General features: G+C 60.6%; 61 protein-coding genes and 1 pseudogene (1 of these 62 cut by a window edge). 46 read left to right on the top strand and 16 right to left on the bottom strand.

From position 1 onward, the window contains the following. The 4 genes from rplJ to rpoC form a co-directional block, all read left to right on the top strand. Nucleotides 1-44, top strand: the 3' end of a protein-coding gene (gene rplJ, locus OIU37_RS10395; RefSeq protein WP_003547522.1) for a 50S ribosomal protein L10. It extends 475 nt beyond the left edge of the window; only the last 44 of its 519 coding nucleotides appear in the window; its start codon lies beyond the left edge, outside the window; the stop codon is at nt 42-44. 58 nt (nt 45-102) lie between these two features. Continuing rightward, entirely contained in the window at nt 103-480 is a 378-nt protein-coding gene (gene rplL / locus OIU37_RS10390) for a 50S ribosomal protein L7/L12 (RefSeq protein ID WP_003547523.1), read from the top strand. Between the two features lie 263 nt (nt 481-743). After that, entirely contained in the window at nt 744-4,883 is a 4,140-nt protein-coding gene (gene rpoB, locus OIU37_RS10385) for a DNA-directed RNA polymerase subunit beta (RefSeq protein WP_168313482.1), read from the top strand. A 190-nt stretch (nt 4,884-5,073) separates the two neighbouring features. After that, complete coding sequence (rpoC, locus tag OIU37_RS10380; RefSeq protein ID WP_168313483.1) at nt 5,074-9,282, top strand: DNA-directed RNA polymerase subunit beta'; 4,209 nt, start codon at nt 5,074-5,076, stop codon at nt 9,280-9,282. Nucleotides 9,283-9,424: 142 nt separating this feature from the next. On the opposite strand, the gene OIU37_RS10375 is transcribed toward rpoC, so the two are convergent. Next, entirely contained in the window at nt 9,425-9,718 is a 294-nt protein-coding gene (locus tag OIU37_RS10375) for a hypothetical protein (RefSeq protein WP_011651421.1), read from the bottom strand. 497 nt (nt 9,719-10,215) lie between these two features. On the opposite strand from OIU37_RS10375, the gene rpsL reads away from it, so the two are divergent. The 31 genes from rpsL to rplQ all read left to right on the top strand — a co-directional run bounded on the left by rpsL (nt 10,216) and on the right by rplQ (nt 29,415). Then, on the top strand, nt 10,216-10,587 hold the full coding sequence (gene rpsL, locus OIU37_RS10370; protein WP_003547537.1) for a 30S ribosomal protein S12: 372 nt from the start codon (nt 10,216-10,218) through the stop codon (nt 10,585-10,587). 76 nt (nt 10,588-10,663) lie between these two features. Further along, complete coding sequence (gene rpsG, locus OIU37_RS10365) at nt 10,664-11,134, top strand: 30S ribosomal protein S7 (RefSeq protein WP_003547538.1); 471 nt, start codon at nt 10,664-10,666, stop codon at nt 11,132-11,134. 29 nt (nt 11,135-11,163) lie between these two features. Next, a complete protein-coding gene (gene fusA, locus OIU37_RS10360) occupies nt 11,164-13,263 on the top strand; it encodes an elongation factor G (protein ID WP_168313484.1) in 2,100 nt (699 codons plus the stop codon). A 68-nt stretch (nt 13,264-13,331) separates the two neighbouring features. Further along, the gene (gene tuf / locus OIU37_RS10355; protein WP_018241634.1) at nt 13,332-14,507 is read left to right on the top strand and encodes an elongation factor Tu; all 1,176 of its coding nucleotides are present in this window, start codon (nt 13,332-13,334) and stop codon (nt 14,505-14,507) included. A 154-nt stretch (nt 14,508-14,661) separates the two neighbouring features. Then, complete coding sequence (rpsJ, locus tag OIU37_RS10350) at nt 14,662-14,970, top strand: 30S ribosomal protein S10 (RefSeq protein WP_003547547.1); 309 nt, start codon at nt 14,662-14,664, stop codon at nt 14,968-14,970. Between the two features lie 39 nt (nt 14,971-15,009). Beyond that, nucleotides 15,010-15,651, top strand: coding sequence for a 50S ribosomal protein L3 (gene rplC, locus OIU37_RS10345; protein WP_018067989.1), 642 nt, complete (start codon nt 15,010-15,012; stop codon nt 15,649-15,651). Between the two features lie 13 nt (nt 15,652-15,664). After that, nucleotides 15,665-16,285 (top strand): 50S ribosomal protein L4, encoded by a 621-nt coding sequence (rplD, locus tag OIU37_RS10340; RefSeq protein WP_003573800.1) that lies wholly within the window; start codon nt 15,665-15,667, stop codon nt 16,283-16,285. After that, nucleotides 16,282-16,575, top strand: coding sequence for a 50S ribosomal protein L23 (locus tag OIU37_RS10335; protein WP_003547550.1), 294 nt, complete (start codon nt 16,282-16,284; stop codon nt 16,573-16,575). Before rplD ends, OIU37_RS10335 begins: the two co-directional genes overlap by 4 nt. Nucleotides 16,576-16,586: 11 nt before the next feature. Further along, nucleotides 16,587-17,423 (top strand): 50S ribosomal protein L2, encoded by an 837-nt coding sequence (gene rplB / locus OIU37_RS10330; protein WP_003547551.1) that lies wholly within the window; start codon nt 16,587-16,589, stop codon nt 17,421-17,423. A 15-nt stretch (nt 17,424-17,438) separates the two neighbouring features. Beyond that, nucleotides 17,439-17,717, top strand: coding sequence for a 30S ribosomal protein S19 (gene rpsS / locus OIU37_RS10325; RefSeq protein ID WP_003547552.1), 279 nt, complete (start codon nt 17,439-17,441; stop codon nt 17,715-17,717). Nucleotides 17,718-17,719: 2 nt separating this feature from the next. Further along, complete coding sequence (rplV, locus tag OIU37_RS10320) at nt 17,720-18,109, top strand: 50S ribosomal protein L22 (protein WP_003547553.1); 390 nt, start codon at nt 17,720-17,722, stop codon at nt 18,107-18,109. After that, on the top strand, nt 18,109-18,840 hold the full coding sequence (rpsC, locus tag OIU37_RS10315) for a 30S ribosomal protein S3 (protein ID WP_003547554.1): 732 nt from the start codon (nt 18,109-18,111) through the stop codon (nt 18,838-18,840). The genes rplV and rpsC overlap by 1 nt, the downstream gene beginning before the upstream one ends. A gap of 36 nt (nt 18,841-18,876) precedes the next feature. Further along, nucleotides 18,877-19,290 carry a 50S ribosomal protein L16 gene (gene rplP / locus OIU37_RS10310; protein WP_003573792.1) on the top strand — a complete coding sequence of 138 codons (414 nt, stop codon included), beginning with the start codon at nt 18,877-18,879 and terminating at the stop codon, nt 19,288-19,290. A gap of 12 nt (nt 19,291-19,302) precedes the next feature. Further along, nucleotides 19,303-19,503: a 50S ribosomal protein L29 gene (gene rpmC / locus OIU37_RS10305; RefSeq protein WP_003547556.1), complete on the top strand. Its 201-nt coding sequence runs from the start codon at nt 19,303-19,305 to the stop codon at nt 19,501-19,503. A gap of 12 nt (nt 19,504-19,515) precedes the next feature. Further along, on the top strand, nt 19,516-19,755 hold the full coding sequence (rpsQ, locus tag OIU37_RS10300; RefSeq protein ID WP_003573791.1) for a 30S ribosomal protein S17: 240 nt from the start codon (nt 19,516-19,518) through the stop codon (nt 19,753-19,755). A 259-nt stretch (nt 19,756-20,014) separates the two neighbouring features. Continuing rightward, a complete protein-coding gene (rplN, locus tag OIU37_RS10295) occupies nt 20,015-20,383 on the top strand; it encodes a 50S ribosomal protein L14 (protein ID WP_003573790.1) in 369 nt (122 codons plus the stop codon). Between the two features lie 11 nt (nt 20,384-20,394). After that, the gene (gene rplX, locus OIU37_RS10290; protein ID WP_003547559.1) at nt 20,395-20,703 is read left to right on the top strand and encodes a 50S ribosomal protein L24; all 309 of its coding nucleotides are present in this window, start codon (nt 20,395-20,397) and stop codon (nt 20,701-20,703) included. After that, nucleotides 20,696-21,253 (top strand): 50S ribosomal protein L5, encoded by a 558-nt coding sequence (rplE, locus tag OIU37_RS10285; protein WP_003573788.1) that lies wholly within the window; start codon nt 20,696-20,698, stop codon nt 21,251-21,253. The genes rplX and rplE overlap by 8 nt, the downstream gene beginning before the upstream one ends. Before the next feature lie 32 nt (nt 21,254-21,285). Continuing rightward, nucleotides 21,286-21,591, top strand: a complete 306-nt coding sequence (rpsN, locus tag OIU37_RS10280; protein ID WP_003547561.1) for a 30S ribosomal protein S14 — start codon at nt 21,286-21,288, stop codon at nt 21,589-21,591. A 12-nt stretch (nt 21,592-21,603) separates the two neighbouring features. Next, on the top strand, nt 21,604-22,002 hold the full coding sequence (gene rpsH / locus OIU37_RS10275; protein WP_003547562.1) for a 30S ribosomal protein S8: 399 nt from the start codon (nt 21,604-21,606) through the stop codon (nt 22,000-22,002). Nucleotides 22,003-22,044: 42 nt separating this feature from the next. Next, on the top strand, nt 22,045-22,578 hold the full coding sequence (rplF, locus tag OIU37_RS10270) for a 50S ribosomal protein L6 (RefSeq protein ID WP_168313200.1): 534 nt from the start codon (nt 22,045-22,047) through the stop codon (nt 22,576-22,578). Between the two features lie 12 nt (nt 22,579-22,590). Beyond that, on the top strand, nt 22,591-22,953 hold the full coding sequence (gene rplR, locus OIU37_RS10265; RefSeq protein ID WP_018241643.1) for a 50S ribosomal protein L18: 363 nt from the start codon (nt 22,591-22,593) through the stop codon (nt 22,951-22,953). A 131-nt stretch (nt 22,954-23,084) separates the two neighbouring features. Beyond that, entirely contained in the window at nt 23,085-23,654 is a 570-nt protein-coding gene (gene rpsE, locus OIU37_RS10260) for a 30S ribosomal protein S5 (RefSeq protein WP_017963908.1), read from the top strand. 14 nt (nt 23,655-23,668) lie between these two features. Beyond that, on the top strand, nt 23,669-23,878 hold the full coding sequence (gene rpmD, locus OIU37_RS10255; protein ID WP_003547566.1) for a 50S ribosomal protein L30: 210 nt from the start codon (nt 23,669-23,671) through the stop codon (nt 23,876-23,878). 16 nt (nt 23,879-23,894) lie between these two features. Further along, complete coding sequence (rplO, locus tag OIU37_RS10250) at nt 23,895-24,371, top strand: 50S ribosomal protein L15 (RefSeq protein ID WP_003547567.1); 477 nt, start codon at nt 23,895-23,897, stop codon at nt 24,369-24,371. A 234-nt stretch (nt 24,372-24,605) separates the two neighbouring features. Beyond that, nucleotides 24,606-25,946, top strand: a complete 1,341-nt coding sequence (secY, locus tag OIU37_RS10245; RefSeq protein WP_264257482.1) for a preprotein translocase subunit SecY — start codon at nt 24,606-24,608, stop codon at nt 25,944-25,946. Then, on the top strand, nt 25,943-26,593 hold the full coding sequence (locus OIU37_RS10240) for an adenylate kinase (RefSeq protein WP_027668956.1): 651 nt from the start codon (nt 25,943-25,945) through the stop codon (nt 26,591-26,593). The genes secY and OIU37_RS10240 overlap by 4 nt, the downstream gene beginning before the upstream one ends. 222 nt (nt 26,594-26,815) lie before the next feature. Continuing rightward, on the top strand, nt 26,816-27,184 hold the full coding sequence (gene rpsM / locus OIU37_RS10235) for a 30S ribosomal protein S13 (RefSeq protein ID WP_003573772.1): 369 nt from the start codon (nt 26,816-26,818) through the stop codon (nt 27,182-27,184). Between the two features lie 133 nt (nt 27,185-27,317). Beyond that, a complete protein-coding gene (gene rpsK, locus OIU37_RS10230; protein ID WP_003547577.1) occupies nt 27,318-27,707 on the top strand; it encodes a 30S ribosomal protein S11 in 390 nt (129 codons plus the stop codon). A gap of 97 nt (nt 27,708-27,804) precedes the next feature. Beyond that, nucleotides 27,805-28,815, top strand: a complete 1,011-nt coding sequence (locus OIU37_RS10225; protein ID WP_003547579.1) for a DNA-directed RNA polymerase subunit alpha — start codon at nt 27,805-27,807, stop codon at nt 28,813-28,815. Between the two features lie 177 nt (nt 28,816-28,992). Beyond that, nucleotides 28,993-29,415, top strand: coding sequence for a 50S ribosomal protein L17 (rplQ, locus tag OIU37_RS10220; RefSeq protein WP_003558556.1), 423 nt, complete (start codon nt 28,993-28,995; stop codon nt 29,413-29,415). Between the two features lie 179 nt (nt 29,416-29,594). Here rplQ and msrQ read toward each other — a convergent pair whose 3' ends face one another. Both msrQ and msrP read right to left on the bottom strand, forming a co-directional pair. Beyond that, entirely contained in the window at nt 29,595-30,251 is a 657-nt protein-coding gene (gene msrQ / locus OIU37_RS10215) for a protein-methionine-sulfoxide reductase heme-binding subunit MsrQ (protein WP_264257481.1), read from the bottom strand. Then, the gene (gene msrP, locus OIU37_RS10210) at nt 30,251-31,198 is read right to left on the bottom strand and encodes a protein-methionine-sulfoxide reductase catalytic subunit MsrP (RefSeq protein ID WP_171600839.1); all 948 of its coding nucleotides are present in this window, start codon (nt 31,196-31,198) and stop codon (nt 30,251-30,253) included. The genes msrQ and msrP overlap by 1 nt, the downstream gene beginning before the upstream one ends. 335 nt (nt 31,199-31,533) lie before the next feature. Here msrP and ilvD point away from each other — a divergent pair, with 335 nt between their 5' ends. Further along, nucleotides 31,534-33,372, top strand: coding sequence for a dihydroxy-acid dehydratase (gene ilvD, locus OIU37_RS10205; RefSeq protein ID WP_065279617.1), 1,839 nt, complete (start codon nt 31,534-31,536; stop codon nt 33,370-33,372). A gap of 58 nt (nt 33,373-33,430) precedes the next feature. Here the strand turns inward: ilvD and OIU37_RS10200 are convergent, their stop codons facing one another. Further along, nucleotides 33,431-33,784 (bottom strand): lysozyme inhibitor LprI family protein, encoded by a 354-nt coding sequence (locus OIU37_RS10200; RefSeq protein WP_264257480.1) that lies wholly within the window; start codon nt 33,782-33,784, stop codon nt 33,431-33,433. Nucleotides 33,785-33,807: 23 nt separating this feature from the next. Then, the gene (locus OIU37_RS10195; RefSeq protein ID WP_168317720.1) at nt 33,808-34,188 is read right to left on the bottom strand and encodes a YkvA family protein; all 381 of its coding nucleotides are present in this window, start codon (nt 34,186-34,188) and stop codon (nt 33,808-33,810) included. A 256-nt stretch (nt 34,189-34,444) separates the two neighbouring features. Here OIU37_RS10195 and OIU37_RS10190 point away from each other — a divergent pair, with 256 nt between their 5' ends. Together OIU37_RS10190 and OIU37_RS10185 are read left to right on the top strand one after the other, a co-directional pair. After that, entirely contained in the window at nt 34,445-35,848 is a 1,404-nt protein-coding gene (locus OIU37_RS10190) for a DegQ family serine endoprotease (protein ID WP_264257479.1), read from the top strand. After that, entirely contained in the window at nt 35,845-37,161 is a 1,317-nt protein-coding gene (locus OIU37_RS10185; protein ID WP_264257478.1) for a replication-associated recombination protein A, read from the top strand. Before OIU37_RS10190 ends, OIU37_RS10185 begins: the two co-directional genes overlap by 4 nt. 13 nt (nt 37,162-37,174) lie before the next feature. On the opposite strand, the gene OIU37_RS10180 is transcribed toward OIU37_RS10185, so the two are convergent. From OIU37_RS10180 to dapA, 4 genes are all read right to left on the bottom strand, one after another. Beyond that, nucleotides 37,175-37,486 (bottom strand): DUF1883 domain-containing protein, encoded by a 312-nt coding sequence (locus tag OIU37_RS10180; protein ID WP_003547605.1) that lies wholly within the window; start codon nt 37,484-37,486, stop codon nt 37,175-37,177. A 132-nt stretch (nt 37,487-37,618) separates the two neighbouring features. Beyond that, complete coding sequence (locus tag OIU37_RS10175; protein ID WP_264257477.1) at nt 37,619-37,879, bottom strand: hypothetical protein; 261 nt, start codon at nt 37,877-37,879, stop codon at nt 37,619-37,621. Nucleotides 37,880-37,905: 26 nt separating this feature from the next. Further along, on the bottom strand, nt 37,906-38,088 hold the full coding sequence (locus tag OIU37_RS10170) for a hypothetical protein (RefSeq protein WP_180697433.1): 183 nt from the start codon (nt 38,086-38,088) through the stop codon (nt 37,906-37,908). 121 nt (nt 38,089-38,209) lie between these two features. Next, complete coding sequence (gene dapA, locus OIU37_RS10165) at nt 38,210-39,130, bottom strand: 4-hydroxy-tetrahydrodipicolinate synthase (protein WP_180697431.1); 921 nt, start codon at nt 39,128-39,130, stop codon at nt 38,210-38,212. 351 nt (nt 39,131-39,481) lie between these two features. Here dapA and OIU37_RS10160 point away from each other — a divergent pair, with 351 nt between their 5' ends. After that, entirely contained in the window at nt 39,482-40,429 is a 948-nt protein-coding gene (locus tag OIU37_RS10160; RefSeq protein ID WP_180697430.1) for an alpha/beta fold hydrolase, read from the top strand. Between the two features lie 44 nt (nt 40,430-40,473). Here the strand turns inward: OIU37_RS10160 and OIU37_RS10155 are convergent, their stop codons facing one another. Further along, on the bottom strand, nt 40,474-41,478 hold the full coding sequence (locus OIU37_RS10155) for a ketopantoate reductase family protein (RefSeq protein WP_180697428.1): 1,005 nt from the start codon (nt 41,476-41,478) through the stop codon (nt 40,474-40,476). 148 nt (nt 41,479-41,626) lie between these two features. Further along, nucleotides 41,627-42,478 carry an oxidoreductase gene (locus OIU37_RS10150; RefSeq protein WP_264257476.1) on the bottom strand — a complete coding sequence of 284 codons (852 nt, stop codon included), beginning with the start codon at nt 42,476-42,478 and terminating at the stop codon, nt 41,627-41,629. A gap of 121 nt (nt 42,479-42,599) precedes the next feature. Between OIU37_RS10150 and OIU37_RS10145 the strand changes: the two genes are divergently transcribed. Continuing rightward, a complete protein-coding gene (locus tag OIU37_RS10145) occupies nt 42,600-43,487 on the top strand; it encodes a LysR family transcriptional regulator (RefSeq protein ID WP_240603554.1) in 888 nt (295 codons plus the stop codon). Here OIU37_RS10145 and OIU37_RS10140 read toward each other — a convergent pair. After that, nucleotides 43,462-44,052 carry a nucleoside 2-deoxyribosyltransferase gene (locus tag OIU37_RS10140; RefSeq protein ID WP_171600829.1) on the bottom strand — a complete coding sequence of 197 codons (591 nt, stop codon included), beginning with the start codon at nt 44,050-44,052 and terminating at the stop codon, nt 43,462-43,464. The genes OIU37_RS10145 and OIU37_RS10140 overlap by 26 nt on opposite strands. A 431-nt stretch (nt 44,053-44,483) precedes the next feature. Between OIU37_RS10140 and OIU37_RS10135 the strand changes: the two genes are divergently transcribed. Continuing rightward, nucleotides 44,484-45,458 (top strand): alpha/beta hydrolase, encoded by a 975-nt coding sequence (locus OIU37_RS10135; protein ID WP_180697449.1) that lies wholly within the window; start codon nt 44,484-44,486, stop codon nt 45,456-45,458. A 39-nt stretch (nt 45,459-45,497) separates the two neighbouring features. Here OIU37_RS10135 and OIU37_RS10130 read toward each other — a convergent pair whose 3' ends face one another. From OIU37_RS10130 to lepB, 4 genes are all read right to left on the bottom strand, one after another. Next, nucleotides 45,498-46,115, bottom strand: a complete 618-nt coding sequence (locus tag OIU37_RS10130) for a carboxymuconolactone decarboxylase family protein (protein WP_264257475.1) — start codon at nt 46,113-46,115, stop codon at nt 45,498-45,500. 63 nt (nt 46,116-46,178) lie between these two features. Next, a complete protein-coding gene (locus tag OIU37_RS10125) occupies nt 46,179-47,714 on the bottom strand; it encodes a PAS-domain containing protein (protein WP_264258457.1) in 1,536 nt (511 codons plus the stop codon). Nucleotides 47,715-47,848: 134 nt separating this feature from the next. Then, the gene (locus tag OIU37_RS10120) at nt 47,849-48,253 is read right to left on the bottom strand and encodes an Imm6 family immunity protein (RefSeq protein WP_171600827.1); all 405 of its coding nucleotides are present in this window, start codon (nt 48,251-48,253) and stop codon (nt 47,849-47,851) included. Between the two features lie 50 nt (nt 48,254-48,303). Beyond that, nucleotides 48,304-49,356: a signal peptidase I gene (gene lepB, locus OIU37_RS10115; RefSeq protein ID WP_264257474.1), complete on the bottom strand. Its 1,053-nt coding sequence runs from the start codon at nt 49,354-49,356 to the stop codon at nt 48,304-48,306. A 221-nt stretch (nt 49,357-49,577) separates the two neighbouring features. Between lepB and OIU37_RS10110 the strand changes: the two genes are divergently transcribed. The 5 genes and pseudogenes from OIU37_RS10110 to OIU37_RS10090 all read left to right on the top strand — a co-directional run. Continuing rightward, a complete protein-coding gene (locus OIU37_RS10110) occupies nt 49,578-50,651 on the top strand; it encodes a LacI family DNA-binding transcriptional regulator (protein WP_264257473.1) in 1,074 nt (357 codons plus the stop codon). A gap of 5 nt (nt 50,652-50,656) precedes the next feature. Beyond that, nucleotides 50,657-52,270, top strand: coding sequence for an acyl CoA:acetate/3-ketoacid CoA transferase (locus tag OIU37_RS10105; RefSeq protein WP_264258456.1), 1,614 nt, complete (start codon nt 50,657-50,659; stop codon nt 52,268-52,270). Then, nucleotides 52,263-53,042 carry an enoyl-CoA hydratase/isomerase family protein gene (locus tag OIU37_RS10100; protein WP_264257472.1) on the top strand — a complete coding sequence of 260 codons (780 nt, stop codon included), beginning with the start codon at nt 52,263-52,265 and terminating at the stop codon, nt 53,040-53,042. The genes OIU37_RS10105 and OIU37_RS10100 overlap by 8 nt, the downstream gene beginning before the upstream one ends. Continuing rightward, nucleotides 53,042-54,562: an aldehyde dehydrogenase family protein gene (locus OIU37_RS10095; protein ID WP_264257471.1), complete on the top strand. Its 1,521-nt coding sequence runs from the start codon at nt 53,042-53,044 to the stop codon at nt 54,560-54,562. The genes OIU37_RS10100 and OIU37_RS10095 overlap by 1 nt, the downstream gene beginning before the upstream one ends. Nucleotides 54,563-54,650: 88 nt before the next feature. Then, nucleotides 54,651-54,844: pseudogene (locus OIU37_RS10090) on the top strand (sugar ABC transporter substrate-binding protein); the annotation flags it as partial.

Raw genomic sequence — 54,844 nt, 5'->3', positions numbered from 1 at the left:
CCCGCGTGTTTGCGGCCTACGCCAAGAAGGACGAAGCCGCGTAAGGCGGTTTTTCGCTGTTTATAATCAACCGGTTCGAACCGAACAAAAGGAACTAGTAAAATGGCTGATCTCGCAAAGATCGTTGACGACCTCTCCTCGCTGACCGTTCTGGAAGCTGCAGAACTGTCGAAGCTTCTCGAAGAAAAGTGGGGCGTTTCCGCTGCTGCTCCGGTAGCTGTTGCTGCCGCTGCCGGCGGTGCTGCTGCTGCTGTCGTTGAAGAAGAAAAGACTGAATTCGACGTCATCCTCGTCGAAGCTGGTGCCAACAAGATCAACGTCATCAAGGAAGTCCGCGCCATCACTGGTCTCGGCCTCAAGGAAGCCAAGGATCTCGTTGAAGCCGCTCCGAAGGCTGTCAAGGAAGGCGTCAACAAGGCTGAAGCCGCTGACATCAAGAAGAAGCTTGAAGACGCTGGCGCCAAGGCCGACGTCAAGTAATCTTGAACTGCTTTTGGGAGGCAGTATCTCTACTGCCTCCCATTTGCCGTTTTTCTGAACGAATTACCCAAAAGCCGCGTCGAAACGGCTTTTGGGTAATGGGTTCTTCAAAAGGATGGTCTCGCACCGAGGGCAGCACAGCAATCCGAGCTGAGCGTTTTCTGGGGTCGGACGAGATTGAACTACTCATTGATTGACGGGATCGACTGGCCATCGGTTCCCGTCCGTTGCAGGCCCGGGTGCAAGATTTTGAAGGAGCGACGATGGCTCAGACCCTTTCGTTCAACGGTCGCAGGCGCGTACGCAAGTTTTTTGGTAAGATCCCCGAAGTCGCAGAAATGCCGAACCTCATCGAGGTTCAGAAGGCGTCCTACGACCAGTTTCTAATGGTTGAAGAGCCGAAGGGCGGCCGACCCGACGAAGGTCTTCAGGCCGTCTTCAAGTCGGTTTTCCCGATCACCGATTTCTCCGGCGCATCCATGCTGGAATTCGTGTCCTACGAGTTCGAACCGCCGAAGTTCGACGTTGACGAATGCCGTCAGCGCGACCTGACCTATGCTGCACCCCTGAAGGTGACGCTGCGCCTCATCGTGTTCGATATCGACGAGGATACCGGCGCGAAGTCGATCAAGGACATCAAGGAGCAGTCCGTATACATGGGCGACATGCCGCTCATGACCAATAACGGCACGTTCATCGTCAACGGCACCGAGCGCGTCATCGTTTCCCAGATGCACCGTTCGCCGGGCGTCTTCTTCGACCACGACAAGGGCAAGAGCCACTCTTCCGGCAAGCTGCTCTTTGCTGCGCGCGTCATCCCCTACCGCGGTTCCTGGCTCGATATCGAATTCGACGCCAAGGACATCGTCTACGCTCGTATCGACCGCCGCCGCAAGATCCCTGTCACGTCGCTGCTGATGGCGCTCGGCATGGACGGCGAAGAAATCCTCGACACCTTCTACACAAAGTCGCTCTACAAGCGCGACGGCGAAGGCTGGCGCATTCCCTTCAAGCCGGAAACGCTGAAGGGTGCCAAGGCGATCACCGAGATGGTCGACGCCGATACCGGCGAAGTCGTCGTGGAAGCCGGCAAGAAGCTGACGCCGCGCCTGCTGCGCCAGCTTTCCGACAAGGGTCTGAAGGCCCTCAAGGCCGCCGACGACGATCTTTACGGCAACTACCTCGCCGGCGACATCGTTAACTACTCGACGGGTGAAATCTACCTCGAGGCCGGCGACGAAATCGACGAGAAGACGCTTGGCATCATCCTGGCGAACGGCTTCGACGAGATCCCGGTTCTCGGCATCGATCACATCAATGTCGGCGCCTATATCCGCAACACGCTGACAGCCGACAAGAACGAGAACCGTCAGGACGCTCTGTTCGACATCTACCGCGTCATGCGTCCGGGTGAGCCGCCGACCATGGAATCGGCCGAAGCCATGTTCAACTCGCTGTTCTTCGATGCGGAGCGTTACGACCTTTCCGCCGTCGGCCGCGTCAAGATGAACATGCGCCTCGACCTGACCGTCGAAGACACCGTCCGCATCCTGCGCAAGGACGACATTCTGGCCGTGGTCAGGATGCTGGTCGAACTGCGCGACGGCAAGGGCGAGATCGACGACATCGACAACCTCGGCAACCGTCGCGTCCGTTCGGTCGGCGAGCTGATGGAAAACCAGTACCGTCTCGGCCTGCTGCGCATGGAGCGCGCGATCAAGGAACGCATGTCCTCGATCGAGATCGACACGGTCATGCCGCAGGATCTGATCAACGCCAAGCCGGCAGCTGCTGCCGTGCGCGAATTCTTCGGTTCCTCGCAGCTCTCGCAGTTCATGGACCAGGTCAACCCGCTCTCGGAAATCACCCACAAGCGCCGTCTTTCGGCTCTTGGCCCGGGCGGTCTGACCCGTGAGCGTGCCGGCTTCGAAGTCCGCGACGTGCATCCGACCCACTATGGCCGCATCTGCCCGATCGAAACGCCGGAAGGCCCGAACATCGGTCTCATCAACTCGCTTGCGACCTTTGCCCGCGTCAACAAGTACGGCTTCATCGAAAGCCCGTACCGCCGCATCGTCGACGGCAAGGTGACGAGCGACGTGCTCTACCTATCCGCCATGGAAGAGGCGAAGTACTACGTCGCCCAGGCCAATGCCGAGATGAACGCTGACGGTTCCTTCGTCGACGAATTCGTCGTTTGCCGTCATGCCGGCGAAGTCATGCTCGCCCCGCGCGACAGTATGAACCTGATGGACGTCTCGCCGAAGCAGGTCGTTTCGGTCGCAGCCGCGCTCATCCCGTTCCTGGAAAACGACGACGCCAACCGCGCGCTCATGGGCTCGAACATGCAGCGTCAGGCAGTGCCGCTGCTGCGTGCCGAAGCGCCGTTCGTCGGGACCGGCATGGAGCCGGTCGTTGCCCGTGACTCCGGCGCCGCCATCGGCGCGCGCCGCGGCGGCGTGGTCGACCAGGTCGACGCGACGCGTATCGTTATCCGCGCCACGGAAGACCTCGAAGCCGGCAAGTCCGGCGTCGATATCTACCGCCTGCAGAAGTTCCAGCGTTCGAACCAGAACACCTGCGTCAACCAGCGTCCGCTGGTCACCGTCGGTGACGAGGTCAATCGCGGCGACATCCTCGCCGACGGACCGTCGACCGATCTCGGCGACCTGGCCCTCGGCCGCAACGCGCTCGTCGCGTTCATGCCCTGGAACGGCTACAACTACGAAGACTCGATCCTGCTCTCCGAGCGTATCGTTGCCGACGACGTGTTCACCTCCATCCACATCGAAGAATTCGAAGTGATGGCGCGCGACACCAAGCTTGGTCCTGAGGAAATCACACGCGATATTCCGAACGTTTCGGAAGAAGCGCTGAAGAACCTCGACGAAGCCGGCATCGTCTATATCGGCGCCGAAGTTCAGCCGGGCGATATCCTCGTCGGCAAGATCACGCCGAAGGGCGAAAGCCCGATGACGCCGGAAGAAAAGCTTCTGCGCGCCATCTTCGGCGAAAAGGCCTCCGACGTGCGCGACACCTCCATGCGCATGCCGCCCGGCACCTACGGCACCATCGTCGAAGTCCGCGTCTTCAACCGCCACGGCGTTGAAAAGGACGAGCGCGCGATGGCGATCGAGCGCGAAGAGATCGAGCGTCTGGCAAAGGACCGCGACGACGAACAGGCGATCCTCGACCGCAACGTCTACGGCCGTCTGATCGAGATGCTGCGCGGCCAGGCCTCCATTGCCGGCCCGAAGGGCTTCAAGAAGGGAGCTGAGCTTTCGAACGCTGTCGTCTCCGAATATCCCCGCTCGCAGTGGTGGATGTTCGCGGTCGAAGACGAAAAGGTCCAGAGCGAGCTCGAAGCGCTCCGCGGTCAGTACGACGAATCCAAGTCGCGCCTGGAACAGCGCTTCATGGACAAGGTCGAAAAGGTCCAGCGCGGCGATGAAATGCCTCCTGGCGTCATGAAGATGGTCAAGGTCTTCGTCGCCGTAAAGCGCAAGATCCAGCCGGGCGACAAGATGGCCGGCCGTCACGGGAACAAGGGCGTCGTTTCGCGCATTGTGCCGGTGGAGGACATGCCGTTCCTCGAAGACGGCACGCATGTCGACGTCGTTCTGAACCCGCTCGGCGTGCCTTCGCGCATGAACGTCGGCCAGATTCTGGAAACCCATCTGGGTTGGGCTTGCGCCGGCATGGGACGCCAGATCGGCGAACTGATCGACGCATACAAGGCCAATGGCAACATTGAGCCGCTGCGCAAGACCATCGGCGATGTCGTCGGTGCCGGCCCCAAGGCCGAGCAGGTGCATGAGTTCGACGACGACTCGGTTCTGCGTCTCGCCGACCAGTGGAAGCGTGGCGTTTCGATTGCGACGCCTGTTTTCGACGGTGCGAACGAAGCCGACGTCAACGACATGCTGCGTCTGGCAGGTCTCAAGGATACCGGTCAGTCGACGCTCTATGACGGCCGTACCGGCGAGCAGTTCGACCGCCAGGTGACCGTGGGCTACATCTACATGCTGAAGCTCAACCACCTGGTCGACGACAAGATCCATGCCCGTTCGATCGGTCCTTACTCGCTCGTGACCCAGCAGCCGCTGGGGGGCAAGGCGCAGTTCGGCGGCCAGCGCTTCGGCGAAATGGAAGTCTGGGCGCTCGAAGCATACGGCGCGGCCTACACGCTGCAGGAAATGCTGACGGTGAAGTCGGACGACGTCGCCGGCCGCACCAAGGTCTACGAAGCCATCGTCCGCGGAGACGACACGTTCGAAGCCGGTATTCCGGAAAGCTTCAACGTTCTCGTCAAGGAAATGCGCTCGCTGGGCCTCAGCGTCGAGCTCGAGAACACCAAGCTTGACGAGGCGCAGGCAGCGCAGCTGCCCGACGCGGCCGAGTAAGCACTTGATAGGGCGTGCGCTGCCAATGCGGCGCACGCCGGTCCCGCCGGGCGCCGTATCCGTGTCGGCCCGGAAGGGAAGTTTTGCCGCATCCAGCGGTTATTCTCGTTTAAGCGAGGGAGGCGGCTCCCGGGAATTTGCCGCCGACCATCGCATTTTGAGGGCGCTTTAGCCCATGAAGGAGACAGGCATGAACCAAGAGGTCATGAATCTTTTCAATCCGCAGGTGCCTGCACAGAATTTCGATTCCATTCGGATTTCGATCGCGTCTCCGGAGAAGATCCTCTCCTGGTCTTACGGTGAGATCAAGAAGCCGGAAACCATCAACTACCGTACGTTCAAGCCGGAACGTGACGGTCTGTTCTGCGCGCGCATCTTCGGGCCGATCAAGGACTACGAATGCCTGTGCGGCAAGTACAAGCGCATGAAGTACAAGGGCATCATCTGCGAAAAGTGCGGCGTCGAAGTCACGCTGTCGCGCGTTCGCCGTGAGCGCATGGGCCATATCGAGCTCGCCGCTCCCGTTGCCCACATCTGGTTCCTGAAGTCGCTGCCATCACGCATTTCGACGCTGCTCGACATGACGCTGAAGGATGTCGAGCGCGTCCTCTACTTCGAAAACTACATCGTCACCGAGCCGGGCCTGACCGCCCTGAAGGAGCACCAGCTCCTCTCGGAAGAAGAGTACATGCTCGCCGTCGACGAATACGGCGAAGACCAGTTCACCGCGATGATCGGCGCCGAGGCGATCTACGAGATGCTGGCCTCGATGAACCTCGAAAAGATCGCTGGCGACCTGCGCGCCGAGCTTGCCGACACCACGTCGGATCTCAAGCAGAAGAAGCTGATGAAGCGCCTGAAGATCGTCGAGAACTTCATGGAGTCGGGCAACCGTCCGGAATGGATGATCATGAAGGTCGTTCCGGTCATTCCGCCGGACCTGCGTCCGCTGGTTCCGCTCGACGGCGGCCGTTTCGCGACGTCGGATCTGAACGATCTGTACCGCCGCGTCATCAACCGTAACAACCGTCTGAAGCGCCTGATCGAGCTTCGTGCGCCCGGCATCATCATCCGCAACGAAAAGCGCATGCTGCAGGAATCCGTTGACGCGCTGTTCGACAACGGCCGTCGCGGCCGCGTCATCACCGGCGCCAACAAGCGTCCGCTGAAGTCGCTCTCCGACATGCTGAAGGGCAAGCAGGGCCGCTTCCGCCAGAACCTGCTCGGCAAGCGCGTCGACTATTCCGGCCGTTCGGTCATCGTCACCGGTCCGGAACTGAAGCTGCACCAGTGCGGCCTGCCGAAGAAGATGGCGCTCGAGCTCTTCAAGCCGTTCATCTATGCCCGCCTCGACGCCAAGGGTTACTCCTCGACCGTCAAGCAGGCCAAGAAGCTGGTCGAAAAAGAAAAGCCGGAAGTCTGGGATATCCTCGACGAGGTTATCCGCGAGCATCCGGTTCTCTTGAACCGCGCACCGACGCTGCACCGCCTGGGCATCCAGGCCTTCGAACCTACCCTGGTCGAAGGCAAGGCGATCCAGCTGCATCCGCTCGTCTGCACGGCGTTCAACGCCGACTTCGATGGTGACCAGATGGCCGTTCACGTGCCGCTGTCGCTCGAAGCCCAGCTCGAAGCCCGCGTGCTGATGATGTCGACCAACAACATCCTGCATCCGGCCAACGGCGCGCCCATCATCGTTCCCTCGCAGGACATGGTTCTCGGCCTCTACTATCTGTCGATCCTCAATCAGAACGAGCCGGGCGAAGGCATGGCCTTCTCCGATCTCGGCGAGCTGCATCACGCCCTCGAAAGCAAGGTCGTGACGCTGCACACCAAGATCCGCGGCCGCTTCAAGTCGGTCGACGAGGATGGCAAGCCTTACTCGAAGATCTATGAGACGACGCCTGGCCGTCTGCTCATCGGCGAACTGTTGCCGAAGAACGGCAAGGTGCCTTTCGATATCTGCAACCAGGAAATGACCAAGAAGAACATCTCGAAGATGATCGACACGGTCTATCGCCATTGCGGCCAGAAGGACACGGTCATTTTCTGCGACCGCATCATGCAGCTCGGCTTCTCGCATGCCTGCCGCGCCGGCATTTCGTTTGGCAAGGACGACATGGTCATTCCGGATGCCAAGGCCAAGATCGTTGCCGACACCGAAAACCTGGTGAAGGAATACGAGCAGCAGTACAATGACGGCCTCATTACCCAGGGCGAGAAGTACAACAAGGTTGTCGACGCCTGGGGCAAGGCGACCGAAAAGGTCGCCGAAGAGATGATGGCCCGCATCAAGGCGGTCGAATTCGACGAGAAGACCGGTCGCCAGAAGCCGATGAACTCGATCTACATGATGAGCCACTCCGGTGCCCGCGGTTCTCCGAACCAGATGCGCCAGCTGGGCGGCATGCGTGGCCTCATGGCCAAGCCGTCGGGCGAAATCATCGAGACCCCGATCATCTCGAACTTCAAGGAAGGCCTGACCGTCAACGAGTACTTCAACTCGACGCACGGCGCCCGTAAGGGTCTCGCAGACACCGCCCTGAAGACCGCCAACTCCGGCTACCTGACCCGCCGTCTCGTCGACGTCGCGCAGGATTGCATCGTCACGCACGTCGATTGCGGAACGCAGACGGGCCTCACCATGACCGCCATCGTCGATGCCGGCCAGGTGGTTGCCTCGATCGGCGCCCGTATCCTCGGCCGCACGGCGCTCGACGACATCGATCATCCGGTCACCGGTGAGCGTATCGTCGATGCCGGCAAGATGATCCTCGAGCCCGACGTCGTCGAAATCGAGAAGGCCGGCATCCAGTCGATCCGCATCCGCTCGGCGCTGACCTGTGAAATCCAGACGGGCGTCTGCTCGGTCTGCTACGGCCGCGACCTCGCGCGCGGTACGCCGGTCAACATGGGCGAAGCCGTCGGCGTCATCGCTGCTCAGTCGATCGGCGAGCCGGGCACCCAGCTCACCATGCGTACCTTCCACCTTGGCGGTACGGCGACCGTGGTCGACCAGTCGTTCCTCGAAGCCTCGTACGAAGGTACGGTGCAGATCAAGAACCGCAACATCTTGCGCAACTCCGATGGCAACCTCGTTGCCATGGGCCGCAACATGACCGTCCAGATCCTGGACGAACGTGGTGTAGAGCGGTCGTCGCAGCGCGTGGCATACGGTTCGAAGCTGCATGTCGACGAAGGCGACAAGGTCAAGCGCGGCCAGCGTCTGGCAGAATGGGACCCTTACACCCGTCCGATGATGACGGAAGTGGCCGGTACCGTTCAGTTTGAAGATCTGGTCGACGGTCTCTCCGTTCTCGAAGCGACCGACGAATCGACCGGCATCACCAAGCGTCAGGTCATCGACTGGCGTTCGACCCCGCGCGGCTCGGACCTCAAGCCGGCGATCGTCGTCAAGGATGCCAGCGGCAATATCGCAAAGCTGTCCCGTGGCGGTGACGCCCGCTTCCTGCTCTCGGTCGATGCGATTCTGTCGGTCGAGCCGGGCACGAAGGTCTCCCAGGGTGACGTTCTCGCGCGTTCGCCGCTCGAAAGCGCCAAGACCAAGGACATCACCGGCGGTCTGCCGCGTGTTGCCGAATTGTTCGAAGCCCGCCGTCCGAAGGACCACGCCATCATCGCAGAGATCGATGGTACGATCCGCCTCGGCCGCGACTACAAGAACAAGCGTCGCGTCATCATCGAGCCGGCGGAAGACGGTGTCGAGCCTGTCGAGTACCTGATCCCGAAGGGCAAGCCCTTCCACCTTCAGGAAGGCGACTATATCGAAAAGGGTGACTATATCCTCGACGGTAACCCGGCTCCGCACGACATCCTGGCGATCAAGGGCGTGGAGGCTCTGGCCTCCTACCTCGTCAACGAGATCCAGGAAGTCTACCGCCTGCAGGGCGTCGTCATCAACGACAAGCACATCGAGGTGATTGTCCGTCAGATGCTGCAGAAGGTGGAAATCACCGATGCGGGCGACTCGACCTATATCGTCGGCGACAATGTCGACCGGATCGAGCTCGAAGATGTCAACGATCACCTGATCGAGCAGGGCAAGAAGCCAGCCTACGGCGATCCGGTTCTTCTCGGCATCACCAAGGCGTCGCTGCAGACCCCGTCCTTCATCTCGGCCGCGTCCTTCCAGGAAACGACCAAGGTGCTGACGGAAGCTGCGATCGCCGGCAAGACCGACGGCCTGCAGGGTCTGAAGGAAAACGTCATCGTCGGCCGCCTCATCCCGGCCGGTACCGGCGGCACCATGACCCAGATCCGCCGCATCGCTACGTCGCGCGACGAGATGATCCTCGAAGAGCGCCGCAAGGGCACCGGTGCTGCCGTTGCCACGCCGATGCTGCAGGACATGGCCGAAAAGGCTCCGGCTGCGGAATAATCCGCGGCTGAAGTCGACGAATTGAAAAACCGCCCGGAGCGATCCGGGCGGTTTTCGTTTTTAGTCTGCTCTGATTGGGCGGGCGGCGAGGGGAGACTGCTTCCGCTTATGCTGACTTTGACAGCGCGAGCGGCGGCTCCCTTCAGTTGAACCGGATAATCGCGACCTCGCCTTCGACTGCGCCCTGGTAGGCAGATGCGTGCGGCTCTTCGGCAGGGATCTCGGTCAGCATGCCGATCTGGTCGAGATCGGCCTCGATGAAGCCTTCCTCGGCAAGGGCGTTCAGGGCCTCGCGTACGGCAGTGTCGTCGTCAGGCGCCTTCAGCATGATGTGCAGGTCGATGCCTTCGCTGGCGTCGGACTCGTAGCCCTTGCCGATGATGATGAAGATCATCGGGCCGTCGAAATTATTGTCGTTATCAGGTGTCGTGATCATCGCCTGTCCTTCGGCTCTTTGACGATTCGGTCGCTCGAATCCTGCTGTGAGGGCCGAACGCCGCAATTGCTGATTCCTTAACTGCTTTTGCTGCAATGCCCAAGTTTTTATCTTGGTGCACGGCCGTGAATGCGTCTAGAAGAATGAAACAGGGCGTTCGTCCGGCATATCAAGGCGATACGGCGAGTTTATTTCTTAACCGGCCTTGACGAGACGGGTGGAAACCAGTAGTACCCCGGCCATCAGATCCCATGTGAGGCTTGGCTGTTCGGGGCGACTCGCCCTGAAGTTCACCTCAAACAAGGTTCTAAACGCACGTTGAAGTCATGATGCTGCACGCACGACGCATATTCTATGCGTCCTCTGCTCCTTGTGGTCCATCTGCGGAAGCGGATCGGGCCATATTTTGCGCATTGGCGGAAAGCGTACGTCACTGCCGGAGACGGCGCGAGTTCAAGCCCGCAAGGGTACTGAGATAAAACGTAAGGGATGGTTGAATGCCTACCGTAAACCAGCTGATCCGCAAGCCTCGCCAGGCGAACGTAAAGCGTAACAAGGTTCCCGCACTCCAGGAGAACCCGCAGAAGCGCGGCGTTTGCACGCGCGTCTACACGACGACGCCGAAGAAGCCGAACTCGGCTCTGCGTAAGGTCGCAAAGATCCGCCTGACCAACGGCTTCGAAGTCATTGGTTACATCCCCGGCGAAGGTCACAACCTTCAGGAACACTCCGTCGTCATGATCCGTGGCGGCCGCGTCAAGGACCTTCCGGGTGTCCGTTATCACATCATCCGCGGCGTTCTCGATACCCAGGGTGTCAAGAACCGCAAGCAGCGCCGCTCCAAGTACGGCGCGAAGCGTCCGAAGTAATTCGGTTTTGAATAATCCGGCGCTGCGCGAGGTCCTCCGCGTCATGAAGCGCCTTAACGGTTGAAGAGACAAAAGTATGTCCAGACGTCATAAAGCAGAAAAGCGCGAGATCAATCCGGACCCGAAGTTCGGCGATCTCGTCGTCACCAAGTTCATGAATGCTATCATGCTCGACGGCAAGAAGTCCGTTGCTGAAAACATCGTCTACGGTGCGTTCGACGTAGTCCACGGCAAGTCCAAGCAGGAGCCGCTCACGGTTTTCCATTCTGCGCTCGAGAACATTGCCCCGCACGTTGAAGTCCGCTCGCGTCGTGTCGGTGGTGCGACCTATCAGGTCCCCGTCGACGTTCGTCCGGAGCGCCGCCAGGCTCTTGCTATTCGCTGGCTGATCGCTGCTGCCCGCAAGCGCAATGAAACGACAATGGTTGACCGCCTTTCCGGCGAACTGCTCGATGCGTCCAACAACCGCGGCTCCGCCGTCAAGAAGCGCGAAGACACGCACAAGATGGCTGATGCCAACCGCGCGTTCTCGCACTATCGCTGGTAATTCCGAACGGTATCGAAAGGCAGTCCACAATGGCTCGCGAATATAAGATCGAAGACTACCGCAATTTCGGTATCATGGCGCATATCGACGCCGGCAAGACCACGACCACCGAGCGTATTCTTTATTACACCGGCAAGTCGCACAAGATCGGCGAAGTTCACGACGGCGCAGCCACGATGGACTGGATGGAGCAGGAGCAGGAGCGTGGCATCACGATCACCTCTGCTGCCACCACGACCTTCTGGAAGGGTCGTGACGGCAAAATGCGCCGCTTCAACATCATCGACACTCCCGGCCACGTCGACTTCACCATTGAAGTCGAGCGTTCGCTGCGCGTTCTCGACGGCGCCATCGCGCTGCTCGACGCCAACGCCGGTGTTGAGCCGCAGACGGAAACCGTCTGGCGCCAGGCTGAGAAGTACAATGTCCCGCGGATGATCTTCTGCAACAAGATGGACAAGACCGGCGCGGACTTCTACCGCTCCGTCGAGATGATCAAGACCCGTCTCGGTGCAACGGCTGTCGTCATGCAGCTGCCGATCGGTGCGGAAACCGAATTCAAGGGCGTCATCGACCTGGTCGAGATGAACGCACTCATCTGGCGCGACGAGTCGCTCGGCGCCCAGTGGGACGTCGTCGAGATCCCTGAGGACATGAAGGCCAAGGCTGAAGAATATCGCGAAAAGCTGATCGAGACGGTCGTCGACATCGACGAAGCCGCCACGGAAGCTTACCTCGAAGGCATTCTGCCGGACAACGATCAGATCCGTGCGCTGGTTCGCCGCGGCACGATCGACGTCAAGTTCCACCCGATGTTCTGTGGCACCGCCTTCAAGAACAAGGGCGTGCAGCCGCTGCTCGACGCCGTTGTCGACTACCTGCCGTCGCCAATGGACATCCCGGCGATCAAGGGCATCGACTTCAAGACGGAAGCCGAAATCGAGCGTCATGCCGATGACAGCGAGCCGCTTTCCATGCTCGCTTTCAAGATCATGAACGACCCCTTCGTCGGTTCGCTGACCTTCGCCCGCATCTACTCCGGCAAGCTCGAAAAGGGCGCCTCGGTCATCAACACGGTCAAGGACAAGCGCGAGCGCGTCGGCCGTATGCTGCAGATGCACTCCAACTCGCGTGAAGACATCGAAGAAGCCTTCGCAGGTGACATCGTCGCTCTCGCCGGCCTCAAGGAAACCACGACGGGCGACACGCTCTGCGATCCGCTGAAGCCGGTTATCCTCGAGCGCATGGAATTCCCGGAGCCGGTCATTCAGATCGCCATCGAGCCGAAGACCAAGGGCGACCAGGAAAAGATGGGCCTCGCGCTCAACCGCCTGGCTGCTGAAGATCCGTCCTTCCGCGTCAAGACCGACCAGGAATCCGGCCAGACCATCATCGCCGGCATGGGCGAACTGCATCTCGACATCATCGTCGACCGCATGCGTCGTGAATTCAAGGTTGAAGCAACTGTCGGCGCGCCGCAGGTTGCCTATCGCGAAACCATCACCCGGACGCATGAAGAAGACTATACGCACAAGAAGCAGTCCGGTGGTACCGGCCAGTTCGCGCGCGTCAAGATCGTCTTCGAACCGAACCCGGACGGCGACGAATTCAAGTTCGAATCGAAGATCGTCGGCGGTGCCGTTCCGAAGGAATACATCCCCGGCGTCCAGAAGGGCATCGAAAGCGTTCTGTCTTCGGGTCCGCTCGCCGGCTTCCCGATGCTGGGCGTCAAGGCGACCCTCATCGACGGCGCATTCCACGACGTCGACTCCTCGGTTCTCGCCTTCGAAATCGCATCGCGTGCCTGCTTCCGTGAAGCAGCCAAGAAGGCCGGCGCTCAGCTGCTCGAGCCGATGATGAAGGTCGAAGTCGTCACCCCGGAAGATTATGTCGGCGACGTTATCGGCGACCTGAACTCCCGTCGCGGTCAGATCCAGGGCCAGGAAAGCCGCGGTATCGCCGTCGTCATCAACGCGAACGTCCCGCTCGCGAACATGTTCAAATACGTCGACAACCTGCGCTCCATGTCCCAGGGCCGCGCCCAGTACACGATGACCTTCGATCACTATTCGCCGGTCCCGTCGAACGTCGCAACTGAAATCCAGGCAAAGTATTCCGGTCAGAAGTGACCGGAATACCAATTGACCGATAACAAGAATTAGATCCCCTCGGGGACTAGCAAAACGGAGACCCGAAAATGGGAAAGAGTAAGTTTGAGCGCAACAAGCCGCACGTCAACATTGGCACGATTGGCCACGTTGACCACGGCAAGACGTCTCTGACGGCAGCGATCACGAAGTACTTCGGTGAGTACAAGGCGTACGACCAGATCGACGCGGCTCCGGAAGAAAAGGCGCGTGGCATCACGATTTCGACGGCTCACGTTGAATATGAGACGCCGGCCCGCCACTACGCCCACGTCGACTGCCCCGGCCACGCCGACTACGTCAAGAACATGATCACCGGTGCTGCCCAGATGGACGGCGCGATCCTGGTGTGCTCGGCTGCTGACGGCCCGATGCCGCAGACGCGCGAACACATTCTGCTGGCTCGCCAGGTCGGCGTTCCGGCAATCGTTGTGTTCCTGAACAAGGTCGACCAGGTTGACGACGCCGAGCTTCTCGAACTGGTCGAGCTCGAAGTGCGCGAACTGCTGTCGTCCTACGACTTCCCGGGCGACGATATCCCGGTCGTCAAGGGTTCGGCACTTGCTGCTCTTGAAGATTCGGACAAGAAGATCGGCGAAGACGCGATCCGCGAGCTGATGGCCGCTGTCGATGCCTACATCCCGACGCCTGAGCGCCCGATCGACCAGCCGTTCCTGATGCCGATCGAAGACGTGTTCTCGATCTCTGGCCGCGGCACGGTTGTGACCGGCCGCGTCGAGCGTGGCATTGTCAAGGTTGGCGAAGAAGTCGAGATCGTCGGCATCCGTCCGACCTCGAAGACGACGGTGACCGGCGTTGAAATGTTCCGCAAGCTGCTCGATCAGGGCCAGGCCGGCGACAACATCGGTGCGCTGATCCGCGGTGTGAACCGTGATGGCGTCGAGCGTGGCCAGATCCTGGCGAAGCCCGGCTCTGTCAAGCCGCACAAGAAGTTCATGGCAGAAGCCTACATCCTGACGAAGGAAGAGGGTGGCCGTCATACGCCGTTCTTCACCAACTACCGTCCGCAGTTCTACTTCCGCACGACCGACGTGACGGGCATTGTGACGCTGCCGGAAGGCACGGAGATGGTTATGCCGGGCGACAACGTCACGGTTGCCGTCGAGCTGATCGTTCCGATCGCGATGGAAGAAAAGCTGCGCTTCGCCATCCGCGAAGGCGGCCGCACCGTCGGCGCCGGCATCGTCGCGTCGATCGTCGAGTAATTAGCGGCTGGGCCACCTGGCCCAAGGAAAGGATAGGGACGCCGATCTCGGTGTCCCTCTCGATCTTTGAAACCGGTGGCCCGCTAACGTAACTGAAGGTAAGCCGTGTCCCTAAGTGGTGACACGCGGATAACAGACACAAGGATAAAGTCGAATGAACGGCCAGAATATCCGCATCCGCCTGAAGGCGTTCGATCACCGGATTCTCGATGCCTCCACGCGCGAGATCGTATCGACGGCTAAGCGCACCGGTGCAAGCGTCCGGGGCCCCGTTCCGCTTCCGACCCGCATCGAGAAGTTTACGGTCAACCGGTCCCCGCACATCGACAAGAAGAGCCGTGAACAGTTCGAGATGCGCACGCATAAGCGCCTTCTCGATATCGTTGACCCGACCCCGCAGACGGTAGACGCGCTGATGAAGCTCGATCTCGCCGCCGGTGTCGATGTTGAGATCAAGCTCTGAGACCTCGGGTCTTCGGGCTGAGTGAGAAGGATTGAACCGATGCGTTCAGGTGTGATTGCACAGAAGGTGGGAATGACCCGCGTCTATAACGACGCCGGCGAGCATGTCCCGGTAACGGTACTGCGTATGGAAGGCTGCCAGGTCGTGGCCACGCGCACTGTCGAAAAGAATGGCTATACCGCAGTTCAGCTCGGTGCCGGCCAGGCGAAGGTGAAGAACACGTCGAAGGCGATGCGCGGCAACTTTGCCATTGCCAACGTCGAGCCGAAGGCCAAGCTCACTGAATTCCGCGTGTCGGAAGATCAGCTGCTCGAGATCGGCACTGAGATCAAGGCGGGTCACTTTGCAGCCGGTCAGCTCGTCGACGTGACGGGCACGACGATCGGTAAGGGTTTTGCCGGCGCCATGAAGCGCCACGGTTTCGGCGGTCTGCGTGCCACGCACGGTGTGTCGGTGTCGCACCGTTCGCACGGTTCGACCGGCTCGCGCCAGGATCCGGGCAAGGTGTTCAAGAACAAGAAGATGGCTGGTCACATGGGCCAGACGCGCGTCACGACGCAGAACCTGGAAGTGGTTTCGACCGACGAAGATCGTGGTCTGATCCTGATCAAGGGTGCTGTTCCTGGTTCCAAGGGTGCTTGGATCATCGTGCGCGACGCCGTCAAGTCGGCCGCGAAGTAAGGGAGCCAGATCAATGGAATTCAACGTCAAGACCCTCGAGGGAAAAGACGCCGGGAAGGTTTCCCTTTCGGACGCGATTTTCGGTCTCGAGCCCCGTGAAGACATTCTCGCCCGCGTCATCCGCTGGCAGCTTGCCAAGAAGCAGCAGGGCACCCACAAGGCTAAGGGCCGCGCGGAAGTTTCGCGCACCGGCGCCAAGATGTACAAGCAGAAGGGTACGGGCCGCGCCCGCCACCATTCGGCTCGCGCTCCGCAGTTCCGCGGCGGCGGCAAGGCTCACGGCCCGGTCGTGCGCAGCCACGAGCACGATCTTCCGAAGAAGGTTCGTGCACTCGGCCTTCGCCACGCCCTTTCGGCCAAGATCAAGGCCGATGACGTCATCGTCATCGACAACCTGGTTGCCACCGAAGCCAAGACCAAGGCTCTCGCGTCTGTTTTCGAGACGCTCGGCCTGACCAACGCCCTCTTCATCGGCGGCGCAGAGCTTGACGGCAACTTCAAGCTCGCAGCTCAGAACATCCCGAACATCGATGTTCTGCCGATCCAGGGCATCAACGTTTACGACATCGTGCGCCGCGGCAAGCTCGTGCTTTCCAAGGCTGCGGTTGAAGCGCTAGAGGAGCGATTCAAGTGACCGATCTTCGCCACTACGATGTGATCGTCTCTCCGGCGATCACCGAAAAGTCCACGCTGGTATCCGAAAACAACCAGGTTGTTTTCAATGTCGCCAAGCAGGCGACCAAGCCGGAAATCAAGGCTGCGGTCGAGGCGCTGTTCGGCGTCAAGGTCACGGCTGTCAACACTCTGCTGCGCAAAGGCAAGACCAAGCGGTTCCGCGGTTTCGTCGGCAAGCAGAAGGACGTGAAGAAGGCTGTTGTGACGCTGGCTGAAGGCCAGACGATCGACGTCTCCACCGGTCTCTGAGGTATAAGAAAATGGCATTGAAAACATTCAATCCGATCACCCCGAGCCAGCGCCAGCTGGTCATCGTCGACCGTTCGGCCCTCTACAAGGGTAAGCCGGTCAAGGCGCTGACGGAAGGTCTGACCAAGAGCGGCGGTCGTAACAACCTCGGTCGCATCACCGCCCGCTTCATCGGCGGCGGTCACAAGCGCACCTATCGTCTGATCGACTTCAAGCGTCGCAAGTTCGACGTCGAAGGCACGGTCGAGCGTATCGAATACGATCCGAACCGCACGGCTTTCATCGCGCTGGTGAACTATGCTGACGGCGAGAAGGCTTATATCCTCGCTCCTCAGCGCCTTGCTGCCGGTGACAAGGTCATCGCTTCCGAGAAGGCTGTCGACGTCAAGCCCGGCAACACCATGCCGCTGCAGTTCATCCCGGTCGGCTCCATTATCCACAATGTGGAAATGAAGCCGGGCAAGGGTGGTCAGATCGCTCGCTCCGCCGGTGGCTACGCACAGCTCGTCGGCCGCGACCAGGGCATGGCGATCCTTCGCCTGAACTCCGGTGAACAGCGTCTCGTTCATGGCTCCTGCCTTGCTTCGATCGGCGCGGTCTCCAACCCTGATCACGCCAACATCAACGACGGCAAGGCCGGTCGTACCGTTTGGCGCGGCAAGCGTCCGCATAACCGCGGTGTCGTCATGAACCCGGTCGACCATCCGCACGGCGGTGGTGAAGGCCGCACCTCCGGTGGTCGCCATCCGGTGACACCGTGGGGCAAGCCGACCAAGGGCAAGCGCACCCGGTCGAACAAGTCGACCGACAAGATGATCATGCGCTCGCGTCATCAGCGTAAGAAGTAAGAGAGGAAGTCTCCAATGGCTCGTTCAGTATGGAAAGGTCCGTTCGTTGACGGCTATCTTCTCAAGAAGGCTGAGAAGGTTCGTGAAGGCGGTCGTAGTGAAGTGATCAAGATCTGGAGCCGTCGCTCCACGATCCTGCCGCAGTTCGTCGGTCTCACCTTCGGCGTCTACAACGGCAGCAAGCATATCCCGGTCAGCGTCAATGAAGACATGGTCGGCCACAAATTCGGTGAATTCTCTCCGACCCGCACCTACTACGGTCACGGCGCGGACAAGAAGGCGAAGAGGAAGTAACAATGGGCAAGGCAAAAGCCGAACGCCGGCTGAAGGACAACGAGGCGCAAGCAGTCGCCCGCACGCTCCGCGTCAGCCCTCAGAAGCTCAACCTGGTTGCTGCGGCTATCCGCGGCAAGAAGGTCGAGCGTGCACTCGCTGAGCTGGAGTTCTCCCGCAAGCGCATCGCAGGCGCCGTCAAGAAGACGCTCGAATCTGCGATCGCCAACGCCGAGAACAACCACGATCTCGACGTCGACTCGCTGGTTGTCGCCGAGGCCTATGTCGGCAAGTCGATCGTCATGAAGCGTTTCCACGCTCGTGGCCGCGGTCGCGCGTCGCGCATCGAAAAGCCCTTCGCGCACCTGACGATCGTCGTTCGTGAAGTGCAGGCAGCAGAGGAGGCCGCATAATGGGTCAGAAAATCAATCCAATCGGTTTCCGTCTCGGAATCAACCGTACCTGGGATAGCCGCTGGTTTGCGGACAATGCCGAGTACGGCCAGCTGCTGCACGAAGACCTGAAGATGCGCAAGTTCGTCATGAGCGAACTGAAGCAGGCCGGGATCTCCAAGGTCGTCATCGAGCGTCCGCACAAGAAGTGCCGCGTCACGATCCACTCGGCACGTCCGGGCCTGATCATCGGCCGCAAGGGCGCTGACATCGACAAGCTCCGCAAGAAGCTGTCGGAGATGACGAATTCGGAAACGCACCTCAACATCGTCGAAGTGCGCAAGCCCGAAGTCGATGCGACGCTGGTCGCTCAGTCGATCGCCCAGCAGCTCGAGCGTCGCGTGGCTTTCCGCCGCGCCATGAAGCGCGCCGTTCAGTCCGCGATGCGTCTTGGCGCCGAAGGCATCAAGATCACCTGCGCTGGCCGTCTCGGCGGCGCTGAAATCGCCCGTACGGAATGGTACCGCGAAGGTCGTGTGCCGTTGCACACGCTGCGCGCCGACATCGACTACGGCACGGCTGAAGCAGAAACCGCGTTCGGCATCTGCGGCATCAAGGTCTGGATCTTCAAGGGCGAAATCCTTGAGCACGATCCGATGGCTTCCGAGCGCCGTGCGATGGAAGGTGACGCCCAGGGTCCGGCAAGCCGTGATCGTGACCGCGACAGAGACCGTCGCCGCGACAACGCTTGATAGCGCGCGTGGCAGAGAAGTTCGGAGAATAAGAAAATGTTGCAGCCAAAGCGTACCAAGTACCGCAAGCAGTTCAAGGGCCGCATCAAGGGCGTCGCCAAGGGCGGTTCTGACCTGGCATTCGGCGAATTCGGCCTGAAGGCACAGGAACCCAACCGCGTCAACGCGCGCGAGATCGAAGCGGCCCGCCGCGCGATCACGCGTTATATGAAGCGCGCCGGCCGTGTATGGATCCGCGTGTTCCCGGACGTTCCGGTAACCGCAAAGCCGACCGAAGTCCGCATGGGTAAGGGTAAGGGCTCCGTTGAATACTGGGCATGCAAGGTCAAGCCCGGCCGTATGATGTTCGAGATCGACGGTGTCAGCGAAGAAATCGCCCGTGAGGCGCTTCGCCTCGGCTCTGCCAAGCTCTCGGTCAAGACGCGCTTCGTTCAGCGCATTGCAGAGTAAGGGATTGAGCTCATGAAAGCCTCAGATGTTCGCGGGTTCACCGCCGACCAACTTAAGGACGAGCTTGCCAAGCTGAAGAAGGAGCAGTTCAACCTGCGCTTCCAGAAGGCGACCGGCCAGCTCGAAAAGTCCTCGCGCATCAACGAAGTCCGCAAGGACATCGCCCGCGTGAAAACCATTGCCCGCCAGAAGGCGGCAGAAGTTAAGGCCTAAAGGAAGAAAAATATGCCGAAGCGCATCCTGCAGGGCGTCGTCGTTGGCGACAAGAACGAGAAGACGGTAGTGGTTCGTGTCGAGCGTCGTTTCGCTCACCCGCTGCTCCAGAAGACCGTTCGTCGTTCCAAGAAGTACAAGGCCCACGACGAGAACAATCAGTACAAGATTGGCGATACCGTATCCATCGAGGAATGCGCGCCGATCTCCAAGGACAAGCGCTGGACGGTCATTTCCGCCCAGGGCCAGTAACAGAATTTTGTGCGAGGCCTTGCGTCTCGCCGAAATATCTGTATGAAGCAGCGTCAGAACGCTCGAAAGCCGGGCGTTCTTTTGCTTTGAGCGCACGGAAGGTCCCGTTTGGGAAACCACCCTGGCACGATCGATCCCGCGCTATTCAGCTATTGCCGCGTCTGTGCTGCCGTTATGGCAGCTCGGCCGGCGAAAATTTTCATAAGCCGGAGTAGGGGGCTAGCCCAACCATTCCGGTAAACCAAGAAGGCGACCTGATATGATTCAGATGCAAACAAACCTCGACGTCGCGGATAATTCCGGCGCACGTCGTGTCATGTGCATCAAGGTGCTGGGCGGCTCGAAGCGCAAGTATGCCTCGATCGGCGACGTCATCGTCGTTTCGATCAAGGAAGCGATCCCGCGCGGCCGTGTGAAGAAGGGTGACGTGATGAAGGCGGTTGTCGTTCGCACCGCCAAGGACATCCGTCGTCCGGATGGCTCCGTCATCCGCTTCGACACCAACGCAGCAGTCCTCATCGACAACAAGAAAGAGCCGATCGGCACCCGTATCTTCGGACCGGTTCCGCGCGAACTTCGCGCCAAGAACCACATGAAGATCATCTCGCTGGCTCCCGAAGTACTGTAAGGAGCGAAGCGATGCAGAAGATTCGTAAGGGCGACAAGGTCGTCATGCTCGCTGGCAAGGACAAGGGCCGTACCGGCGAAGTTGTCCAGGTCATGCCGAAGGAAGATCGTGCCGTTGTTCGTGGCGTCAACGTCGTCAAGCGCCACCAGCGCCAGACGCAGACCCAGGAAGCCGGCATCATCAACAAGGAAGCCCCGGTTCACCTGTCCAACGTTGCAATCATCGACAAGGACGGCAAGCCGACCCGCGTCGGTTTCAAGGTTGTTGACGGCAAGAAGGTCCGTGTGGCCAAGCGTTCTGGAGAAGTGATCGATGGCTGAGGCAAAATATGAGCCGCGGCTCAAGAAGGAATATGTCGAGCGCATCCGCAAGGCGATGCAGGAGCAGTTCTCCTACGCCAACGAGATGATGATCCCGAAGCTCGACAAGATCGTGATCAACATGGGTGTCGGCGAAGCGACCGCTGACTCGAAGAAGCCGACGGTAGCTGCCGCCGACCTCGCAGCGATCGCCGGTCAGAAGCCGGTCATCACCCGCGCACGTAACTCTATCGCAGGCTTCAAGGTCCGCGAACAGATGCCGATCGGCGCGAAGGTCACCCTGCGCGGCGCCCGCATGTACGAGTTCCTGGACCGTCTCGTGAACATCGCGCTCCCGCGCGTTCGCGACTTCCGCGGCCTGAACCCGAAAAGCTTTGACGGCCGTGGCAACTTCGCCATGGGCATCAAGGAGCACATTGTGTTCCCTGAGATCAACTACGACAAGGTTGATCAGATGTGGGGCATGGACATCATCGTTTGCACGACGGCGACGACCGACGACGAAGCACGGGCTCTTCTGAAAGAGTTCAGCTTCCCGTTCCGTCAATAACCGTAACGACGAGCGTAGAAAAGGAACCTGACATGGCGAAGACAAGCGCAGTTGAAAAGAACAAGCGCCGCCGTACTACGGTCGCTAACCAGGCCGCTAAGCGGGCTGGGTTGAAGGCGATCATCATGAACCAGGCTCTTCCGATCGAAGAGCGGTTCAAGGCCTCGATCAAGCTGGCATCCCTGCCGCGTGATGGATCGAAGACCCGTATTCGCAACCGTTGCGAAGTTTCGGGGCGTCCGCGCGCATATTACCGCAAACTGCGCATGTCGCGTATTGCGCTGCGTGAACTCGGCAATCTCGGCAAGGTGCCGGGTATCGTCAAGTCGAGCTGGTAAGGAGCAGGTTACATGACAATGACTGATCCGTTGGGCGATATGCTCACTCGCATCCGTAACGGCGCTTCCCGCCGCAAGTCGTCGGTCTCGACGCCTGCTTCGAAGCTCCGTGCACGTGTTCTCGATGTTCTGCAGTCCGAAGGCTACATCCGTGGCTACTCCGTTGTCGATTTCGGCAATGGCAAGTCGGAACTCAGCATCGAGCTGAAATATTATGAAGGCGCATCGGTGATCCGTGAGATCGGCCGTGTGTCCAAGCCGGGCCGCCGGGTTTATGTCTCGGTCAAGTCCATTCCGCAGGTCGCGAACGGTCTCGGCATCACCATCCTTTCGACTCCGAAGGGTGTGATGGCCGATCACCAGGCTCGCGAACAGAACGTTGGTGGCGAGGTTCTTTGCTCGGTCTTCTAAGATCGGGCAGGGATCTCCATAGCGAACAGACAGGATTGAAACATGTCTCGTATCGGTAAAAAGCCCGTTCAGGTGCCTGCTGGGATCACGGCTACGGTCGATGGCCAGAAGGTGACTGCAAAGGGCCCGAAGGGCGAGCTGTTTTTCGTTGCTAACGACGAAATCAGCCTCAAGCTTGAAAATAACGCCGTCGTCGTGACGCCGGTGAACCAGAGCAAGGATGCGCGCGCAAAGTGGGGCATGTCCCGCACGATGATCGAAGGCATCTTCAAGGGCGTCAAGGACGGTTTCGAGCGCAAGCTTGAAATCAACGGCGTCGGTTACCGCGCCGCCATGCAGGGCAAGAACCTGCAACTGGCCCTCGGTTTCAGCCACGACGTGATCTACGAGCCGCCGGTCGGTATCTCGATCGTTGTTCCGAAGCCGACGGAAATCGTCGTCAGCGGCATCAACAAGCAGCAGGTCGGTCAGGTTGCCGCCGAAATCCGCGAATATCGCGGTCCCGAGCCCTACAAGGGCAAGGGCGTCAAGTACGCTGACGAGCGGATCGTCCGCAAAGAAGGCAAGAAGAAGTAAGGATCACGCGAAATGGCTAGCAGGAAAGAAGCACTTGCACGTCGTGCCAACCGCGTGCGCCGTCATCTCAAGTCGGTGGCCAATGGCCGTCCGCGCCTGTCGGTTCATCGCTCCTCGAAGAACATCTACGCCCAGGTCATCGATGACGTGGCCGGCAAGACGCTTGCGTCTGCCTCCACCCTCGAGAAGGATCTGCGCGGTTCTCTGAAGACCGGTGCCGATACCGCCGCCGCTGCCGTTGTGGGCAAGCTCCTCGCAGAGCGCGCCTCCAAGGCCGGTGTTACGGAAGTCGTGTTCGACCGTGGCGCCTTCATCTATCACGGCCGCATCAAGGCTCTCGCCGAAGCGGCCCGCGAAGGCGGTCTCACCTTCTGATCAGTTTCCGGCCGGACGCCTCAAGCGCCGGCCGGATTTTCACCGGACCGCAGTCACTCTCCGAAAGGGGAGGCTGATGCGGTCCACATTTGTTTGCCGATTGCACCCGGAAAAGAAAAAGGAAGAGGACAATGGCACAGGAAAGAAGGCCGCAGCGGGACGACCGCCAGAGCCGTGAAGAGCGCGATAGCGAATTCGTCGACAAGCTTGTCGCGATCAACCGCGTCGCCAAGGTCGTCAAGGGCGGCCGTCGTTTCGGTTTCGCAGCACTCGTCGTCGTCGGCGACCAGAAGGGCCGCGTCGGCTTCGGCCATGGCAAGGCACGTGAAGTGCCGGAAGCCATCCGCAAGGCAACCGAAGCCGCCAAGCGCGAACTGATCTTCGTACCGCTGCGTGACGGCCGTACGCTGCATCACGACGTCCATGGCCGCCACGGCGCCGGCAAGGTTCTGCTGCGCTCGGCCAAGGTCGGTACCGGCATCATCGCCGGCGGCCCGATGCGCGCCGTATTCGAGACGCTCGGCATGCACGACGTCGTCGCCAAGTCGACCGGTTCGTCGAACCCCTACAACATGGTTCGCGCCACCTTCGACGCTCTGAAGCACCAGGTTCACCCGAAGGACATCGCAGCTCAGCGCGGCATCAAGTATGCAACGCTGCAGGCTCGTCGTGGCGCCTCCGGCAACGCCTCTGAAGAATAAGAGGAGTTTGACAGATGGCCAAGGCTACTAAGAAGGCTGAAGCGAAGACTGTCACGATCGAACAGATCGGCAGCCCGATTCGCCGTCCGGATGTCCAGCAGCGCACGCTGATCGGTCTCGGACTGAACAAGATGCACCGTCGCCGCACGCTGGAGGATACTCCTTCGGTTCGTGGCATGATCCGTGCTGTCCAGCATCTCGTTCGCGTCGTCGACGAGAAGTGAGACGGAGGAAACGCTCATGAAACTCAATGAAATCAAGGACAACGAAGGCTCGACCCACAGCCGCAAGCGCCTCGGCCGCGGTATTGGCTCGGGCTCGGGCAAAACAGGTGGTCGCGGCGTGAAGGGTCAGAAGTCCCGTTCGGGCGTCGCCATCAACGGCTTCGAAGGCGGCCAGATGCCGATCTATCGTCGCCTGCCGAAGCGCGGCTTCAACAACATTTTCGCTTCCGATTTTGTTGTCGTGTCGCTGGCCCGTATCCAGACGGCGATCGACGCCGGCAAGCTCGATGCCAAGACGACAGTTGACGCAGCCGCCCTCAAGGCTGCTGGTGTCATCCGCCGCGTCAAGGACGGCGTTCGCGTTCTCGCCGACGGCGAGATCAAGGCTAAGATCACCATCGTCGTTGCGGGCGCCTCCAAGCCTGCCGTCGAGAAGATCGAAAAGGCCGGCGGCACCGTGACGCTGCTTTCGGCTCCGGCTGCAGCCGAATAATAATCTGATGATATATCGCCCGGGGTGCTTCACACCGGGCGATTTTGCTCCCATATGTGGGCCTCACAAAAACTTGGCTGGCGCGCCCGCGTCATGCCGGTAAGACTCGAAAACAAGGGTGAGGCATGGGGTTGCGTTGCAATCCGTCCTGAGCCCGGTTTTGAATAATTTCATACTGATTCCGGGTCCGGCCTGTCCCCCAGAGACGCCGGAATTGGTAGCGCGGAGAAACGCATGGCTTCTGCAGCGGAACAATTGGCATCCAACCTCAATTTTTCGACCTTCGCCAAAGCCGAGGATTTGAAGAAGCGCTTGTGGTTCACACTGGCAGCTCTCCTCGTCTACCGACTCGGCACGCATATTCCGCTTCCGGGTCTCAATCCTGAAGCCTATGCCCAGGCTTTCCGCGGCCAGGCAGGCGGCATTCTCGGCCTTTTCAACATGTTTTCGGGCGGCGCCGTTGAGCGCATGGCAATCTTCGCGCTCGGCATCATGCCCTATATCTCTGCCTCGATCATCGTTCAGCTGATGACCTCGGTCGTGCCGGCGCTTGAAAACCTCAAGAAGGAAGGCGAGCAGGGCCGTAAGATCATCAATCAATATACCCGCTACGGTACCGTTATCCTCGGCGCGCTGCAGGCCTATGGCATTGCCGCCGGCCTTGAGAGCGGCCAGGGCTTGGTCGTCGATCCGGGCTGGTTCTTCCGCGTCTCCACCGTTCTGACGCTGCTCGGCGGCACGATGTTCCTGATGTGGCTCGGCGAGCAGATCACCTCGCGCGGCATCGGCAACGGCATCTCGCTGATCATCTTCGCCGGCATCGCCGCCGGCCTTCCCACAGCCCTTGCCGGAACGCTTGAACTCGGCCGCACCGGCGCGCTGTCGACCCCGCTGATCCTGCTCGTGATCATCGTCGCGATCGCCGTCATCGCCATCATCGTCTTTGTCGAGCGCGCCCAGCGCCGGCTGCTGATCCAGTATCCGAAGCGCCAGGTCGGCAACCGGATGTTCCAGGGCGATACGTCCCATCTGCCGTTGAAACTCAACACATCAGGTGTCATTCCGGCAATCTTCGCATCGTCACTGCTGCTTCTGCCGGCAACGATTGCGGGCTTTGCCAGCACCACGGCAATGCCCGCCTGGGCGACATCGATCGTCGCTGCCCTCGGTCATGGCCAGCCACTCTATATGGTGCTCTATGCGGCGCTGATCGCCTTCTTCGCCTTCTTCTATACGGCCATCGTCTTCAATCCGAAGGACACGGCTGATAATCTGAAGAAGCATGGCGGCTTCATTCCCGGCATCCGTCCGGGCGAGCGCACCGCCGAATATATCGACTACGTGCTGACCCGAATCACGGTGATCGGTGCGATCTATCTGGTCTTCGTCTGCATCCTTCCGGAGATATTGGTGTCGCAAACCGGCATTCCATTAGCCCTTGGTGGGACTTCGCTTTTGATCGTGGTTAGCGTAACTCTTGATACGGTTGCACAGATCCAGGGTCACCTGATCGCGCAGCAATACGAAGGCCTGATCAAGAAATCGAAGTTGCGTGGAGGAAAGAGGGGGCGATGAGACTTATCCTTTTGGGGCCGCCGGGCGCGGGTAAGGGAACCCAGGCCCAGCGGATCGTGGAAAAGCACGGCATTCCGCAGCTTTCCACGGGGGACATGCTGCGTGCAGCGGTTAACGCCGGCACCGATGTCGGCAAGCGCGCGAAGGCGGTCATGGACGCCGGCAAGCTCGTCTCGGATGAGATCGTTATCGCCATCGTTTCCGAGCGTATCGATCAACCCGATTGCGCCAACGGCTTCATCCTCGACGGCTTCCCCAGGACGCTCGTCCAGGCGGACGCCACCGAGGCGATGCTGAGGGCGAAGGGTCTCGATCTTTCGGTCGTCATCGAATTCCGTGTCAATGACGACGAGCTGGTTCGTCGCGTTGCCGGTCGCTACTCCTGTGCACAGTGCGGCAGCGTCTATCATGATACCGATAAGGTTCCGGCTGCCGAGGGTGTGTGCGACAAGTGCGGTTCCACCCACTTCAAGCGCCGTCCTGATGACACTCCGGAGACCATGACGGCTCGGCTACAGGTTTACTACAAGGAAACCTCACCGCTGATCGGCTATTACCATGCCAAGGGCAAACTCAAGTCCGTGGACGGGATGGCAGAGATCGATCAGGTGACCGCCGAGGTCGAAAGCATTCTTTCCAAGCTTTAAGGCTTTGAAAATAAACTTGGCGGAACGGTTGCTTTTCAGCAGTGATTCCGCTAAACACCGCGCCAACTCGCGACATTCCATGCGATCGGCGCGGATTTCCCAGGGAAGTCCGGGTGCGGTCGTTTTGACATGTTACGGACGTAAATCTGAACGGGCGGTTCTCAAGAGCCGCATAACGAAGCCCACTTGCCGGATGGCAACTGGAATGCAAGGAGAACAGGCGTGGCACGTATCGCTGGCGTCAACATCCCGACTGCGAAGCGCGTTGTTATTGCGCTGACCTACATTCACGGGATCGGTCCGAAATTCGCACAGGAAATCGTCGAAAAGGTCGGTATCCCGGCCGAACGTCGTGTGCATCAGCTGACGGACGCAGAAGTCCTTCAGATCCGCGAAGCCATCGACCGCGACTATCAGGTCGAAGGCGATCTTCGTCGCGATACCGCGATGAACATCAAGCGCCTGATGGACCTCGGCTGCTACCGCGGCCTGCGTCATCGCCGCGGCCTTCCGGTCCGCGGTCAGCGCACGCATACCAATGCCCGCACCCGCAAGGGTCCGGCAAAGGCAATCGCTGGCAAGAAGAAGTAATTTCCGGGAAACCGGGGTGGGGAGGCTGGCGGTCTGCGCCGGCCTCTTTTGAGTTTGGAGCGGGACCATATAGGCGCCGTTCCGGTGTAGCCGCTGGCATTACGGCGGTGAAGAGATCAACGAAAGGAATACCATGGCTAAGGAAGCCGTCCGCGTTCGCCGTCGCGAGCGCAAGAATATCTCGTCGGGTGTCGCTCACGTCAACTCGACCTTCAACAACACGATGATCACCATCACCGATGCGCAGGGCAATGCGATCGCTTGGTCGTCGGCTGGCGCCAAGGGCTTCAAGGGCTCGCGCAAGTCGACCCCGTTCGCTGCCCAGATCGCTGCCGAAGACTGCGCCAAGAAGGCCCAGGAGCACGGCATGAAGTCGCTGGAAGTCGAAGTCTGCGGTCCGGGTTCGGGTCGTGAATCGGCTCTGCGCGCGCTCCAGGCTGCAGGTTTCATGATCACGTCCATCCGCGACGTGACCCCGATCCCGCACAATGGCTGCCGTCCGCGCAAGAAGCGCCGCGTCTGATCATCGCTCTCGTCACCGGTGAGCGCCTCAGCGCTCCCGGTGGTTTTCAAGCTCGGTTGCCACGATTGGATGGTGGCAACGAACGGAAGGCAAACTCATGATTCAGAAGAACTGGCAGGAACTGATCAAGCCGAACAAGGTGGAGTTCTCTTCGAGCTCGCGCACCAGGGCGACGCTTGTTGCCGAACCGCTGGAGCGCGGCTTCGGCCTCACCCTCGGCAACGCGCTTCGCCGCGTTCTGCTCTCCTCGCTGCGCGGTGCTGCCGTCACGGCGGTGCAGATCGATGGCGTGCTGCATGAATTCTCCTCGATTCCGGGCGTCCGCGAAGACGTCACGGACATCGTGCTCAACATCAAGGAAATCGCCATCAAGATGGATGGCGACGACGCAAAGCGCATGGTCGTGCGTAAGCAGGGCCCGGGTGTTGTCACGGCTGGCGACATTCAGACGGTCGGCGATATCGAAATCCTCAACCCCGAGCATGTCATCTGCACGCTCGACGAGGGCGCCGAGATCCGCATGGAATTCACCGTCAACAACGGCAAGGGCTACGTTCCGGCCGAGCGCAATCGTGCGGAAGATGCTCCGATCGGTCTCATCCCGGTCGACAGCCTCTATTCGCCGGTCAAGAAGGTGTCCTACAAGGTTGAAAATACCCGCGAAGGACAGGTTCTCGACTACGACAAGCTGAACATGACCATCGAAACCGATGGCTCGATCACCGGCGAAGACGCCGTTGCTTTCGCGGCGCGCATTCTCCAGGATCAGCTTGGCGTCTTCGTCAACTTCGACGAGCCGCAGAAGGAAACCGAAGAGGAAGCAGTCACCGAACTCGCTTTCAACCCGGCTCTCCTGAAGAAGGTGGACGAACTCGAACTGTCGGTCCGTTCGGCAAACTGCCTGAAGAACGACAACATCGTCTACATCGGCGACCTCATCCAGAAGACCGAAGCAGAAATGCTCCGCACACCGAATTTTGGTCGCAAGTCGCTGAACGAAATCAAGGAAGTTCTCGCTTCCATGGGCCTGCACCTCGGCATGGAAGTGCCGGCATGGCCGCCCGAGAACATCGAAGATCTCGCCAAGCGTTACGAAGACCAGTACTGAGCGGCGTGAGGAAAAGTGTAAGGCGGTTTTCCGCCCGCACGCCGATCGCAAGAACATAACAAAAGGCAGGCTCTTTCGGCTGCCTTTCCCCGTCAAACAGCAGGCCGATCGCCTGCATGTGCCAGGAAACGGCAGGCCCACTTAGCGTAAGGGCACCTGCATTAAAGGAGAATAGCAATGCGCCATGGTAAAGCCGGCCGCAAGCTCAATAGAACTGCAAGCCACCGCAAGGCGATGTTCGCCAACATGGCGGCTTCGCTGATTACCCACGAGCAGATCGTCACGACCCTGCCGAAGGCCAAGGAAATCCGCCCGATCGTCGAGAAGCTCGTCACGCTCGGCAAGCGCGGCGACCTGCACGCTCGCCGTCAGGCGATCTCGCAGATCCGCGATGCCGCTGTCGTCTCGAAGCTGTTCGACACGATCGCAACGCGCTACGCCACCCGCAACGGCGGCTACCTGCGCATCATGAAGGCCGGCTTCCGCCAGGGCGACAATGCCGCCATGGCTGTGATCGAATTCGTTGACCGCGATGCCTATGCCAAGGGCGCTGCCGACAAGGCCCGCGTCGCTGCCGAAGAGCAGGCTGTCGCCGCTTAATCTTCCGCTCCGGCGGAAACAAAACAGCCGGGCTGCGAAGCCCGGCTGTTTTTGCTTGTACACGACAGCGCCGCGCGTCTTTTCAGACGCGCTAAGGACGCTCTATCACTTTGAATCTGCGCATAATCCTTTCCGAAAATCGATTCCGATTTTCGGGGTTATGCGCTAAACCTGCCGTCTCACGAGGCCGACGCCACTGCGCGATTGCGCGTCCGCCCTTTGCCCTTCTGCTTGTTGCGTGCGATCGGTCGGTAGGAGCGATAGAGGATCAGCGCGATGATCAGCCCGACATAGATATATTGCTCGAGATCGAGGATCTTGGTCGAGAGCGCGAAGTGCAGCGCCCCGCAGGCGGCGATGATATAGACAAGGCGGTGCAGCCAGATCCAGTTCTTGCCGAGGCGGCGGATCGAGAAATTGTTGGATGTCAGCGCCAGCGGAATGAGCATCGCAAGGGCTGCCATGCCGAACATGATGAAGGGGCGCTTCAGCACGTCGTTGATGACGGCGGGAATATCCATCGCCTGGTCGAGCACCATGTAAACGGTGAAATGCATCAGCGCGTAATAGAAGGTCAGCAGGCCAAGCGCGCGGCGATAGCGCAGATAGTTCCAGCCGAAGAGATCACGGGCAGGGGAAACGGCAAGTGTTGCGATCAGAAAACGGATCGTCCATATGCCGAGGAAGAGCTCGAAGGTTTTGACCGGATCGGCGCCGAGCTGATCGGTCGCGCCGAGATAGAAAGTCCAGGCCGCAGGCACGAGCCCGACGACATAAAGCAGCCAGACGGAGGCGGGTTGCCAGCGCTTCGGGATGGCGAGCGACAGTTCCGCCATCAGAAATTCGCCTTCAGGTCCATGCCGGCATAAAGGCTTGCCACCTCGTCGGCATAACCATTGAAGGGGAGGGTGGGGTGGCGGCTCGCGCCGAAGAAGCCGCTTTCGCCGATGCGCCGTTCGGTCGCCTGGCTCCAGCGAGGATGGTCGACCGCTGGATTGACGTTGGCGTAGAAGCCATATTCCTGCGGATTGGTGACCTGCCAGGTATTCTTCGGCTGCTGGTCGGTGAGTGTGATCCTGACGATCGACTTGATGCCCTTGAAGCCGTATTTCCACGGTACGACGAGTCGGATCGGCGCCCCGTTCTGGTTCGGCAGCGTTTCGCCATAGAGCCCGACGGCCAGCAGCGTCAGCGGATGGCGCGCCTCGTCGAGGCGCAGGCCCTCGACATAGGGCCAGTCGAGCGATTGGAAGAAACCCTTCTGCCCAGGCATCTCCTCTGGCCGCACCACGGTTTCGAAGGCGACGTATTTGGCGCTGCCGAGCGGCTCCACCTTGTCGAGCAGCGATGCCAGCGGAAAGCCGTCCCAGGGGATGACCATCGACCAGGCCTCGACGCAACGCATTCGGTAGGTGCGCTCCTCGATCGGGAATTCCTTGATCAGCGCCTCGAGGTCGAAGGTGCCTGGCTTGTTGACCATGCCGTCGACCTTGATCGTCCAGGGCAGCGGCTTGAAATCGCCGGAAAGTGCTGCGGGATCGCCCTTGTCGAGGCCGAACTCATAGAAATTATTGTAGGTCGTGACGTCCTTGATCGGCGTCGGTTTCTCGTCGACCTTGTATTTGCTCTCAACGGCGGATAGGGCCGCAGCACTCGCCTTGCCGGCGCTGTAGAGCCCCATGGCGCCAAGCGCTGCCGCGCCGAGGAATTCACGGCGGCGCACATAGATCTGGCGCGGCGTAATCTCCGATGACGCGATCTTCGGCGGGCGATAGCTTGGCATGTCGAAACCTCCTCGGCGGATATCCTGAAATATAGCCCTTAAACGAACCGCCGGCATGTCTAGATTAGTGTCTAAGCCTTGAATATTGCTGACGGGAAGCCAATTTTTTGTGTTCGGCCGTGATGGAATAGGCTGTAACAAAACGTCGCGTCGAACCGTATATGATCGATGGGTCTCATGGCGCTTCTCCCCGGCGTACCGGATTTGGGCTTCCCGGTAGTGACAGCCCCCGTCGATTGGATTAGGACAATTCCAAAAAGCAGCGTTTGCCCGGCCCGCAGGCTCCATGCCGCCCGGCTTCGCCTGATAATTCCGACACGTTGAGGAAGACACCGATGCCAGTTTACCGTTCCAGAACCACGACCCATGGCCGCAACATGGCAGGCGCCCGCGGCCTTTGGCGCGCCACAGGCATGAAGGATTCGGATTTCGGCAAGCCGATCATCGCGGTGGTGAATTCCTTCACCCAGTTCGTGCCCGGCCATGTGCACCTGAAGGACCTTGGCCAGCTCGTTGCCCGCGAGATCGAGGCGGCCGGCGGTGTTGCCAAGGAATTCAACACGATCGCCGTCGATGACGGTATCGCCATGGGTCATGACGGCATGCTTTATTCGCTGCCCTCGCGTGAGCTCATCGCCGACAGCGTCGAATACATGGTCAACGCCCATTGCGCCGACGCCATGGTCTGCATCTCCAACTGCGACAAGATCACTCCCGGAATGCTGATGGCGTCGCTGCGCCTCAATATCCCGACGGTCTTCGTCTCGGGCGGTCCGATGGAAGCCGGCAAGGTCGTAATGCACGGCAAGACGCATGCACTCGACCTCGTCGATGCCATGGTTGCCGCAGCCGATGACAAGATCAGCGACGAGGACGTCCAGACCATCGAACGCTCGGCCTGTCCGACCTGTGGTTCCTGCTCCGGCATGTTCACTGCCAATTCGATGAACTGCCTGACGGAAGCCCTCGGCCTGTCGCTGCCCGGCAACGGCTCGACGCTTGCCACCCATCTCGACCGCAAGCGCCTCTTCGTCGAGGCCGGTCATCTGATCGTCGATCTCGCCCGCCGTTATTACGAGCAGGATGACGTCAAGGCGCTGCCGCGCACCATTGCCTCCAAGCAGGCCTTCGAGAATGCCATGACGCTCGACATCGCCATGGGCGGTTCCACCAATACGGTCCTGCACATTCTTGCTGCCGCCCATGAAGGCGAGATCGATTTCACTATGGCCGATATCGACGCGCTGTCGCGCCGCGTGCCGTGCCTGTCGAAGGTCGCACCCGCCAAGAGCGATGTTCATATGGAAGACGTCCATCGCGCCGGCGGCATCATGTCGATCCTCGGCGAACTCGACAAGGGTGGCCTGCTGAACCGCGATTGCCCGACCGTCCATGCCGAGACGCTGGGCGATGCGATCGATCGCTGGGATATCACCCGCACCAACAGCGAAACCGTGCGCAACTTCTATCGTGCCGCACCCGGCGGCATCCCGACCCAGGTCGCCTTCAGCCAAGAAGCCCGTTGGGACGATCTCGACACCGATCGCGAGAACGGCGTCATCCGCTCGGTCGAGCATCCCTTCTCCAAGGATGGCGGCCTTGCCGTGCTCAAGGGCAACCTTGCGATTGACGGCTGCATCGTCAAGACCGCCGGCGTCGATGAATCGATCCTGAAGTTCTCCGGCCCCGCCCGCGTCTTCGAAAGCCAGGATTCGTCGGTCAAGGCGATCCTTGCCAACGAGGTGAAGGCCGGCGACGTTGTCGTCATCCGCTACGAAGGCCCGAAGGGCGGCCCGGGCATGCAGGAAATGCTCTATCCGACCAGCTATCTGAAGTCGAAGGGCCTCGGCAAGGCCTGCGCGCTCATCACCGACGGCCGCTTCTCCGGCGGCACCTCCGGCCTCTCGATCGGCCATGCCTCGCCGGAAGCGGCGAATGGCGGCACGATCGGCCTGGTGCGCGAAGGTGACATGATCGACATCGACATCCCCAACCGCACCATCAGCCTGCGTGTCAGCGAGACTGAACTCGCCGCCCGCCGCGCCGAACAGGACGCCAAGGGCTGGTATCCCACGGAAGTCCGCAAGCGCAACGTCACGACCGCACTCAAGGCCTATGCAGCCTTCGCAACGAGCGCCGATCGCGGTGCCGTGCGCGATCTGAACGCCCGCTGATCAGCTTCAGCCTACGACCCACCGATGAAGAGTCGGCGGCTCCACCGACCGGTCGCTTTCAAAGCGGCCGGTTGATGTTTTTATAGGTCTCGCCGAACTGCTTCAGCCGCTCGTCATAGGCAGCCTTGATACAGGCCCCATCCGCTCCGCATTCCTGCCGTTTTTTCAGCCAGGCCGTCTGTTCGTCCTGCAACGTTCCGCGCGAGCCCATCGCCAGCAGGCCCGAGAGCAGTTCGAAAGTCGTCACCATCCTCACGTCGGCGTCGTTGAGTGCGGGGTTGTCGCAGATCGCTTTTTCATCCGCCTTCAATTCTTTCGCATCGCAATCGAAGCTTGCTGCCTGTGCCAGGTTCGATGCAATGAGCAGGATCGCAAAGCCGAGGGCCGCTGTCGTCGTTCTTGTCGTGATCATTCATATGTTCCTATTGCTGCCGGTCAGGCTAGCTTCCGCAGTGCCAGAGCCAGGAAGATGATGCAGATGAGCCAGACGGCAAGGATGAAGATCAGTCCGACCCGGCTGGAGGGACGCTCGATGCGCCTTGTCGCCTCCGTACGAAGCTCGTTCATCACCTCTGTGGGAACGAGCCGGATCGCCAGCATGATACCGAGCGGCACGATGAGAAGATCGTCGAGATAGCCGAGGATGGGGATGAAATCGGGGATGAGATCGATGGGGGACAGCGCGTAGGCGGCAACGGCGCCGGCCACCGCTTTGGCATGCCACGGTACGCGGGGATCGCGGCCGGCAAGCCATAGGGCCACGATGTCACGCTTCAGTGACTTCGCCCAGTTTTTGGCTTTTGATATCAGTTGCATGGCCAATCTTCCTGAATCAAATTCACAATGACTTCAACCGGTTTCCAAGACGCCCTCTTGGCTTATTCTTCCATGCTTCCGCCCTCTTTCCTTTCTAGCGTCGGGCCGCAGAACAGGATGATTTTAGGCGGTTCGGCCTAAAATCTGAATTCTGTTCGCAATTAAATAGTTAGAGCATGATGTCGTCCGAAAACCGCTCACACTTTTCGGCATCATGCTCTAAAACGTTCCTCAAGAGGATTCAAAAGGGATACCCATGCAAGGCCTGTTCAAGCGCGCCTCCGTCTCGCTATTCGCTCTCATACTCGTTCTGCCGCTTGCTGCCCATGCGCAGACGGCAAAGACCGTACCCGAGAGCCAGATGCAGATGCAGCTCTCCTTCGCGCCGCTCGTCAAACAGACGTCAGGCGCCGTCGTCAACGTTTATGCGGAAAAGACCGTCCAGCGGCAGTCGCCCTTTGCCGGCGACCCTTTCTTCGAGCAATTTTTCGGCCAGCAGATGCCGAACCGTTCGGAGAAGCAGTCTTCGCTCGGCTCCGGCGTCATCGTCGAGGCGAACGGCACTGTCGTGACCAACAATCACGTCATCGAGGGCGCCGACGATATAAAGGTGGCGCTCTCGGACGGCCGCGAGTTCCCCTGCAAGGTGGTGCTGCGCGACGACCGTGTCGATCTTGCCGTGCTGAAGATCGACGCCAAGGAAAGCTTTCCGACATTGCCGATTGGCAATTCCGATACGGTCGAGGTCGGTGATCTCGTGCTGGCGATCGGCAATCCCTTCGGTGTTGGCCAGACGGTAACGAGCGGGATCGTCTCGGCGCTTGCCCGCAACCAGGTGATCAAGAACGAATTCGGCTTCTTCATCCAGACCGATGCCTCGATCAACCCCGGCAATTCCGGCGGCGCCTTGATGAATATGAAGGGGGAGCTGATCGGTATCAACACGGCGATCTTCTCGCGCGGCGGCGGATCGAACGGCATTGGTTTCGCCATCCCCGCCAATCTGGTCAAGGTCTTCCTCACGTCTGCCGATGCGGGCGTTAAATCTTTCGAGCGGCCCTATGTCGGCGCAAGCTTCGATGCAGTGACCTCGGAAGTGGCTGAGGCGCTGGGGCTTAACAAGGCCCGCGGCGCGCTCGTCGTCAAGGTTTCGGAAGGTGGGCCGGCCGCCAAGGCCGGGCTGAAGGCCGGCGAAATCGTCACCGCCGTCGACGGCATTTCCGTCGAGCATCCGGACGCGTTGCTCTACCGGCTGACGACGGCCGGTCTCGGCAAATCGGTCAAGCTCACCGTCATTGAGAACGGCCGCGAGGAGCAACTGCCGCTGACGCTCGACCGCGCCCCGGAGACCTCGCCCCGCGACCAGCGCACCATCGGCGGACACACGCCGTTTACCGGTGCCGTCGTCGAGAACCTGTCGCCGCGGGTCGCCGACGAACTGCGCATGCCGCCGGAATCAGCGGGTGTCGTCGTATCCGAGGTGAAAGAGGATTCGCCTGCCGCCCGTCTCGGTTTCGAACCGAAGGATATCATCGTCTCGATCAACGGCACCGACGTGAAGACGACCAGCGAACTGTCCGAAATCGCCGATAGCGACCCCGGCTTCTGGCGGGTCGAGATAGAGCGCGACGGCCAGCGCATCCGGCAATTTTTCCGATGAGCAACGATCTCTTCGCGCCGCGTGTTCCGGAGGAGGTCGCTGCCAGGCGGCCGCTTGCCGACCGGTTGCGGCCGAAGACCCTTGCCGATGTCACCGGTCAGGAACACCTGACCGGTGAAGACGGCGTGCTGAAAAGGATGATCGAAAGCGGCTCGCTCGGCTCGATGATCTTCTGGGGTCCGCCCGGCACCGGCAAGACGACGGTGGCACGGCTGCTTTCGGGCGAGGCGGACCTGGCCTTCGAGCAGATATCGGCGATTTTTTCCGGTGTCGCCGATCTGAAGAAGGTGTTCGAGACAGCCCGTTTGCGGCGTATGGACGGCCGTCAGACGCTGCTCTTCGTCGACGAGATCCATCGCTTCAACCGAGCTCAGCAGGATAGTTTCCTGCCCGTCATGGAGGATGGCACCGTCATCCTCGTCGGCGCCACCACCGAGAACCCATCCTTCGAACTCAACGCCGCTCTGCTGTCGCGTGCCCGTGTGCTCACCTTCAAGTCGCATGACGAGGAGAGCCTCGAGGAACTGCTGACGCGTGCCGAGGCGATCGAGCAGAAGCCGCTGCCGCTGACGGAGGATGCCCGGGCCAGCATGATCCGCATGGCCGACGGCGACGGCCGCGCGGTGCTGACGCTTGCCGAAGAAGTCTGGCGCGCGGCGCGCGAAGGCGAGAGCTTCGATACCGAAGGCCTGACGCGCATCGTCCAGCGCCGTGCCCCCGTCTACGACAAGGCGCAGGATGGCCACTACAATCTGATCTCGGCACTGCATAAATCCGTGCGCGGCTCGGATCCCGATGCCGCGCTCTATTATCTCGCCCGCATGTTCGATGCAGGCGAGGACCCGCTCTATCTCGGCCGGCGGCTGGTGCGCATGGCGGTGGAGGATATCGGTCTTGCCGATCCGCAGGCGCTGGTGATCTGCAACGCCGCCAAGGATGCCTATGACTATCTCGGCTCGCCGGAAGGCGAACTGGCGCTGGCCCAAGCCTGCGTCTATCTCGCCACCGCCCCGAAGTCGAATGCGGTCTACACCGCCTTCAAGGCGGCAAGCCAGGCGGCAAAGCAGAACGGCTCGTTGCTGCCGCCGAAGCATATCCTCAATGCGCCGACCAAGCTGATGAAGGGCGAAGGTTACGGTGAGGGCTATCGTTACGACCACGACGAGCCGGATGCCTTTTCCGGCCAGGATTATTTCCCGGAAAAGATGGGCCGCCAGATCTTCTATGATCCGCCGGAACGCGGCTTCGAGCGCGATATCCGCAAGCGGCTGGAATGGTGGGCAAAGCTTCGCAAGGAGCGCAATCCGCGTTGAAACCCGGCGAACCTCAGGAGGCGCGCGGTGTCTTCTGATTTGCCGGCGCGGCAATCACCTTGACGGAAGATTCCGCAAGCCCGTGATGGCCTTCCATATCGACGATGACATGCCAGTGACCGCTTTCCGGAACGGCGATCTTGATCGGCGATTTGCGTGCCACGCCGCCTATATATTTGAAGTCGAGAACCTCGGTGAACCGCTGGAAATTCGGGGCCGTCATCAGGCGGACATTGTTCACCGCATTCAACGACACCTCGATGATCGTTCCGGCGCGTTGTTCCTTGAGATCGTAATGGGTGAAGCGGAAATTCGGTTTCGGCATCGGTCTCGTGGCGTCTGAAGTCTCTGCGCCCGGATTTTACCAGAATGTGGGTTAAGGAAAAGTTGGAAACCGGCCCTTCAGCTTATGTCTTCGTACTCCCGCTGCATGAAAACAGCGGGAGTACGGCAAGTTTTAGTGGATTTTCGCGGTGCCGCGCGCAAAGGGCGCGAATTCAAGCACCATGCCTGCGGCCGCCCTATGGATATCGGCCGAGGGGCAGTTGCATTCCCCCGCGGCGAAGTGGAGGGCGGCCGCCTCATTGATGAAGAGTCCGCCGACGAGGCCATCGCGGTCGTGGACGATCCAGCGGCCGCTTCTGTCGCGGCCGACGGTGAAGCGGGAAGGCGAGGGTGCTGCAGCGGGAAGGCTGCGGCGTTGCTGTGTGTTTGCCATTGTGATGATCCTTGGGTCCTGATGGTTCAGCGGGAGATGAGGTTGAAGGTCATCTGCACCAGCCCGGCAAAGGCCATCGCTGCCGCAAGGCGGGGCGCAATGGCGGCAAAGCCGGAGAGCATCGGATGGGAGGGATCGGCAGCGAGTGCTCTAATGTGGCTGCGTTGCAGCGGGTCGCTCGCGGCACTCGGTTCAGTCAGGCGTGACATCGTTTGTCCTTTCGAAATCTCACTCAACCGCCGCTTGACGATGCGGCGTTGTCACGCCTTGGAAGATAGGCGTCTGCGGATAGGGTTTCCATTTGGCGCCAGAGAGGAAAATATAAAAATCTCATAGGGATAGCGCCTTCCTCGCGCTGCTTTCGTCAAGGAAAGGCGCAAGCGCTTCGCCGATGGCCGAACACAGGTCCGGCTCGGCGGCGACAAGCGGCAGGCGAAGCTCGGCCTTCAGCCCACGCACCAGCCGCAGTGCGTGTTTGATCCGCGCCGGATCGCCCTCCGGCCCAAGCGCTCCAATCAACGGCAGCAACCGATCCCACAGCGAATGCGCGGCCGAAAGGTTCCCGGCCCGGGCCGCCTGCTGCATCGAAGTGAAGAGCCGTGGCACCACATTGGCGCCCGACGAGATCATGCCGTCGCCGCCGGCGATGGTGAAGGCGAGCGCGGAAGGATCATGACCGGAAAAGAAGCGGAAGCGCTGCCGCAGGATAGCCGAAAGGCCGACGAAACGAGCGATGTCGCCCGTGGTGTCGCGGATGCCAAAGATTCCTGGGATGGCGGCCAGTCTGCCAAGCGTTTCCGTCGAAAGATCGCTCGCCGTCTGCGTCGGCGCATGGTCGATAATGACAGGCAGTCCGCTTGCCGCCGCCACCTGCTCGAAGTGGTGGACGATGCCTTTCTGCCCGGGCTTGGAATAATAGGGCACCGTGACGAGTGCTGCAGCAGCGCCCAGCGCTTCCGCCTCACGGGTGAGCGCGATCGTGCTCTCGGTGGAATTGGTGCCGGTGGCGGCGATGACGAAAACGCGGCCGGCCGCAGACCGGATGCTGAGGTCGATCACCTCGGCGCGCTCCTGCGGCGAAAGCGTCGGGCCTTCCCCTGTTGTCGAGCAGACGACTAGCCCGTCGACGCCGCTGAGGATCTGCCATTCCACAAGCGCCCGAAGCGTCGGCCTGTCGAGGCCGCCATGGCGAAACGGCGTGACAAGAGCGGTGATCGCGCCGCCAAGGCGCGGCATCCTCGCCGTTTCCATGGCGGTTCTCAAAGCGCGCCGAAAATGACGTAGAGTTCGACGCATGCGAGCACCACGCCAAAGACCATCAGCGCCTGGGCGGTGCGCTTCTCGCGCATCTGTCGGCTGCCGTGGGTAATCCTGTATGGGCGAGGGGGTCGAAAACCGGAGGACATGACATTTCGCATGGCGTTTGACCTTTGCAGTGATGGCGAAAGGCTACTGCCGCTTGCGATAGGAAATCCATTCGGGGCGGGGCACGAAAATATAGGAATGGCATAAAGGCCGATGCGAAAAATTTCGAAGCGCGGTGTCGGAAAGACATGAGCGCCGCCGTCCTTGCGGTATCGATGCAAACATGGGAGCAAGCACATGTCGAAGATGACGCTGATTTCGATGATCGCAACGGCTGCCGCATTCCTGGCAGCGCCCGGTATATCAGGCGCCGACAGCAGCGCGCCTGTTATCGAGGAGAAGAAGGCTGCAGCGCCGATCGTCAGGAAGGGGAGTCTGCCGGTCAACGGCATCCATTATTATTACGAGATCCGCGGCGAGGGTGAACCGCTGCTGATGCTTCACGGCGGCCTCGGGCAGATCGAGATGTTCGCGCCGGTCATGCCTGTTTTCACCGACCACCGGCAGGTGATCGCCGTCGATCTGCAGGGGCATGGCCGCACGCCCCTAGGCAAGCGGCCGATCGAGCTTCCGGCCATCGGTGCCGATCTTGCGATCCTGATGAAGCAGCTCGGTTACGATAAGCTCGACGTCTTCGGCTATTCCTTCGGCGGCGGGGTGGCGTTGAACATGGCGGCGAACGCGCCCGACCAGGTGCGTCGGCTGGTGATACTCTCGGCACCCTATGCGCAGAACGGCTTCTTCCCGGAGATGCTGCCGCAGCAGGCGGCCGTCGGCGCCGGTATGGCGGAGATGATGAAGGACACGCCGATGTTCCTCTCCTACAAGGCGGTCGCGCCTGACGTTTCCGAATTTCCGAAGCTGCTCGACGCCATGGGCGCGCTGATGCGCGAACCCATCGACTATAGCGATGCCGTTGCCAAGCTCACCATGCCGGTTATGCTGATCTATGGCGATGCCGACATGATCCGGCCCGAGCATATGATCGAATTCTACCACAAGCTCGGCGGCGGTCTGCGCGATGCGGGTTGGATGCGGGAAAACATGTCGAAGAACCGGCTGGCGATCCTGCCCGATCTCACCCACTACGAGACCTTCGCCTCGCCCCTCATGGCGAATATGGCTATGACCTTTCTCGATGGCGGCGGCAAGGCGCCGAACTGGGCCGAGCAGGTCGGAAAGTAAGCGCGAAGACGGCCGGGTTTTCCCGGCCGCCCTTTCCTCCGCGATCAGCTGCCGCGCTGGTTTTCCCGATCCAACTGGGTCACAAGCGCCAGGATCGTTTCCGAAACCGGCGTCGGCACGGCGCTCAGGCGTCCGAGCGCCACCACCATGCCGACCAACGGCGTGATTTCGAGCGCCTTGCCGCCGATCAGATCCTGCAGCATCGACGTCCGCACGCCGCCGATATGGCGCGACTGTTCCAGCCGCTGCTCGACGGTCATGCTGAACCGCGCACCCAAGGCCTCGCCGACGACGCGGACCTCACTCATCACCTTGCCGACCGTAGCCGAAAGGGCGGGATCCGCCATGATGTCGGTCATCAGCGCCTTGGTCAGCGCGCTGATCGGGTTGAAAGCGGCGTTGCCCATCAACTTGCTCCAGATCTCGCCGCGGATATCAGCTGTCGTCGTAATGCTGAGACCGGCGCCGGTCAGCACCGCGGCGATCGCCTCGAGATCGGGCGAGATGTCGCCGGAGGGCTCGCCGAGCACGAAGCGGCCGTTGTGGGAAAGCTGGATCTCGCCGGGGTTGATCACCTCGGCACCCTGATAAGCGACGCAGCCGATGACGCGTTCCGGCCCGATCAGCCGCCACAGCCTGCCGCCGGGATCGAGCTCGTCGAACTGCAGCTCGGCATGCCGGCTTTGGGTATCGCGGTGAAAATACCACCACGGAATGCCGTTGAGGATCATGACGACGCGGGTGCCCTCCTTGAGGAGGCCTGCAATGCCTTCGGCAGCGGGTGCCAGCTGATGCCCCTTGAGGCCGGTGATGATGAGATCCTGCGGCGGCAATGTCATGGGATCGTCGGTCGCGGCAAGGCGGACATTGAGTGGCCTTTCCGCATCGGCTTCGCGCAGGCTGAGACCGTTGTCGCGGATGGCGTCGAGGTGCGCGCCACGCGCGATGACGGAGATGGTGGCGTCGTTTGCGGCTTGGCTTGCAAGCTTGGCGGCGATAGCGCCGCCGAGCGCCCCGGCGCCATAGATGCAGATGGACTTGATGGACATGCTCGCCTCTTCATGGTGATGATCGAACCTAGATCTAGGTCATTCCAGGCGTGAGGCGAATGCTAATTTGCCGCATCATGCGTTTTCCTGCGGTCACAGCGGCGCTGTCGCCGCATCCCGAGATCTAGGATGCGGCGGGCAGTGCCCTTCAGGCCAAGGCCGTTGCATCGCTTGGAAAATCCGTGGACAGCGCGAGCTCGCGCCAAGCGGCAAGTTCCTTTTCGACGCTGGCATGCTGCTCCTCGATCACGGCTACCGTATCGCTGCCGAACGGCATGCGCAGCGGCGGATTGGGCGAATTGGCGAGCGCCATGATGCCGGCGGCAAGCTTGGCGGGATTGCCGGGCTGGGCATGGTTTGCGTCGGCAGCGAAACTGCGCATGTTGCCGGCCGGCGTACCCTCGTAGTCCGCGATGGAGGCCGGGCTGATAGCCAACGAAGTGTCGGCGAGGAAGTCGGTGCGGAAGAAGCCCGGCTCGACGATCGTCACCTTGATGCCGAAAGGTTCGAGTTCGGCGGCCATCGATTCGGACAGGCCTTCGACGGCGAACTTCGTCGAGCCGTAGACGCCCCAGCCGGGATAGCCGAAGTAACCGCCGATCGACGAGAAGTTCAGGATGTGGCCGGAGCGCTGGCGGCGCATATAGGGCAGCACGGCGCGCGTCACCTTCAGCAGGCCGAAGACGTTCGTGGCATAGAGCCTTTCGATCTCTTCGGCCGTGGCTTCCTCGACAGCGCCGAGCAGGCCGTAGCCGGCATTGTTGGCAAGGACGTCGATCCGGCCGAAGCGGGCGATGCCGGCAGCCGCGGCTTCCTTGGCCTGTGCCTCGTTGGTCACGTCGAGGGCGACGGCAAGCAGGTTCGGGTGATCGCCGAACTGCTCGGTCACGGTCTTCGGGTTGCGGGCGGTGGTGATGACGGCATCGCCTGACGCAAGGGCTTCCTTGGTCATCAGCGCGCCGAAGCCGCGGGATGCACCAGTAATGAACCAGACTTTCATGACGAATTCCTTTCGAACGGTTCGGTTGCGGCATCTCTGTGCCGACGAGGTGAATTTGACCGAAAATCCATTGCTGTATAAGGTTTGTTATTCTTGAAACTATGATGAGTTTAATTCAGCAATGCGTGCTACCGAACTGTCCGAACTCGCGGCCTTTGCCGCCGTCGCGCGGCATAAGAGCTTTCGCAAGGCGGGCGAGGAGCGAGGTGTCACCGCCTCTGCGGTGAGCCATGCCGTGCTCAATCTCGAAGACCGGATCGGCATCCGCCTGCTCAACCGCACGACGCGCAGCGTCTCGCTGACGGAGGCCGGCGAACTGCTGATCTCGCATCTCGACCCGGCCTTCGGCGAGATGGCGGCAGCGCTCGATGCGCTGAACCGCTATCGCGACACGCCGTTCGGCAAGGTGAGGATCAACGTGCCGAATTCGATCGGCCCCTTTGTCATCGGTCGCATTATCGGTCCGCTGCTGAAAAAGAACCCCAACTTGCAGCTGGAGATCAACGCGACCGACAGGCTGGTCGATATCGTCGAGGAGGGCTTCGATGCCGGCATCCGCTTCGGCGAGCGCGTCACCGAGGGCATGATCGCGCTCCGCATAAAACCGCGCATCCGATTGGTCGTCGTCGGCTCGCCCGCCTATTTTGAGACCCGGCCGAAGCCGGCGACACCGCACGAGCTCAAGCGCCATCTCTGTATTCAGAACATGTTTCCGTCAGGCGCGCGTTATGCCTGGGAGTTCGAGAAGGACGGCCAGACGGTGAGCTTTCAGCCGACCGGACCGCTGTCGCTCGACGATCACGAACTGATGATGCAGGCAGCGCTCGGCGGCGTCGGCCTTGCCTACATCTGGGAGCCGCGCGTGGAAAAGGCCGTTGCCGGCGGCGAACTGATCCAGGTCCTGGACGACTGGTGCCAGCCGGAGGAACCGCTCTATCTCTACTATCCTAGCCGCCGCCATATGTCGGCGGGCTTCAGGGCGGTCATCGACGCGATGAAGGCGGAGTAAAAGAGGCCGGGATGCCGGCGATCGTCTGAAGCGCCTCGAAGTAAACCGTAAGGTCGCGGGCAGGATCCGCCGGGAGTGCGGCCGCACGAAACACCTTGCCTCCCGTCGCCTCAACCCCTCCGTCGATCATCAGGTTGTCGGCCATGCCGTGATTTTCGATTGCAATACCATCCGGTCCGCGTGGGCGCCCGCTCGTCTCATCGATATCGAGTCCCGCATACCAGATCGAGCGAACACGCAGACCATAGTCGTCGGGGTGATTGGTATAGGCAAAGACCGCTTTTCCCAGCGCAATCATGAAGCCGATCTCGTAGACCGTACCCGGATCGGCGCTGACACCTCGAAAGGGAGTGACATTGGCAAGGCAGATCTCGGCTCGACGCATGGCATCGTCGTTGCGTGCGTAGATCTCTGCGGCCGTCCGCTTTACTGGCGTCTGGTTTTCGTCGCTGCCGGGACCGGTCGGCTCGAAGCCGAACTGGCGCGCCAATCGGCGTTTTTCGGCCATGATGGGCATGGCATCCGGAAGAAAGACTTCCGGGCCGGCAAGGTAAATGGTGGTCATCGGTATCCTTCACTCACACGCGAGACGAGGCGCCAGGGTGGGAGCAGCCAGGCACGTGGTCCATTTCCGACGGAAGCGCGGCAAATGGCAAGCCGTACCGGCAGGCATTGTCCAATTTTTTAGTAGCGCCCGATGCGCCGGCAGTGGACGGGCAACGGCCGACTTCATTCCCGACACAAGCAGAGCGCGTCCGGAGGAACTGCCCTATCTCCATCATCGCCTCGCCGCCTGAGACCGGTGGGCTTCAGGCGGCGAGGCGATGGCGGAATGAAAAGCTTGGGGTTCGCGCCTGTCACCCTTTTGACTCCGGTGGACGAACCGGCCAAAGATGCCGCCATGGCCTGCATCGTCGGGAGAGGTTGATGAACGGTCGGATTTTGCCAACTGGTATTCGAAGAGCCCCAAAGCGGCTCAAATGTCTGTTCCCCGCTTTGGCTGCGCTGATGCTGCTCGCCTCGGCGGCGGTCGGGCGGGACATTGGGCCGCAAAGCCCGGCCTCGCGCGAACAGGTCGAAAAACTCATCGGCCTCTGGAAGGATCACTTTGCCGGCGCCGATAGCCTGCAGCAGCGGCGAACGGCCTTCAGGACGCTGATGGAGACGACGCCGGGGCCGACGCGCATCCAGGTGCGGCAGGTCGATGCCGACGGCGTCGACGCCGAGCTGATGTGGCCTGCCCGTCTTCATCACCCGATCGGCCAAAGGGTGATCCTCTATATCCATGGCGGCGGCTTTTCCAGCGGCTCCATTCGCACACATAGCCTGCTTGCCGGCTCGCTCGCCAAGGCGGCATCCAGCGACATTCTTCTCATTGATTATCGGCTGATGCCCGAATATGCCTATCCCGCGCAGATCAACGACGCGCTGACCGCCTATCGCTGGCTTCTCGACAACGGCTATCGGAGCGAGAATGTCATCGTGGCCGGAGACGGCGCCGGCGGCAATATGGCGATCGAGACGGTGCTGAGGCAGATGCAGGCGGCAAAGCCGTTGCCGGCGGCTGTGATTGCGCTCAGCCCCATCACCGATCTTGCCGCGACAGGCGGATCTATGACATCAAACGCCGGAAGCGATCCGCTGGTCGACAAGGACTGGATCGAGACCTTGCGCAAGACCTATCTCCGCAGCCGGTCTCCGACCGATCCCCAGGCATCGCCGCTTTATGCTGACATGACCGGCTTTCCGCCGCTGTTGCTGCAGGTCGGCTCCGGCGAAGTCCTACTGGACGACGCGCTGCGGCTCGCCGACAAGGCGCGCCAGGCTGGAGTGGACGTCACCACCGAGGTCTGGCCGGGCATGCCCCATCAGTGGCAGCTGTTTCCCTCGCTGCTCGACGATGCCGATCGGTCGATCCAGAATATCGCCGAGTTCGCGATCCGGCATTTTGCGGACAAACCGCCGGAGTAGGGGCCGCGAGAGCAGATACTCACGCTCTCCGTCATCGCATCATTGCGCGCGAGACGGTGACGGCGCCAGAGGCCGCTCGACCTCTCGGCCGACGCTGAGCGCCTTTCGCACATTCGGCTCCAGCCGCTCGATATAGGCATGGTCCGGTGCAGCACCCAGCGCATCCAGCATTTTGGAGAAGAAACACCGGGCCGCTGCCGCAGCCGTGACGTCGAAGACATCGGCATCGCTCAGCCCGTGTTTCTTCAGCCCGTCGATGTCCTGCTGCGTCACCGACGTCGCATCGCGAGCCACCTTGGCGGCAAAGGCCATGATCGCGCGTTCGCCGGCATCGATCGGCGCCTTCTCCGTCTCGTTGACAACAGCCGTCAGCCCGTCGCTGGTGAAACCCTCGCGCAGCAGCACCGAGCCGTGCGCCAGCATGCAATACGAGGATTTGAGCTCCTTGGCCGCCGCCAGCGTCACCAGTTCGTAGCGCCGCAAGCTCATATGGCCGCGAATGCTCGAAAGCAGCGCCGCCCAGCTCTCCATCACCTCCGGCCGATGGCCGAAGGCCCGATGCATGTTCGGCAGATAACCATAATTCGCCTCGGCCGCCGCATACATCGACGTCGTCTTCTCGCTGGCGGATGCATTGGGGGTGTGAATGAAAGCCATGGCATGATCCTCCTCTATTGTGAGAAGGATAGGGTAGATAAGCAGGACAGCAATCCTGAAACGTCAGGCAGCGTTATTGGTCGCGGAAGCGTTGCCATTTCTCTTGATTGGAAGAGTTACGGTAAACGTCGATCCGCATCCTCTTGCACTTCGAACCTCTATCGAGCCGTTGTGCAGTTCGATGATCTGCTTCACCAGGTTGAGGCCGATACCGGTTCCGGCAATCCCGGTCGACGTCCGGGCCCGAAAATAGCGCTGGAACAGCCGGGGCACGTCTTCGGCGTCGATCCCCACTCCATCATCGCTGATCGAAACTTTGACGTTTCCCGTCTCTGCCCATGCCGTGACGCGAATTTCGGAAGTTCCAGGCGCGTACTTGACGGCATTGGAGAGCAGGTTGGTAAAGACCTGCGCCAATGTGCGGGGGTCGGCATCGATGAACTCCGGCAGCCTATCGATATCCAACACAAAGCTGTGCGATTTTGCGATCGTCGACTGCCGCTCACAACAGGTTTTTATCAATGATCTCAATGCGCAGGCGTCGTAGTTGATGTCGATCTTGCCGGTATCAAGCCGTCCGGCTGACAGGATGCTCTCCATAAGATCGACAATCCGGTTCACCGATGCGCGGATTTGATCGACCTTGTCACTGAGAAATTCGGGCTCGACCGCCCCCTTTTTTCGCAGCAGTCGCTGGGCGGCAGCGTCGATGATAGCAAGCGGGGTCCTGAATTCATGGGATGCCATCGCCACGAATTGCCGCTGCAATTCGTTGATGTTCCGCTCCTGCGCCAGCATTCGCTCGAGTTCCCGCGCCTGCCGCTCGACTTCCGCCGTGCGGCTCTTCACCGTCGCTTCGAGCTGATCGTGATGCCGGCGCAGCTCTTCGGCAAGTCGAACGGTCTTGGTGACGTCCTCATGGGTGGCCACGTATCCGCCGCTTTGCATCGGATTGTGGGTGATCTTGATAACGCGCCCATCGGCGAGGACGATGTTCTGGCTGGCCGGCGCACCGCGGGCTGTCGCTTCAAAGACCACGTCGAAATAGGTCGTGGTATCGGCCGGGCCATTTCCCTCCCGGCTGCGATAGGCCAGGATATCCACAAGTGGCGTTCCCGGTTGCGTCAGCAGGTCCGGCAGATTGTACATCCGTGCGTAGGAGGCGTTGCACAGGATCAAGTTCTTTTTCGAATCGAACATGCAAAGCCCATGCGGCATGTTGCTGAGGGCCGCGTCGAACCGGTGATGTTGTTCGGTGAGACTGTCTTCGACACGGATAAGGGTCGAGATGTCTTCGTAACTGAGGATCCAGCCCCCATCCCGCGACGGGGCGCAGGTCAGTGAGACCATCCCTCCGTCGGAAAGGGCAAACTGAGACGTCGGCCGTCCACCGACCGTCGACTGTCGGGATGCCACTGCACGGCAGTCTGCGGTGCCCGGCAATCCGTCGATATTCATGCCCTTGCGGATAGCGCCGTGCGGAAGGCCGAGAATATCAAGCGTGCGTGAATTGAAAGCCGTCACCGTACCGGCAGGATCAAGCAGAACAATGCCCTGAGGCAGGCTCTCAAGGATAGATTCAAACGAGTGTGGCATCATCCGGTCCTGCTTCAGATCTGGCGGGTTGCACGTATCCGTAGCATTCGTTAGAAACGATAAAGTTTCGCTAATGTCTCCGGGCGGGCGTTCCTTGAGAACAATTCCAGCCAAACTGCGCCGCGATTCTGCGTCACTTAGCCGAGTTGGGCCAGTTGCTCGTCCAGAAAATCAAGGCTGTCCTCGCCCACCTCGTTGACGTCACTCGGCATGGGTTCGCCGGTCTCCTGATAAACAAGCCAGGCAACGTACATGACTGCCGTCGTGAGCGCATTCCAGGCGCCTTCGCTGGGCTTTCCGGCCGCCTCGGAGAGTCGGCGAAGCGTCCCGCGCTCCTCGTCGCTATAGACAAGATCGGAGACGTATCGGCCGGTCAGTCCTCCGCCATCACCCCAGGTGCGGATTGCCGCCAAGGCGGCCTCGGCTTCGGGCGCGTGGGGTTCGGTATGCTTGATTTGGATGACCAGAGACGCGGCGACGGCTGCCAAGCGCCGTGCTTGCTGGCGTGGCGGCAGAGCGATCAGTTCAGCGCGTAGTTTCATCTGTTCACGCTCTTTACGGGCCTGGTCGCAAAATTTTCTGCCTATCGAGGTTATTGAATCCACGACATCTGCCGCGATCCATCCTCGGAATTGAAAAGCACGATGGCTGCCTTCGCATATATGTTGTCATCTGGGATAAATCCCATATCGAAGCGGCTATCCAGACTGTTGTCACGATTGTCGCCCAGCACGAAGTAATGCCCGTCGGGGACAACGAATTCCCTTGTATTGTCGCCACGGGCGTTGTCCGCTTGCTCAACGATCGCATAGCTGCGGCCAGATGGCAGCGTCTCCTTGAACGCCTGCACTGTTACTGATTGATAGGTCAAATCACCTGCCGGCTCGCGCACAACTGCGGTACCATTCAAGTAGAGAACACCCGATCTCATCTGAATGCGGTCACCTGGCAGGCCGACGACGCGTTTCACGTAATCGACCTTCGAGTCCATTGGCGTCCGGAACATGACGACGTCTCCTCGCTCCGGTCCATGTCCAAATATACGACGCTCCGGTCCAAGCCCGTACGGGAGCGAATAGCGGCTGTACCCGTAGGCGTATTTTTGCGCGAACATGTAGTCGCCGCTCCGCAAATTGGGCAGCATCGAGCTCGACGGTATCGTGAATGGTTGAAAGGCGAAACTTCGAACCAGCATCGCTAAGGCGAACGGTGCAATCAGGAAGATCAGGGCAAGACTATACCACCGCGAATACCACGGAAACACGGTGTCTGCTGGCATCATCTTTGCTGCACGATAGCCATGCAGTAGGCCGATCAGACGCCAGGCCAAGAACAGGAAATAACCAAAAACAGCGGCTGACGGAACGCCAAACAACCAGAGTTGCGCGATCGAGATGACGATGCCAACGGTAAAGTAAGCAGTCGCTTTCCAGCCGCGCCCGAGATAGGCCATAACGACATCTGGACCGAATAGAAGTCCCAGCGTGGCTGCACAAATGGGGTGGCGAGCGCGAAAAGCTCTAAAAATTTGCATAAAAATCTCAATAGGTTTGACGAATATATTCAGCTCTCGACAGGCGCCTCGTTTCGACTTGTAGTCGATGTCGTGAAAAATGCCAGCCCGAGATTTGGCCGTGTGCTTCACAGAAACTCTAGCTTTCTCGTGCCCGAGAATATCGGCAAATGCCTCTCTTCTGCGGTCTTAATTTAGATCGTTCCAATTATTTTGGCGCTTTCACCGCCAAAAAAATGCGCACGGAATTCGCTCGTACCCAGCATTTGCTGGTATTCGTGTAAATTCCTCTTGACATAATTGGAACGTTCCAAATATTTAACGATCAGTCGACGTTGGCGTCGGGAGGGCAAATGACAAAGGCGCGGGTAACCGTCATCGACATTGCGAAAGCCGCCGGCGTCTCCAAGTCGACGGTTTCGCTAGTGCTTCAGGGGTCCTCCCTGGTCAATGAGGCAACGCGCGCCAAGGTCAATGCCGTGATGCGCGAGTTGGGCTATGTCTATAATCGCGGCGCCGCCAATCTTCGCCAAGCCGGCGCCAAATCGAAGATCATCGGCGTCGTCGTCAACGACCTGACGAACAGCTTCTTTGCCGAGCTGGCGGTTGGCGTCGATATGGTCGTCCAGTCGGCCGGCTTCGTGCAGTTCCTGTCGAACACCAGTGAGAGCATCGACCGGCAGCGCGAGGTCGTCGCGTCGATGCGGGAACATGGCATTTCGGGGCTGATCGTGTCGCCAGCGCGCGCTACCGATGCCGCAGACTTCAAGCCGCTCGTCGCGGCAGGCATACCGGTGGTTGTTGTCGTCCGAAACCTGCCCGGCGCCAAAGTCTCGTCGATCGTCTCCGACAATGGGGCCGGCATGATGTCGGCGGTCAAGCATTTGGTGGGGCTCGGCCACACGCGCATCGCTTTTCTCGGCGGCTTTCCCGACACCGCTGTCTTCGATGACAGGCTTGCCGGCTACCGAAGCGGTGTGGAGACTGCAGGGCTTGACTATCACGAAGAACTCGTCATCGCGTCGGCACCTTCGCGGGCCGGCGGGGTGGAGGCGATCGGCAAAGCGATTGCTCTTGCCCGTCGGCCGACCGCAGCCGTCTGCTTCAACGATGCCGTCGCCTTCGGTGTTTGCGACGGATTGCGTGCGCGCCGTCTGGAGCCTGGTGCCGACTTCGCGGTCGTGGGTTTCGACGACGTCATCGAGGCTCAGGCAGCGGTTCCCGCGCTGACGACGGTCTCGGTCGATCCGCAGGGCATCGGGCGACGGGGCGCACAGATGCTGCTCAAGCAGATCAATGCGGGCAAGGCCGAGGCGGAGACGGTGACAACCGCCGTTCGGCTGGTCGTTCGCGAAAGCTGCGGCGCCGGCAAGACCGCGCTGGCGAGGACCGGCAAGAGCGTAAAATCGAAACAGGACGCTGAGTAATGCACATGCAGAAGCATCTCACCCCAGCCGAAGCTGCCGCGCTGATCCCGGATGGCGCTGTTGTAACGGTGTCTTCCTCGAGTGGTCTCGGTTGCCCGGACCTCATGCTGAAGGCGATTGGCGAACGTTTCGATGCGACCGGCCATCCCCGCGATATTACCACCCTCCATCCGATCGCTGCCGGCGACATGAGCGGCATCAAGGGTGTCGATTACATTGCCAAGAAGGGCCTGCTCAAGCGCATCATCGGCGGCTCCTATCCGTCCGGCCCGTCGTCATCAGAGCCACCGCTGATCTGGCAGATGATCACCAACAACGAAATCCCGGCCTACAACATTCCCTCGGGTATCCTCTTCGACATCCATCGCGAGGCCGCCGCCAAGCGGCCGGGCGTTCTGACCAAGATCGGCGTCGATACATTCGTCGATCCGGAGCGGCAGGGTTGCGCGATGAACGGCCTGGCGTCGAAACATCCGGTGGTCAAGCGCGTGAGCTTTGAGGGCGATGACTGGCTGTTCTTTCCCTCGATCGTCCCTGAGGTCGCCATCATCCGCGCCACCACCGCCGATGAGCGCGGCAACCTGACATACGAGCATGAAGGCGCCTATCTCGGCGGCCTCGATCAGGCGCTGGCCGCACGCAACAACGGCGGCATCGTCATCGCCCAGGTCAAGCGGATCACCAAGGAAGGCTCGCTGAAGCCCCACGACGTCCGGGTGCCCGGAATGCTGGTCGATTATGTGATCGTCGATCCGGAACAGAAGCAGACGACGCAGACGCAATACGATCCGGCAATCTCCGGGGAGATCTTCCGTCCGCTCGATAGCTTCAGCGTTCCGGAATTCAATGTTCAGAAAGTCATTGCGCGTCGTGTCGCGCAGGAACTGCAAGCGGGAAGCTGCGTCAATCTCGGCTTCGGCATCTCGGCCAACGTGCCGCGAATTCTGCTGGAGGAGGGGCTCCACGGCGCAGTCACCTGGGTCATTGAGCAAGGTGCTGTCGGCGGCGTGCCGCTGCTCGACTTCGCCTTTGGCTGCGCGTCGAACGCCGACGCCTACATGCCGTCTCCCTATCAGTTCACCTATTTCCAGGGTGCAGGCTTCGATGCCTCGCTGCTGTCCTTCCTCGAGATCGGCAAAGACGGTTCGGTCAACGTCTCCAAGCTCTCCTTCCGGGCGCATGTGACGGCGGGCGCCGGAGGCTTCGTCGACATCACGGCCCGGGCTAAGAAGATCGTATTCTCAGGCATGTTCAACGCCGGAGCGAAGCTTTCGATCGCCGATGGAGCTCTTTTCATCGAGAAGGAAGGCAAGCTGAAGAAGCTGGTGAACGAGGTCGAACATGTCACCTTCAGCGGCAGGCGCGCGATCGAGCAGGGCCAGGACATCACCTATGTCACTGAGCGGTGCGTGATGAAGCTGACGCCCGACGGCGTCGTCCTCACCGAGATTGCCCCAGGCGTCGATCTCCAGTCCCACATCCTCGATCAGTCGGAGTTTCCGCTGATCGTCGCGCCGGACCTGAAGGTCATGGACGCGGCACTCTTCGCGGAGGCAGCGATCGGCCTGTCGCTTCCAGTCAAAAGGGCACGGACGCTGGAGGGCAGCTTCCATGGCTAGCGGAACCGTCAGAATTGACGTCGATGGACATGTTGCGACGCTGACGGTTTCTCGGCCGGAGAAGCTGAACGCGCTAGATCTCGATATGCTGAAGGCCTTAGCGGATGCGGCCGACGCGGTCGAGGCGAACGCCAATGTGCGTGCTGCCATTCTCACGGGCGAAGGAAAGGGCTTTTCCGCCGGCGGCGATATCAAGGCCTGGGGCGGAATGTCACCTCAGGAGTTCGGTCATTTCTGGGTTCGCCACGGCCACCGTATCTTCGAAAGACTAGCGACGCTCAGGGTGCCGTTGATCGTGGCTCTCAACGGCCACGCCCTCGGAGGAGGGTTAGAGCTTGCAGGGGTTGCCGACATTCGCCTCGCCGAGCAGCACATCAAGATCGGCCTGCCGGAGACCGGGCTTGGCATGGTGCCGGGCTGGTCCGGGACCCAGCGTCTTGTGCGCCGGTTCGGCGCGCAGGTGGTCCGGCGCATGGCCTTGGGCGGCGAGATATTCACCGCCGAGGAGGCACATCTGCTCGGGATCGTCGACGCGGTCGTTCCCACAGGAAACGCGCTCGTCGCCGCCAGGGAATATGCTGGGCGGATTGCCGCAAGGGCGCCGGCTGCGACCGAGATCGCGAAGTTGATGATCGCATCGGCAAATGGCGAAGACAACGGAACCGCGGTTGAAGCCCTGGGCTCGATCCTCGCTGCGAAGACCGGCGATCTGAAGGAGGGCGTCGCATCATTCAGCGAGAAGCGCCCGGCAACGTTCAAGGGAGAATGGTAATGACGGTTCTCGTCAACCCCACCGCGCTCAGCGACCACAAAGCGCGTGATTTCAAGATGCTCATCGATGGCAAATGGGAGGCTGGTTCCTCCGATCCGATCGAGCGTGTAGCGCCAAGCCATGGTGTCGTAGTCAGCCGGTTTCCGACCGGCAGCAGGAGGGATGCCGGTCGTGCGATTTCCGCGGCACGCAAGGCGTTCGACCTCGGGCCGTGGCCGCGAATGACTGCTTCCGAACGTTCCGCCATCCTGCTCAAGGCTGCCGATCTGATCGCGGCGCGTGCGGACGAACTGGCATTTCTCGATGCGATCGAGGCAGGGAAGCCGATCACCCAGGTGCGGGGAGAAATTGCCGGCTCCGTTGACATATGGCGCTACGCGGCGGCGCTTGCGCGCGACCTCCACGGTGAAAGCTACAACACGCTCGGCGACGGCACGCTCGGCGTCGTCTTGCGCGAAGCGATCGGCGTAGTGTCGATCATCACGCCTTGGAACTTTCCGTTCCTGATCGTCGGCCAGAAGCTGCCATTCGCCTTGGCTGCCGGCTGCACGACCGTGGTCAAGCCCTCGGAACTGACCTCGGGATCGACGCTCCTGCTGGGAGAGATCCTACAGCAGGCCGGCATTCCGGATGGCGTCGTCAACATTGTCACCGGCGGGGGACCAGAGGTCGGCGCGGTCATGACGGCGCATCCCGACGTCGACATGGTGTCCTTCACCGGCTCGACCGGCGTCGGAAAGCTGACCATGTCGAATGCCGCACAGACGCTGAAGAAGGTCTCGTTGGAATTGGGCGGGAAGAACCCGCAGATCGTCTTCCCGGATGCCGATCTCGATGCCTTCATCGATGCCGCAGTCTTCGGCGCATATTTCAATGCCGGCGAGTGCTGCAATGCCGGCTCGCGGTTGATCCTTCACAAATCCATCGCTTCGGATGTCGTCGAGCGGATTGCCGAGTTGTCGAAGGCAGTAAAGGTCGGCGACCCGCTCGACCCCTCGACGCAGGTGGGCGCCATCATCACGCCGCAGCATCTGGAGAAGATATCGGGATACGTCGCAGGCGCCAGGAGCAGCGGTGCGAGGATCGCCCATGGCGGCGAGACACTTGATCTCGGCATGGGGCAGTTCATGTCGCCGACGATCCTCGAAGAGGTCACCCCCGATATGGCCGTGGCGCGCGAGGAAGTCTTTGGTCCGGTGCTTTCGGTCCTGACATTCGAGACATCAGCCGAAGCCATCAGGATTGCGAATTCCATCGACTACGGCCTGTCGGCCGGTGTCTGGAGCCGCGATTTCGATACATGCCTGACAATCGGCCGGTCGGTGCGGGCAGGCACGGTCTGGATGAACACCTTCATGGATGGCGCCTCGGAACTTCCCTTTGGCGGTTACAAGCAAAGCGGCCTCGGCCGTGAACTCGGCCGCCATGCGGTCGAAGATTACACTGAGACCAAGACGCTCAACATGCATATCGGCAAACGCACCAACTGGTGGATGCCGCAGACGGAAAAGCCGGCTTAGCCGGCGGACGAACTACGCTCGAGGAGGGCGGGTGATTGGTGCGGGAATGGGTCCCGCATCTTCCAAACTGGAACTGGGAGGTTCTTCGATGAACAAGTTTTTGACCACGACCGCAATGATTGCATTGGCTCTGGCCGGCGCCGGCGTGTCCGCCCAAGCTGCCGACGTGAAGGAAGTGCAGATGCTGCACTGGTGGACGTCAGGCGGCGAGGCAGCGGCGCTGAACGTCTTGAAGGAGGATCTTTCGAAGGAAGGGTTTGCCTGGAAGGACGTGCCTGTGGC

This window comes from Rhizobium sp. BT-226 (genome assembly GCF_025847085.2).
In the GTDB taxonomy this organism is placed as follows: domain Bacteria; phylum Pseudomonadota; class Alphaproteobacteria; order Rhizobiales; family Rhizobiaceae; genus Rhizobium; species Rhizobium sophorae.
This window is presented reverse-complemented; position numbering and strand designations above follow the sequence as displayed.

What these genes read in the sequence shown, in the direction of transcription:
- rplL (WP_003547523.1), top strand. Translation starts at nt 103, where the DNA reads ATGGCTGATCTCGCAAAGATCGTTGACGACCTCTCCTCGCTGACCGTT.
- rpoB (WP_168313482.1), top strand. Translation starts at nt 744, where the DNA reads ATGGCTCAGACCCTTTCGTTCAACGGTCGCAGGCGCGTACGCAAGTTT.
- rpoC (WP_168313483.1), top strand. Translation starts at nt 5,074, where the DNA reads ATGAACCAAGAGGTCATGAATCTTTTCAATCCGCAGGTGCCTGCACAG.
- OIU37_RS10375 (WP_011651421.1), bottom strand. Translation starts at nt 9,718, where the DNA reads ATGATCACGACACCTGATAACGACAATAATTTCGACGGCCCGATGATC.
- rpsL (WP_003547537.1), top strand. Translation starts at nt 10,216, where the DNA reads ATGCCTACCGTAAACCAGCTGATCCGCAAGCCTCGCCAGGCGAACGTA.
- rpsG (WP_003547538.1), top strand. Translation starts at nt 10,664, where the DNA reads ATGTCCAGACGTCATAAAGCAGAAAAGCGCGAGATCAATCCGGACCCG.
- fusA (WP_168313484.1), top strand. Translation starts at nt 11,164, where the DNA reads ATGGCTCGCGAATATAAGATCGAAGACTACCGCAATTTCGGTATCATG.
- tuf (WP_018241634.1), top strand. Translation starts at nt 13,332, where the DNA reads ATGGGAAAGAGTAAGTTTGAGCGCAACAAGCCGCACGTCAACATTGGC.
- rpsJ (WP_003547547.1), top strand. Translation starts at nt 14,662, where the DNA reads ATGAACGGCCAGAATATCCGCATCCGCCTGAAGGCGTTCGATCACCGG.
- rplC (WP_018067989.1), top strand. Translation starts at nt 15,010, where the DNA reads ATGCGTTCAGGTGTGATTGCACAGAAGGTGGGAATGACCCGCGTCTAT.
- rplD (WP_003573800.1), top strand. Translation starts at nt 15,665, where the DNA reads ATGGAATTCAACGTCAAGACCCTCGAGGGAAAAGACGCCGGGAAGGTT.
- rplB (WP_003547551.1), top strand. Translation starts at nt 16,587, where the DNA reads ATGGCATTGAAAACATTCAATCCGATCACCCCGAGCCAGCGCCAGCTG.
- rpsS (WP_003547552.1), top strand. Translation starts at nt 17,439, where the DNA reads ATGGCTCGTTCAGTATGGAAAGGTCCGTTCGTTGACGGCTATCTTCTC.
- rplV (WP_003547553.1), top strand. Translation starts at nt 17,720, where the DNA reads ATGGGCAAGGCAAAAGCCGAACGCCGGCTGAAGGACAACGAGGCGCAA.
- rpsC (WP_003547554.1), top strand. Translation starts at nt 18,109, where the DNA reads ATGGGTCAGAAAATCAATCCAATCGGTTTCCGTCTCGGAATCAACCGT.
- rplP (WP_003573792.1), top strand. Translation starts at nt 18,877, where the DNA reads ATGTTGCAGCCAAAGCGTACCAAGTACCGCAAGCAGTTCAAGGGCCGC.
- rpmC (WP_003547556.1), top strand. Translation starts at nt 19,303, where the DNA reads ATGAAAGCCTCAGATGTTCGCGGGTTCACCGCCGACCAACTTAAGGAC.
- rpsQ (WP_003573791.1), top strand. Translation starts at nt 19,516, where the DNA reads ATGCCGAAGCGCATCCTGCAGGGCGTCGTCGTTGGCGACAAGAACGAG.
- rplN (WP_003573790.1), top strand. Translation starts at nt 20,015, where the DNA reads ATGATTCAGATGCAAACAAACCTCGACGTCGCGGATAATTCCGGCGCA.
- rplX (WP_003547559.1), top strand. Translation starts at nt 20,395, where the DNA reads ATGCAGAAGATTCGTAAGGGCGACAAGGTCGTCATGCTCGCTGGCAAG.
- rplE (WP_003573788.1), top strand. Translation starts at nt 20,696, where the DNA reads ATGGCTGAGGCAAAATATGAGCCGCGGCTCAAGAAGGAATATGTCGAG.
- rpsN (WP_003547561.1), top strand. Translation starts at nt 21,286, where the DNA reads ATGGCGAAGACAAGCGCAGTTGAAAAGAACAAGCGCCGCCGTACTACG.
- rpsH (WP_003547562.1), top strand. Translation starts at nt 21,604, where the DNA reads ATGACAATGACTGATCCGTTGGGCGATATGCTCACTCGCATCCGTAAC.
- rplF (WP_168313200.1), top strand. Translation starts at nt 22,045, where the DNA reads ATGTCTCGTATCGGTAAAAAGCCCGTTCAGGTGCCTGCTGGGATCACG.
- rplR (WP_018241643.1), top strand. Translation starts at nt 22,591, where the DNA reads ATGGCTAGCAGGAAAGAAGCACTTGCACGTCGTGCCAACCGCGTGCGC.
- rpsE (WP_017963908.1), top strand. Translation starts at nt 23,085, where the DNA reads ATGGCACAGGAAAGAAGGCCGCAGCGGGACGACCGCCAGAGCCGTGAA.
- rpmD (WP_003547566.1), top strand. Translation starts at nt 23,669, where the DNA reads ATGGCCAAGGCTACTAAGAAGGCTGAAGCGAAGACTGTCACGATCGAA.
- rplO (WP_003547567.1), top strand. Translation starts at nt 23,895, where the DNA reads ATGAAACTCAATGAAATCAAGGACAACGAAGGCTCGACCCACAGCCGC.
- secY (WP_264257482.1), top strand. Translation starts at nt 24,606, where the DNA reads ATGGCTTCTGCAGCGGAACAATTGGCATCCAACCTCAATTTTTCGACC.
- OIU37_RS10240 (WP_027668956.1), top strand. Translation starts at nt 25,943, where the DNA reads ATGAGACTTATCCTTTTGGGGCCGCCGGGCGCGGGTAAGGGAACCCAG.
- rpsK (WP_003547577.1), top strand. Translation starts at nt 27,318, where the DNA reads ATGGCTAAGGAAGCCGTCCGCGTTCGCCGTCGCGAGCGCAAGAATATC.
- OIU37_RS10225 (WP_003547579.1), top strand. Translation starts at nt 27,805, where the DNA reads ATGATTCAGAAGAACTGGCAGGAACTGATCAAGCCGAACAAGGTGGAG.
- rplQ (WP_003558556.1), top strand. Translation starts at nt 28,993, where the DNA reads ATGCGCCATGGTAAAGCCGGCCGCAAGCTCAATAGAACTGCAAGCCAC.
- msrQ (WP_264257481.1), bottom strand. Translation starts at nt 30,251, where the DNA reads ATGGCGGAACTGTCGCTCGCCATCCCGAAGCGCTGGCAACCCGCCTCC.
- msrP (WP_171600839.1), bottom strand. Translation starts at nt 31,198, where the DNA reads ATGCCAAGCTATCGCCCGCCGAAGATCGCGTCATCGGAGATTACGCCG.
- ilvD (WP_065279617.1), top strand. Translation starts at nt 31,534, where the DNA reads ATGCCAGTTTACCGTTCCAGAACCACGACCCATGGCCGCAACATGGCA.
- OIU37_RS10200 (WP_264257480.1), bottom strand. Translation starts at nt 33,784, where the DNA reads ATGATCACGACAAGAACGACGACAGCGGCCCTCGGCTTTGCGATCCTG.
- OIU37_RS10195 (WP_168317720.1), bottom strand. Translation starts at nt 34,188, where the DNA reads ATGCAACTGATATCAAAAGCCAAAAACTGGGCGAAGTCACTGAAGCGT.
- OIU37_RS10190 (WP_264257479.1), top strand. Translation starts at nt 34,445, where the DNA reads ATGCAAGGCCTGTTCAAGCGCGCCTCCGTCTCGCTATTCGCTCTCATA.
- OIU37_RS10185 (WP_264257478.1), top strand. Translation starts at nt 35,845, where the DNA reads ATGAGCAACGATCTCTTCGCGCCGCGTGTTCCGGAGGAGGTCGCTGCC.
- OIU37_RS10180 (WP_003547605.1), bottom strand. Translation starts at nt 37,486, where the DNA reads ATGCCGAAACCGAATTTCCGCTTCACCCATTACGATCTCAAGGAACAA.
- OIU37_RS10175 (WP_264257477.1), bottom strand. Translation starts at nt 37,879, where the DNA reads ATGGCAAACACACAGCAACGCCGCAGCCTTCCCGCTGCAGCACCCTCG.
- OIU37_RS10170 (WP_180697433.1), bottom strand. Translation starts at nt 38,088, where the DNA reads ATGTCACGCCTGACTGAACCGAGTGCCGCGAGCGACCCGCTGCAACGC.
- dapA (WP_180697431.1), bottom strand. Translation starts at nt 39,130, where the DNA reads ATGGAAACGGCGAGGATGCCGCGCCTTGGCGGCGCGATCACCGCTCTT.
- OIU37_RS10160 (WP_180697430.1), top strand. Translation starts at nt 39,482, where the DNA reads ATGTCGAAGATGACGCTGATTTCGATGATCGCAACGGCTGCCGCATTC.
- OIU37_RS10155 (WP_180697428.1), bottom strand. Translation starts at nt 41,478, where the DNA reads ATGTCCATCAAGTCCATCTGCATCTATGGCGCCGGGGCGCTCGGCGGC.
- OIU37_RS10150 (WP_264257476.1), bottom strand. Translation starts at nt 42,478, where the DNA reads ATGAAAGTCTGGTTCATTACTGGTGCATCCCGCGGCTTCGGCGCGCTG.
- OIU37_RS10145 (WP_240603554.1), top strand. Translation starts at nt 42,600, where the DNA reads ATGCGTGCTACCGAACTGTCCGAACTCGCGGCCTTTGCCGCCGTCGCG.
- OIU37_RS10140 (WP_171600829.1), bottom strand. Translation starts at nt 44,052, where the DNA reads ATGACCACCATTTACCTTGCCGGCCCGGAAGTCTTTCTTCCGGATGCC.
- OIU37_RS10130 (WP_264257475.1), bottom strand. Translation starts at nt 46,115, where the DNA reads ATGGCTTTCATTCACACCCCCAATGCATCCGCCAGCGAGAAGACGACG.
- OIU37_RS10125 (WP_264258457.1), bottom strand. Translation starts at nt 47,714, where the DNA reads ATGATGCCACACTCGTTTGAATCTATCCTTGAGAGCCTGCCTCAGGGC.
- OIU37_RS10120 (WP_171600827.1), bottom strand. Translation starts at nt 48,253, where the DNA reads ATGAAACTACGCGCTGAACTGATCGCTCTGCCGCCACGCCAGCAAGCA.
- OIU37_RS10110 (WP_264257473.1), top strand. Translation starts at nt 49,578, where the DNA reads ATGACAAAGGCGCGGGTAACCGTCATCGACATTGCGAAAGCCGCCGGC.
- OIU37_RS10105 (WP_264258456.1), top strand. Translation starts at nt 50,657, where the DNA reads ATGCAGAAGCATCTCACCCCAGCCGAAGCTGCCGCGCTGATCCCGGAT.
- OIU37_RS10100 (WP_264257472.1), top strand. Translation starts at nt 52,263, where the DNA reads ATGGCTAGCGGAACCGTCAGAATTGACGTCGATGGACATGTTGCGACG.
- OIU37_RS10095 (WP_264257471.1), top strand. Translation starts at nt 53,042, where the DNA reads ATGACGGTTCTCGTCAACCCCACCGCGCTCAGCGACCACAAAGCGCGT.